Source organism: Streptomyces sp. NPDC050546 (assembly GCF_044457425.1).
GTDB lineage: Bacteria > Actinomycetota > Actinomycetes > Streptomycetales > Streptomycetaceae > Streptomyces.
Window position 1 is genome coordinate 506155 of sequence record NZ_JBITGX010000004.1, and the last position, 57211, is coordinate 563365.

General features: G+C 70.8%; 49 protein-coding genes and 1 pseudogene (2 of these 50 running past the window's edge). 16 read left to right on the plus strand and 34 right to left on the minus strand.

All coding sequences use genetic code 11. The features are described from left to right. Nucleotides 1-2875: the 5' portion of a DNRLRE domain-containing protein gene (locus tag ACIBK5_RS13310; protein WP_399019035.1), read on the minus strand. 605 nt of this gene lie to the left of the window's left edge; only the first 2875 of its 3480 coding nucleotides appear in the window; its start codon is at nucleotides 2873-2875; its stop codon lies beyond the left edge, outside the window. Between the two features lie 587 nt (nucleotides 2876-3462). Here ACIBK5_RS13310 and ACIBK5_RS13315 point away from each other — a divergent pair. Both ACIBK5_RS13315 and ACIBK5_RS13320 read left to right on the plus strand, forming a co-directional pair. Then, nucleotides 3463-10662 (plus strand): polymorphic toxin-type HINT domain-containing protein, encoded by a 7200-nt coding sequence (locus tag ACIBK5_RS13315; RefSeq protein ID WP_399019211.1) that lies wholly within the window; start codon nucleotides 3463-3465, stop codon nucleotides 10660-10662. A gap of 1 nt (nucleotide 10663) precedes the next feature. Then, entirely contained in the window at nucleotides 10664-11023 is a 360-nt protein-coding gene (locus ACIBK5_RS13320; protein ID WP_399019038.1) for a hypothetical protein, read from the plus strand. A gap of 196 nt (nucleotides 11024-11219) precedes the next feature. Here ACIBK5_RS13320 and ACIBK5_RS13325 read toward each other — a convergent pair. From ACIBK5_RS13325 to ACIBK5_RS13355, 7 genes and pseudogenes are all read right to left on the minus strand, one after another. Beyond that, a pseudogene (locus tag ACIBK5_RS13325) lies at nucleotides 11220-11634 on the minus strand (tyrosine-type recombinase/integrase); the annotation flags it as partial. A gap of 12 nt (nucleotides 11635-11646) precedes the next feature. Next, nucleotides 11647-12267 carry a Uma2 family endonuclease gene (locus ACIBK5_RS13330; RefSeq protein WP_399019040.1) on the minus strand — a complete coding sequence of 207 codons (621 nt, stop codon included), beginning with the start codon at nucleotides 12265-12267 and terminating at the stop codon, nucleotides 11647-11649. A gap of 156 nt (nucleotides 12268-12423) precedes the next feature. After that, entirely contained in the window at nucleotides 12424-13203 is a 780-nt protein-coding gene (locus ACIBK5_RS13335; protein WP_399019041.1) for a succinate dehydrogenase iron-sulfur subunit, read from the minus strand. Beyond that, a complete protein-coding gene (gene sdhA / locus ACIBK5_RS13340; protein WP_399019043.1) occupies nucleotides 13203-14957 on the minus strand; it encodes a succinate dehydrogenase flavoprotein subunit in 1755 nt (584 codons plus the stop codon). Before sdhA ends, ACIBK5_RS13335 begins: the two co-directional genes overlap by 1 nt. 19 nt (nucleotides 14958-14976) lie before the next feature. Continuing rightward, nucleotides 14977-15459 (minus strand): succinate dehydrogenase hydrophobic membrane anchor subunit, encoded by a 483-nt coding sequence (locus ACIBK5_RS13345; protein WP_010047073.1) that lies wholly within the window; start codon nucleotides 15457-15459, stop codon nucleotides 14977-14979. Nucleotides 15460-15464: 5 nt separating this feature from the next. After that, entirely contained in the window at nucleotides 15465-15845 is a 381-nt protein-coding gene (sdhC, locus tag ACIBK5_RS13350; RefSeq protein ID WP_184591193.1) for a succinate dehydrogenase, cytochrome b556 subunit, read from the minus strand. A 192-nt stretch (nucleotides 15846-16037) separates the two neighbouring features. Next, complete coding sequence (locus tag ACIBK5_RS13355) at nucleotides 16038-16535, minus strand: 2-oxo-4-hydroxy-4-carboxy-5-ureidoimidazoline decarboxylase (protein ID WP_399019045.1); 498 nt, start codon at nucleotides 16533-16535, stop codon at nucleotides 16038-16040. A gap of 290 nt (nucleotides 16536-16825) precedes the next feature. Between ACIBK5_RS13355 and ACIBK5_RS13360 the strand changes: the two genes are divergently transcribed. The 4 genes from ACIBK5_RS13360 (at nucleotide 16826) to ACIBK5_RS13375 (ending at nucleotide 20230) form a co-directional block, all read left to right on the plus strand. Beyond that, entirely contained in the window at nucleotides 16826-18421 is a 1596-nt protein-coding gene (locus tag ACIBK5_RS13360; RefSeq protein WP_399019213.1) for a family 20 glycosylhydrolase, read from the plus strand. Between the two features lie 96 nt (nucleotides 18422-18517). Next, a complete protein-coding gene (locus tag ACIBK5_RS13365; protein ID WP_399019047.1) occupies nucleotides 18518-19024 on the plus strand; it encodes a hypothetical protein in 507 nt (168 codons plus the stop codon). Nucleotides 19025-19132: 108 nt separating this feature from the next. Then, nucleotides 19133-19687 carry a hypothetical protein gene (locus tag ACIBK5_RS13370; RefSeq protein WP_399019049.1) on the plus strand — a complete coding sequence of 185 codons (555 nt, stop codon included), beginning with the start codon at nucleotides 19133-19135 and terminating at the stop codon, nucleotides 19685-19687. 147 nt (nucleotides 19688-19834) lie between these two features. Next, nucleotides 19835-20230, plus strand: coding sequence for a hypothetical protein (locus ACIBK5_RS13375; protein WP_399019051.1), 396 nt, complete (start codon nucleotides 19835-19837; stop codon nucleotides 20228-20230). 2 nt (nucleotides 20231-20232) lie between these two features. Here ACIBK5_RS13375 and ACIBK5_RS13380 read toward each other — a convergent pair whose 3' ends face one another. After that, nucleotides 20233-21498 (minus strand): peptidoglycan recognition protein, encoded by a 1266-nt coding sequence (locus ACIBK5_RS13380; protein ID WP_399019053.1) that lies wholly within the window; start codon nucleotides 21496-21498, stop codon nucleotides 20233-20235. Between the two features lie 230 nt (nucleotides 21499-21728). Between ACIBK5_RS13380 and ACIBK5_RS13385 the strand changes: the two genes are divergently transcribed. Next, the gene (locus ACIBK5_RS13385) at nucleotides 21729-22346 is read left to right on the plus strand and encodes an RNA polymerase sigma factor (RefSeq protein WP_399019055.1); all 618 of its coding nucleotides are present in this window, start codon (nucleotides 21729-21731) and stop codon (nucleotides 22344-22346) included. Between the two features lie 136 nt (nucleotides 22347-22482). Further along, nucleotides 22483-23013, plus strand: coding sequence for a hypothetical protein (locus ACIBK5_RS13390; protein ID WP_399019057.1), 531 nt, complete (start codon nucleotides 22483-22485; stop codon nucleotides 23011-23013). A gap of 37 nt (nucleotides 23014-23050) precedes the next feature. On the opposite strand, the gene ACIBK5_RS13395 is transcribed toward ACIBK5_RS13390, so the two are convergent. From ACIBK5_RS13395 to ACIBK5_RS13495, 21 genes are all read right to left on the minus strand, one after another. Next, the gene (locus ACIBK5_RS13395; RefSeq protein WP_399019059.1) at nucleotides 23051-24025 is read right to left on the minus strand and encodes a ScbA/BarX family gamma-butyrolactone biosynthesis protein; all 975 of its coding nucleotides are present in this window, start codon (nucleotides 24023-24025) and stop codon (nucleotides 23051-23053) included. A gap of 441 nt (nucleotides 24026-24466) precedes the next feature. Continuing rightward, complete coding sequence (locus tag ACIBK5_RS13400; protein WP_399019061.1) at nucleotides 24467-24943, minus strand: flavin reductase family protein; 477 nt, start codon at nucleotides 24941-24943, stop codon at nucleotides 24467-24469. 123 nt (nucleotides 24944-25066) lie between these two features. Then, nucleotides 25067-26176 carry an LLM class flavin-dependent oxidoreductase gene (locus ACIBK5_RS13405; protein ID WP_215119158.1) on the minus strand — a complete coding sequence of 370 codons (1110 nt, stop codon included), beginning with the start codon at nucleotides 26174-26176 and terminating at the stop codon, nucleotides 25067-25069. 70 nt (nucleotides 26177-26246) lie between these two features. Next, nucleotides 26247-27512: an ATP-grasp domain-containing protein gene (locus ACIBK5_RS13410; protein ID WP_399019063.1), complete on the minus strand. Its 1266-nt coding sequence runs from the start codon at nucleotides 27510-27512 to the stop codon at nucleotides 26247-26249. Beyond that, nucleotides 27509-28852: a PLP-dependent aminotransferase family protein gene (locus ACIBK5_RS13415; protein WP_399019064.1), complete on the minus strand. Its 1344-nt coding sequence runs from the start codon at nucleotides 28850-28852 to the stop codon at nucleotides 27509-27511. Before ACIBK5_RS13415 ends, ACIBK5_RS13410 begins: the two co-directional genes overlap by 4 nt. A gap of 68 nt (nucleotides 28853-28920) precedes the next feature. Continuing rightward, the gene (locus ACIBK5_RS13420; RefSeq protein WP_399019067.1) at nucleotides 28921-29223 is read right to left on the minus strand and encodes a YciI family protein; all 303 of its coding nucleotides are present in this window, start codon (nucleotides 29221-29223) and stop codon (nucleotides 28921-28923) included. A gap of 46 nt (nucleotides 29224-29269) precedes the next feature. After that, entirely contained in the window at nucleotides 29270-30025 is a 756-nt protein-coding gene (locus ACIBK5_RS13425; RefSeq protein ID WP_399019069.1) for an SDR family NAD(P)-dependent oxidoreductase, read from the minus strand. Nucleotides 30026-30031: 6 nt separating this feature from the next. Continuing rightward, nucleotides 30032-31345 (minus strand): MFS transporter, encoded by a 1314-nt coding sequence (locus ACIBK5_RS13430; protein WP_399019071.1) that lies wholly within the window; start codon nucleotides 31343-31345, stop codon nucleotides 30032-30034. Beyond that, nucleotides 31345-32958: a transposase gene (locus tag ACIBK5_RS13435; RefSeq protein WP_399019072.1), complete on the minus strand. Its 1614-nt coding sequence runs from the start codon at nucleotides 32956-32958 to the stop codon at nucleotides 31345-31347. The genes ACIBK5_RS13430 and ACIBK5_RS13435 overlap by 1 nt, the downstream gene beginning before the upstream one ends. 162 nt (nucleotides 32959-33120) lie before the next feature. Then, on the minus strand, nucleotides 33121-34314 hold the full coding sequence (locus tag ACIBK5_RS13440; RefSeq protein WP_399019073.1) for a hypothetical protein: 1194 nt from the start codon (nucleotides 34312-34314) through the stop codon (nucleotides 33121-33123). A gap of 35 nt (nucleotides 34315-34349) precedes the next feature. Beyond that, entirely contained in the window at nucleotides 34350-35237 is an 888-nt protein-coding gene (locus ACIBK5_RS13445; protein ID WP_399019075.1) for an FAH family protein, read from the minus strand. Nucleotides 35238-35309: 72 nt separating this feature from the next. Continuing rightward, entirely contained in the window at nucleotides 35310-36455 is a 1146-nt protein-coding gene (locus ACIBK5_RS13450; protein ID WP_399019076.1) for a mandelate racemase/muconate lactonizing enzyme family protein, read from the minus strand. Beyond that, on the minus strand, nucleotides 36445-37326 hold the full coding sequence (locus ACIBK5_RS13455) for an alpha/beta hydrolase (protein ID WP_399019077.1): 882 nt from the start codon (nucleotides 37324-37326) through the stop codon (nucleotides 36445-36447). The genes ACIBK5_RS13450 and ACIBK5_RS13455 overlap by 11 nt, the downstream gene beginning before the upstream one ends. Before the next feature lie 46 nt (nucleotides 37327-37372). Next, nucleotides 37373-39046, minus strand: a complete 1674-nt coding sequence (locus ACIBK5_RS13460; protein WP_399019078.1) for a GH3 auxin-responsive promoter family protein — start codon at nucleotides 39044-39046, stop codon at nucleotides 37373-37375. A 168-nt stretch (nucleotides 39047-39214) separates the two neighbouring features. Next, complete coding sequence (locus ACIBK5_RS13465; RefSeq protein WP_382489640.1) at nucleotides 39215-39409, minus strand: hypothetical protein; 195 nt, start codon at nucleotides 39407-39409, stop codon at nucleotides 39215-39217. After that, nucleotides 39406-40092, minus strand: coding sequence for a hypothetical protein (locus ACIBK5_RS13470; protein WP_399019081.1), 687 nt, complete (start codon nucleotides 40090-40092; stop codon nucleotides 39406-39408). Before ACIBK5_RS13470 ends, ACIBK5_RS13465 begins: the two co-directional genes overlap by 4 nt. A 308-nt stretch (nucleotides 40093-40400) precedes the next feature. Continuing rightward, entirely contained in the window at nucleotides 40401-41207 is an 807-nt protein-coding gene (locus ACIBK5_RS13475) for a carbon-nitrogen family hydrolase (protein WP_399019082.1), read from the minus strand. Nucleotides 41208-41255: 48 nt separating this feature from the next. Further along, nucleotides 41256-42017 carry an SDR family NAD(P)-dependent oxidoreductase gene (locus ACIBK5_RS13480; RefSeq protein ID WP_399019084.1) on the minus strand — a complete coding sequence of 254 codons (762 nt, stop codon included), beginning with the start codon at nucleotides 42015-42017 and terminating at the stop codon, nucleotides 41256-41258. Nucleotides 42018-42060: 43 nt separating this feature from the next. Continuing rightward, entirely contained in the window at nucleotides 42061-42672 is a 612-nt protein-coding gene (locus ACIBK5_RS13485) for a TetR family transcriptional regulator (RefSeq protein ID WP_399019086.1), read from the minus strand. A 242-nt stretch (nucleotides 42673-42914) separates the two neighbouring features. Then, nucleotides 42915-43883, minus strand: a complete 969-nt coding sequence (locus tag ACIBK5_RS13490; protein ID WP_399019088.1) for an NAD-dependent epimerase/dehydratase family protein — start codon at nucleotides 43881-43883, stop codon at nucleotides 42915-42917. Further along, the gene (locus ACIBK5_RS13495; protein ID WP_399019090.1) at nucleotides 43880-44545 is read right to left on the minus strand and encodes a ScbR family autoregulator-binding transcription factor; all 666 of its coding nucleotides are present in this window, start codon (nucleotides 44543-44545) and stop codon (nucleotides 43880-43882) included. The genes ACIBK5_RS13490 and ACIBK5_RS13495 overlap by 4 nt, the downstream gene beginning before the upstream one ends. A gap of 139 nt (nucleotides 44546-44684) precedes the next feature. On the opposite strand from ACIBK5_RS13495, the gene ACIBK5_RS13500 reads away from it, so the two are divergent. Beyond that, entirely contained in the window at nucleotides 44685-45626 is a 942-nt protein-coding gene (locus ACIBK5_RS13500; RefSeq protein ID WP_399019092.1) for a ScbA/BarX family gamma-butyrolactone biosynthesis protein, read from the plus strand. Between the two features lie 49 nt (nucleotides 45627-45675). Here ACIBK5_RS13500 and ACIBK5_RS13505 read toward each other — a convergent pair whose 3' ends face one another. Then, nucleotides 45676-46596: a LysR family transcriptional regulator gene (locus ACIBK5_RS13505; RefSeq protein WP_399019093.1), complete on the minus strand. Its 921-nt coding sequence runs from the start codon at nucleotides 46594-46596 to the stop codon at nucleotides 45676-45678. Nucleotides 46597-46712: 116 nt separating this feature from the next. Here ACIBK5_RS13505 and ACIBK5_RS13510 point away from each other — a divergent pair, with 116 nt between their 5' ends. The 4 genes from ACIBK5_RS13510 (at nucleotide 46713) to ACIBK5_RS13525 (ending at nucleotide 50673) form a co-directional block, all read left to right on the plus strand. After that, complete coding sequence (locus tag ACIBK5_RS13510) at nucleotides 46713-47789, plus strand: DMT family transporter (protein WP_399019094.1); 1077 nt, start codon at nucleotides 46713-46715, stop codon at nucleotides 47787-47789. After that, nucleotides 47786-48550, plus strand: coding sequence for a cyclase family protein (locus ACIBK5_RS13515; RefSeq protein WP_399019096.1), 765 nt, complete (start codon nucleotides 47786-47788; stop codon nucleotides 48548-48550). The genes ACIBK5_RS13510 and ACIBK5_RS13515 overlap by 4 nt, the downstream gene beginning before the upstream one ends. Before the next feature lie 339 nt (nucleotides 48551-48889). After that, nucleotides 48890-49564 (plus strand): RNA polymerase sigma factor, encoded by a 675-nt coding sequence (locus ACIBK5_RS13520; protein WP_382489661.1) that lies wholly within the window; start codon nucleotides 48890-48892, stop codon nucleotides 49562-49564. Next, nucleotides 49564-50673, plus strand: a complete 1110-nt coding sequence (locus ACIBK5_RS13525; RefSeq protein ID WP_399019098.1) for a hypothetical protein — start codon at nucleotides 49564-49566, stop codon at nucleotides 50671-50673. Before ACIBK5_RS13520 ends, ACIBK5_RS13525 begins: the two co-directional genes overlap by 1 nt. 157 nt (nucleotides 50674-50830) lie before the next feature. Here ACIBK5_RS13525 and ACIBK5_RS13530 read toward each other — a convergent pair whose 3' ends face one another. Next, nucleotides 50831-51682 (minus strand): L,D-transpeptidase family protein, encoded by an 852-nt coding sequence (locus tag ACIBK5_RS13530; protein WP_399019215.1) that lies wholly within the window; start codon nucleotides 51680-51682, stop codon nucleotides 50831-50833. A 149-nt stretch (nucleotides 51683-51831) separates the two neighbouring features. Here ACIBK5_RS13530 and ACIBK5_RS13535 point away from each other — a divergent pair, with 149 nt between their 5' ends. Beyond that, nucleotides 51832-53412, plus strand: coding sequence for a methylmalonyl-CoA mutase (locus ACIBK5_RS13535; RefSeq protein WP_399019099.1), 1581 nt, complete (start codon nucleotides 51832-51834; stop codon nucleotides 53410-53412). A gap of 59 nt (nucleotides 53413-53471) precedes the next feature. After that, nucleotides 53472-54125 carry a leucine efflux protein LeuE gene (leuE, locus tag ACIBK5_RS13540; RefSeq protein ID WP_399019101.1) on the plus strand — a complete coding sequence of 218 codons (654 nt, stop codon included), beginning with the start codon at nucleotides 53472-53474 and terminating at the stop codon, nucleotides 54123-54125. Between the two features lie 4 nt (nucleotides 54126-54129). On the opposite strand, the gene ACIBK5_RS13545 is transcribed toward leuE, so the two are convergent. Continuing rightward, nucleotides 54130-55548: an FAD-dependent oxidoreductase gene (locus ACIBK5_RS13545; RefSeq protein ID WP_399019102.1), complete on the minus strand. Its 1419-nt coding sequence runs from the start codon at nucleotides 55546-55548 to the stop codon at nucleotides 54130-54132. 74 nt (nucleotides 55549-55622) lie between these two features. On the opposite strand from ACIBK5_RS13545, the gene ACIBK5_RS13550 reads away from it, so the two are divergent. Beyond that, entirely contained in the window at nucleotides 55623-56273 is a 651-nt protein-coding gene (locus ACIBK5_RS13550; RefSeq protein ID WP_399019104.1) for a TetR/AcrR family transcriptional regulator C-terminal domain-containing protein, read from the plus strand. Between the two features lie 20 nt (nucleotides 56274-56293). Here the strand turns inward: ACIBK5_RS13550 and ACIBK5_RS13555 are convergent, their stop codons facing one another. Further along, nucleotides 56294-57211 carry the 3' portion of a class I SAM-dependent methyltransferase gene (locus ACIBK5_RS13555; protein WP_399019106.1) on the minus strand. 6 nt of this gene lie beyond the right edge of the window, so the window shows 918 of its 924 coding nt (coding positions 7-924); its start codon lies off the right edge, out of view; its stop codon occupies nucleotides 56294-56296.

The following is a 57211-nucleotide window of genomic DNA, read 5'->3' on the forward strand; positions in this document are numbered from 1 at the left end:
TGACGGCGCCGTAACCGTCTCCGGGGTAGACCCAGAGCTTGCCGCCGAGGCGGACGACGAGGTCCTGAAGGCCGTCGCCGCCGTAGATGTCACCGTTGTGTGTGATCAGGGCCCCCTTGAAGTGCCCCGACGGGGCGGGGACGTACGGGGGCAGATCGTCGCCGTTGGGATCCCTGTCGGGGTTGGTCCGATAGGCGCCGGCCATCGAGTAGTCCAGGTCGCCGGTGCCCTTGGCCAGGTCGTCCTTGTCGGCCTGGGACGGGTACATGGCCAGGTTGCCGCCCTCGGTGACCACCATGAGGTCGGGCAGCTTGTCGCCGGTGAAGTCGCCGGGGCTGTCGGCTTGGTCCCGGGGTGAGACGTAGAAGAAGTACTTCGTGGGATCCGAGGGGTTGCCCGCGGCGTCCACGGCACGGACGTAGAGCACGTTGGGACCGGCTGTCGGAGGCTTGGCACCGTTGAGGGAGGTACTGACGCTTGTCGCCGTGCCGTTCGTTCGGCCGAAGCCGCCGGTGTACGTGGCCGAGTTGAAGCCGTACTCGTAGCGCACGACGTCACTGTTCAGCGCTCGCACGGTGAAGGAACCCGGCGTGCCGAACTTCTTGGCCGACCAGTTGGCGTCCTCGGCATCGTTGCCGAAACCGTTCTGGTTCCCGTCCGCGTTGGGGAAGTCGGTGGAACTCACCACGGGCGGCCGGGGCGCCGACGTGTCCAGGACGAACCGGCAGGGTGACTTGACCGGGTAGTACGGCGACGTCGTACCGGCATCGTCGATCGCCCGCACCCGCCAGGAGTACGTGGTGCCGTTCTTGAGCTTGCTCGCGGGGAAGCCCTTCGTCGTCCTCAGAGCCGTGCCGGTGTCACCGCCAGCGGAGACCTTGCCGGTCGAGTCGAGCAGGTCACCGGCCGAGTCCCATTTCCCGGTCGGCCACAGGTCGAAGTCGAAGGAGTCGAGGTTCTTGTCCTTGTCCGTGGCTTTGGCGGTGAAGGTGAGATCACCGGAGCCCATGCGGACGTACGGCTTGGTCGTGGTGCACTTGCCGTCCGGGCCGAGGTCCAGCGAGTTCGAGACGATCGAGGGCCTGCGGTTGTAGACCAGCTCGAGCACGGGAGCGTAGTCACCGTTGGCGCGGAACTTCTTCCAGGCGTACCGGGAGTCTTCGTCGCGGGCACGCAGGCCGAAGGTGATGGTGTCCTCTCCCTTGTCCGCGGCCTTCTGTGCGCCCTTCTTCACGTCGAAGGTCTCGAAGGCGTCCCGGCACCCGGACTTGTAGCCGTGCGCGAAGCTCTTGGTCGCCAGCTTGTTGCCGTCGTGGAGCCTGGGGGCGTTCTTCCAGTTGGTGTGGGAGTCGATCTCGCCGGTGAGGTGCACGCTCATCGAACGGGCGCTGCATGACCAGGAGTAGGTCTCCAGCAGGCGCAGCTTGGCTCGGGTGATCTTCGTGCCCTTCAGGTCCTTGTCGAAGGAGATGTTGAAGAACGACCGGGACGTGCCCCAGGTGTCGGACTCGAAGCCGACTCGGGCCTCGTGGGTACCGCCTTTGTTGAAGCCCTTGCCGTTGTAGAAGGTGGCGTTGGGGTGGCGGTCGTAGGCGGTCGTCCAGTTCTGGGTGTGCTTCTTGACGGACGGGTCGATGAACACCGGGTACGTGGTGGCAGGGTCCTCGAGGAAGTCCCTGTCCGGGGTCAGCGTCCACTGCCCGGTGGACAGGTCGGCCTCGACGAGTTCCCCCCGCGAGTCGGGAGAGGGACCTTCGAGCGAGGGCAGGCCGAGCGTTGCCGCGGAACCGGACTGCGACGGGGCCGGAGTAGGCTCCGCCGGCGCGGAGGGCAGCGGTGACTCGGGCGGTTCCGGGGCGGAGCCGTCGCTAGCCGACGGCAGCACCTCGACGTCGGTGTCGCTCTGTTCGTCGGACTCGACGGCTTCCTCCTCGGTGGTGGGAGTCGGGCTGTCGTCGGGGAAGGCGCCGGAGTCCGTCGGGCCGGGTGATTCGGGTTCGGTCGGCTGAGCTGTCGCGCCTACGCCGCCGTCGGTCACGGCCGGTTGCCCGCTGCTGTCCCACATCAGAGGGGTGGGCGACATCGCGACCTCCTCGTCGTCGGCGTTCTCGGCGCTGACGATCCCGGTGACCGGGTCGAGGCGGAAGGTCAGCTGGGCGGAGTGAAGGCCGTACACCAACTGCCGTACGGGCGGGTCGGAAGCCGCCTGACGGTTCTTCAGGACCACGAGCTGGCCGAAGCCGTCGTCGTCGGCGGTGAGCACGAGGTCTCCGCCGGGGATGATCTCCGGGTACAGCGCGCGGTTACCGTCGATGATCGGAGTCGGGACCGGTCCGGGCCAGGTGAGCTGGATCTTGTGCTCGCTGTCGGTGCCGACATACAGGGTGACCAGCGGATTCTCGGTGGCATCCGCCGAGGTTCGCTGCACCAGGGACACGCGCTGCGCCGTGGAGCGGGAGGCTCGCCGCTCTCCCGAGCCCGGCGAGAACACCATGCGGGTGTTGACGGCCTTCGGCTCCCACCCGATCCCGGTCCGCCGCAGACTCGGATCGATCTTCTTCCAGTCGCCGTCCACTTTGGCGCGGACGGGCGAGGAGTGGAGCCGTGTCGCCATCTGGCCGTCCGGGCGGGCCCACATCGTGGAGCGGGCCGTGCGCGCGGCGGTCACCTCCACGGGCTTCCCGGTCCGCGCCGCCTGCTTGAAGGCGGTGACTTCGGTGACGGTGCTCGTGCCCGACTCGTGGTCGCGGCTGTCCTGCGGAGGGCCGCCGTCCAGCCGTAGTCCGGCGTAGACGATGCCGGTGGTGGCGACTGCGGTGGCGAGCAGTGCCACACCGCCTCGACGGCCGGGCCTGCGGCGCCAGTTGCGCGTCATCGGGCGGGTTCCCCTTCCCCCTAGTTCCCCCTCGGAGCCGGCGCGGGACGGGCCGCTGCCGGGCCAGCCGATGATGACCTATGAGGGATCTGTAGTCACCCTGTGGAGAATTCGGGGGTACGGGGTGAGCGATGCGACCCAGTGCTCCGTATGGAAGGGAGGGGCGGCCTGTGGTGCGGTGAACGCGGAGTGGTCGGCTGCCCGCAAAACCGCACAGATCGCAGTAATACGGCGCCCTCACTGGGCTCTCTGGATATTTATGAGCTGTTCACGCCAAAGATCGGCAAAGGTGGAGAGAGTTCCTCAGTGGAGCGCTTTCCGGGCTTCGCTCCCCTTCGTTGCGTAATGATCAACTACATTCCGTGATTATGATCACAGCGCAGCGTCATCACTGGCTTTCCTTCACAGAGTGATCACAGAATCTCCGCTGTCTGATACGTCATCACGCGTGGTCCGTCGCCGGTCCCGCTCCAGTGGTCCGGGGGGACCTCGCCGTGTTCGGTCGACTTCCGCATGCCCGCAAACCTCGTCTGGCGCGTACCGCCGTGCCGGTCACGGCCGCCGCACTACTGGTGGGGCTGCTGCCCATGCCGGCGCTGGCCCTGCCCCCGGATCCGGCGAAGGAAGAAGTCGGGCGCGAATCGCTGACGCTGGAGAAGCTGGACCGCGACGAGCCGGTTCCCGGCAAGGCGTTCAGCAGGCATCTCAGCACTTTGAAGGCCGACGTCCCCGAGGATCTGCTCGCCGCTCCGACGGGCACGATCAGTCCGCCCTCCAACCAGACCGGCTCGGTCAGCTTCGGCTCGACCGCGACGACGGCCTCGGCCCGTACGGCAGCCGCCGCAGCCGCACCGGCGGCTCCCAAGCCGGTCGGGGCACTGCCCGTCAGCCTCGGCCAAGCACCCGACCAGCCCGCACCCACCGGCACCTGGCAGGTCACCATCCCGGACCGGTCCTCCTCGGCAGCCCAGGGAGTGGACGGTTCGCTGCTGCTGGTCCAGGGGCCCGACGACGGCTCGGTACCCGTCTCGGTCAAGCTCGACTACGGCAAGTTCAAGAACCTCTACGGCGCCGACTGGGCCTCCCGTCTGCGCTTCGTCATGTTCCCCGACTGCTACTGGACGACGCCGGACGACGAGGCCTGCCAGACGTACGAGGAACGGGAGACCGCCAACGACACGGCGTCCGACTCCCTCAAGGCCACCGTGGATCCGGCAGCCGACGGCACGGTCACGCCTGCTGCCGCCCCCGCGTCCAAGGCCCGTTCCTCGGGCGTGGTGCAGGCCTCCTCTCGGCGGTCCTCCGCACTGATGTCCGTGGCTGCCGCGGGAAGCATGGCGGTCGTCGGTGTCGTCGACTCCGGCAACAGCGGAGGCGGCACCTTCAAGGCGACGCCTCTCGCCTCCGACGGAAAGTGGGAGGCAGGCGGCTCCTCCGGTGCCTTCACCTGGACCTACCCGTTGGCCGTACCGAGCCCGCCGGCTGGTCCCGCGCCTCAGATCTCCTTCAACTACAGCTCCCAGACCGTGGACGGACGTACGGCGGTCTCCTCGCCGCAGGCCTCGTGGATCGGTGAGGGCTGGTCCTACGACCCCGGCCACATCGAGCGCCGCTACCGCTCCTGCGAGGACGACCGCAAGGCGCTGAAGGCCGGCACCCCCAACAACACCGCCAAGAAGGACAAGACGTCCGACCTGTGCTGGGTGTCTTACAACGCGGTGATGTCGCTCGGCGGCAAGACCACCGAACTGGTCCGGGACGCGGCATCCGGAAGCGATGCGGAGCAGGACACCGAGATCTACCGTCCCCAACAGGACGACGGCACCCGGGTCGAGCGCCGCGTCGGCGGCGGCAACGACGACGACAACGGCGAGTACTGGGTCGTCACCACGACCGACGGCACCAAGTACTACTACGGCCAGAACAGCGTCGGCGGAGGTCACGCCGACACCACCTCGGTCTCCACCGTGCCGGTCTTCGGCAACCACCCCGGAGAACCGTGCCACGCCGACGCCTTCGCCGACTCGCGCTGCGGCTCCGGCAAGCAGCAGGCCTGGCGCTGGGGCCTCGACAAGGTCGTGGACGTCAACGGCAACACGATGATCGTCAACTGGAAGCAGGAGACGAACCACTACGCCGTCCGCAAGAAGTTCAAGTCGCCGGAACAGTACGACCGTTACGCCTACCCCGCCTCGATCGAGTACGGCCTGCGCCCCGACACTCTGACCACACCGTCGGCCACCGTCACCTTCGGTGCGAAGCAGCGCTGTCTGAGGTCGGAGTCGGCATGCGCCGCGGCCAACTTCGCCAAGACCGACGATCCCGGTGCCTACCGCCCGTGGTGGGACACCCCCGGCAACCTCAACTGCAAGTCCTCCTCCAAACTGTGCCCGGCCTTCCCGTCCTTCTGGACACAGCTGCGACTGGACACGGTGACCACGAAGGCCGCTCGCCCGGGGCAGACCGGCCTCGGCAAGGTGGACACGTACACCCTGCACCAGTCCTTCCCGGAGGACTGGTACGACACCTCACCGGGCCTCTGGCTCAACTCGATCACCCGCACCGGCTACGGCCCGGGTGACACCACCGGCACCCCGCAGTCGAAGGACGGCATCAGCTTCGCCCACTACACCGTGGGCTCCTCGTCGCCGCTGCGCGCCCGGCTCAAGGACCGCCAACTGCCCAACCTGGTCCTCGACGGCAAGAACGACCAGCGCCCCGGCTTCACCCGCCCCCGCATCGGTACGGTCTCCACCGAGTCCGGCGGCGACATCGAGGTCGAGTACACCGGAGGGTGCGCGAGCGAACCCGCCGAGGACAAGGGCAAGAACAACGGCACCTGCTACCCGGTGCGCTGGTCACCCGACGGCGACGAGAAGACCCCTGCGAGGTCCTGGTTCAACAAGTACGTCGTCGCGTCCGTGACCGAGTCCGACAAGGTCACGTCGCACAGCAAGCCGATGGTCACGAAGTACACGTACTCGGACGCGGCGTGGGCCAAGAGCGACGACGAGTTCACGCGTCCCGCGCTGCGGACGTACAGCGACTGGCGGGGGCACCGGCAGGTCGAGGTCACCAAGGGCAGCAAGACCAGCTCCGAGCCGGGCGTACCCCAGTCCCAGTCCAAGTCGGTGACCCGCTACTTCCTGGGCACCGGCGGCGCGGTCAAGGACTCCGAGAACACCTACACACTGCTGGCGGACGACGCGCCCCAGTACGCCGGTACGACCGCCGAGGTCATCACCTACGTCGACTCGGGCGGCGAAGTCCTCAAGCGGTCCCTGAACTTTCCCTGGTCCAAGGAGACCGCGTCCCGCTCCCGTGAGAACGAGGACGCCACGGCCGCGGATCCGCTGCTCGCGCACCGCACGGGCACCAAGCGATCGGACGAGATCCAGGAAGTCGGTACGAACTGGCGTGCCGTCCGCACCCTCACGACTCCCGATGACACCTATGGCCTTCCCCTCCAGGTGGAGACGGCCGTGGTCAAACCGAGCGGCTCCTCCGAGACCTTGTCGGACCAGACCTGCGCCAAGACGTCCTACCTGCACAACACCACCGCATGGCTCATCGGCGTGCCCAAGGAGCAGCGTGCCACGGCGACGTCCTGCGCCGGTTACGCGACAGCGGATCCCGCGACCGAGCTGAAATCGGCGCGCCAGTACACCTACGACAAGCTGGCCCATGGCGCGACGCCCACCAAGGGCATGCTCACCTCCGTGGCCGAGACCGACGGCAAGGGCACCTCGTACTCCGTCGTCACCGGAACCACGTACGACGACCTCGGCCGCGTCCGTACCGTCACCAAGCCGGGCGCCGGCACCTCGGAGACGCGCTACACGCCCGAGAGCGGCGGCCCGGTCACCACCACCAGAACGACCAACGCCAAGGGCCACACCGTCACCACGACCTACGATCCGGGTCGCGGCCTGCCGCTCACGGTCACCGACGCCAACGGCCGCGTGACACGCACCGAGTACGACGACCTCGGCCGTCTCGTGAAGGGCTGGTCCCCTTCCCGTTCCTCCGGTGGCAAGTCACCGAACGTCGTCGTCGACTACCAGCCCGCCACCGCTACCACCAGCGCGAACAAGCCTGCCGCGGTATCAGTGGGCACGCTCAAGGACGACGGTTCCTACGCCAGAGACATCACCCTCTACGACGGTCTGTCGCGCGAGGTCCAGAAGCAGACCGAGGCCCACGGCCCCGGCCGGATCGTCGTCGACACCAAGTACAACGACCACGGCCTGGTCGCCGAGAAGACCGGTGCCTACCTGGCCAAGGGCGAACCGGACACGGAGCTCTTCAAGCCCAGGTCGACCTCGCTGATTCCGTCCTGGACCCAGTACCGCTACGACGGTCTGGAACGCGAGGCCCGTGCCTCCGAGTATCAGGGCGGCGGATACAAGTACGCGACCTTCACCTGGTACGACGCGGTCAGCAAGACGGTGAACCCGCCCGGCTCCACGGCCCCGAGGACCCGCACCTACTTCGACGCCCTCGGCCGGACGACATCCGTCAGGCACTTCACCCGGGACGCCTCCGACGCGACCGCGGGCCGCACCACCACCTACGGATACGACGCCCGGGGCAACCGCGACAAGGTCACCGACCCGGCCGGCAACGTCTGGTCGTACACCTACGACGCCCGTGGCCGAGTGACGTCGGCCACCGACCCCGACACGGGGACCACGGAAACCTGGTACGACGCGGCCGACCGCCCGAACCGTGTCCGCAACGCGCGCGGGCAGGAGAACTTCACCGAATTCGACGTCCTCGGACGGCCCAGATACGTCCGGCAGGGTTCCGCGACCGCCACCCCCGTCAAGGAGTACGTCTACGACGAGGCTCCCGGCGGCATCGGCCAGCCGGCGTCGTCCAAGCGGCACACCGACACCGGCGACTACACCAATCGCGTCACCGGTTACGACGCCGACTACCACCCCACCGGCAGCGAGACGGTCATCCCGGCCAACTCGACGACGACAGGCCTCTCCGGCACCTACGCCTACGCGTACACCTACACCCCGACCGGAAAGCCCCAGTCGGTCACCCTGCCCGCCGCGGGCGGCCTGGCGAAGGAAAAGGTCGTCACGCGCTACAACGCCGACGGCCTGCCCGACTCGACCTCGGGCCTGACCTGGTACACGGCCGACGCCACCTACTCGCCCTACGGCGAGGTGCTGCGCACGGTCTCGGGCGCCCAGCCGAATCGCGTCTGGACGACCAACTTCGTGGATCCGCACACCGGCCGACTCCAGCGCACGGTGGCGGACCGGGAGACGGCGGGCCCGCACCGCATCACGGACGGCTACTACTCCTACGACGCGACCGGAACCATCACCTCCAACGCGCGCAAGCTCAGCGAGGCGGCGGGCAGCACCTGGGACACCCAGTGCTTCACGTACGACGTGATGGGCGAACTGGCGCACGCCTGGACGTCGAAGATCGAACCGACCGGCGCCGGCACCGGCTGCAAGGCGGCGAACGGCACCGCATGGGGTCCTCGCACCACGTACGCGTCCTCCTCGGGCCCGGTCGCCGACGCGGCCGACGCGGCCGCGGACGCGACGACCCCCGACGCCTCGCTCGCGTCGACGCTCGCGGCTGCCGCACCGTCACCCGGCACGGTGGCCGCGGGCACGACGGCCTACCAGCAGTCGTTCACCTTCGACTGGCTCGGCAACCGCGCGACGCTCACGGAACACGACCCGGCCGACGCTACGAAGAACCTCACCTACACGTACGGCTACGGCAAGACGGTCGCGGGCGCCGGCACCGCAGCGTCCCAGACCCAGCCGCACACCATGACGTGGATCAGCTCCGCGCCGTCCGGCAAGGACAGCGGCTACACCTACGACGCGTCGGGTAACACCACGGTCCGGGACCTGTACAACACCACGCAGAACCTGACCTGGACACCGGAGAACAAGCTCGACTCCATCACGGACGACGGCAAGAAGACGACGTACGTCTACGACGCCGACGGCAACCGCCTACTGGAGAACTCGCCGTCGGGCTCGACGCTGTACCTGGGCGAAACCGAACTGACGACGGACGGCACAGGCGCGATGGTGCGCGCTTCCCGCTCCTACACCCAGCCGGGCGCCCCCACGGTGGTCCGCACGACGGCCAACGGCTCCACCACGGGCCACAAGGTCAGCGCGCTGATCACCGACCACCTGGGAACGGCGAACACTTCGGTCGCCCTCGCGACCGGCCAGCCGGTCACCCGTCGGGCGTTCAAGCCGTACGGCGAGACCCGCGGCCCGAAGCCGTCCACCTGGCCCAACAAGCGCGGCTACCTGGGCGTGGGCATCGACGACACAGCCACGGGCCTCACCCACATAGGCGCCCGCGAATACGACCACACCTCCGGCCGTTTCCTCTCGGCAGACCCGATCATCGACATCGCGGACCCGCTGCAGATGAACGGGTACGCCTACGCCAACAACAGTCCGGTTTCTCACTCCGATCCCACGGGGCTGTGGATCGATGACGGAACGGGCCACAGCGAACCGCGCCGCAATGGTGGTGCCACGGGCCCGCAGAACCCGAATGGACCCGGTGTGCCCAGCGGCGGGACTGGTCCTGGCGGCTGTTACTACAGCTGTAAGGCGAACCCCGGCTGGGTAAAAACAAAGACTCCAGTCACGAACAACACGCAGCGGCTACTGGACTACTTCTATGAGTACGGCCCGAACGGACGCTTCCCGGATGGCAGTTACTGGAAAACACCCATTATCGAGGAAAGCGGCACAAGCAATGTGTGCTTCGGGCGGGAAGGATGCCGGCAGGCATACAAGTTCCTACTGAAGAGTGACGATGTCGCAGAGGCGAAGCGGATAGCTGCCAACTATTGCGTCGAGAACTTCGAAAGATGCCTGGACGACGCCGAATCCTATGAGCGGGGCAAGCGGTGGGAAACTCTCCCCTACGCTTTCATCCCTGGGGGAAGAGTCGGCAAGGGAGCCGCCGCAGCCTGTACTAAATGTTTCCTGGCTGGAACCGACATCCTCATGGCGAACGGCACCACCAAGGACATCGAAGATGTCGCAGTCGGTGACTTGGTCCAGGCCACTGACCCCAAGACAGGCGAGACCGGTCCCCGGAAGGTGACCCGCCTGATCCGCACCGAGGACGACAAACACTTCAACGAGCTGTCCATCGCCACCGATGACGGCATCGAGAGTCTCACCGCCACCCACGAGCACCCCTTCTGGTCCCCGTCTGAGCGGGACTGGACCGAAGCCGGTGACCTCAAACCGGGCATGACCTTGCGCACCGACGACGGCGACACCGTCATCGTCACGGGCAACCGACCGTTCACGAAGCACGCGCGGACGTACAACCTGACGGTTGACGACCTGCATACGTACTATGTGCTGGCGGGAGAAACGCCGGTCCTGGTTCACAATTCCGGTGGGTGTCCTACGGATGTGGCATTGGGGACTCGTAAGCATGGCCTCAGAGATTTTGCGGACGGCAAGGGGTACACCCACTATCTGGATAGTGATATTTGGGAGGCCCAGGTTCGTGCGGCCGCCCATAATCCAAACGTGAGACTTCATGTCCGACTGGATGGATTCAGTGGATCTAATCCTTCCGAGCAATTCGCCAGCGCCTACAAGAATGGCAGTGGTAGTAATTGGTTCGCGACGGAGCGGGAGATGTATCACGTCGGCAAGGCTGTACGAGTCGGAGACCGCACTTGGGATAGCATCACCTTCTATCGCGGCGGAGCCGAAGTGAAGGTTCCGAAGCCGGGCTTTCTTTCTGGAGGGTGAGTTGGGAAAGATCGTTGAGTGGAATCGTGAATTCCAGGTCTGGCAGTACTCTGTCAGTCACTCCACGCTGCTGCTGCGCAGTGTCAATGTGGAGGGATTCGATACCCGGTTGGACGTCGCTTTCATGGCGGTCGAGTTGATGCATTTGCAGCCCGACTATAGCCACCTGGAAATCAGCGAGGCGAACAATGAAGAGAGGGAGCAGATCCTGGGGGCTCAATCGTCCGATAGGGCCGCTGGAACGCTCTATCTCCTCAACGGGGGAGAGGGTTACGTTCTGGCTCGAAGGTGCTCGTGGCATGAAGATCTTGGAGATCACCATGCTCCTTCCAAGTTCGGTCCGCTTCGAGGTACGGAGTAGACCTGCTTGACGAGATCCTGAGATCGGTCAGAGCTTTGGCCGAGCGGGAAGCGGAAGCCATCTCGAAGGTTTTGCCTTGAAACCTTGGCCTGCCCCGCATGAATCTCGCAATGTTCTCGCAGTGAATGCACGTGTGCCCCACCAGAAAGAGCTGGTGGGGCACACGTGTCGTTTGACGGCAACGCTGACGGCAACGTCAGCGGACGACGGCTGCGGCGGGTGGGTCTTCGACTTCGTCGTCGGTCCGGCCGAGGGCGTTGCCGAGGGTATCGATGGCTTCACGTTGGAGGCGGAGCCGGACGTGGGCGTAGACGGTGGCGGTGACGCCGATGTGGGCGTGGCCGAGGAGTTCCTTGATGACGACGAGTTCGACGCCCTGTTCCAGGAGGAGGGTGGCGGAGGTCGTGGAAGCGAATGCGGCGGAGGCCGGCCTTGCGGAGAAGCGTGGTGAAGGCGCGGGTGAGGTTGGTCGGGTCGATCGGCCTGCCCTGCGGCGGGGTGAAGAGGTGTCCGGGGAGGGCTGTGCGGCGTTCGGATGTCCGGGTCTTGGTGGGCAGGGTGTTGGGTTCGCCCGCGTTGGTGCGCTGGAGAGCCTGAATCTGGCCGGTCCCGGGCCCTGCGGCTCAGTCGCTCGTCTTCGGCTGGCCGGCCTTGAGGATCTCGGCCACTTCGAGGGTCACCTTGGCGCCGATGGAGTCCGGGAGAGTGACGAGCTCGCCGGGGGCATGCGGGCGGTGGTTCTCGTAGGTGCTTCCGGCCGGGTCGGTCAGGACGTGGAGGCGCTGGTGCTTGCGGTCGACGACGACGTAGACGGGCACCTTGGCCTCGGCGTATGCGGCGACCTTGGTCTTGAGGTCGTCCTTCCAGTTGCCGGAGGTGACCTCCAGGACCAGGCGGAAGCACGCCGGGTCGTACGCGTTGTTCTCGACGAAGTGGTCGTCGACGTCGGCGTCCACCACCACGAGATCGGGGATGGCGTAGTCCTCGGCGCCGGTGGGGAGCCAGAGTCCGACGTTTTGCAGGACTTCGGTTTCCCCGTCATCCAGACCTGCTGCGATGAACGGGCGCATGAGTTTGGTCAAGGCGCGGGCATGAGGGGCATCCGGGGAGGGGGTCACGAGGAGATGGCCTCCGATGATCTCGACGCGGTAGCCCGGATGGCGCTCCATGATCTCGTCGGCGATGGTCGTCAGGGTGACCGGCTCTTCGTCGTGGAAGGGCTGCTCGACGGAAGCTGCGGACATCAGGTGCCTCCTGGGGGGCTGGTGTCGAGAGCATCATCGTAGGTCTGACGCCCCCCGAGCGTCCCTCTCAGCCTTCTTCACCCGAAGGTGTGGCATATGCCCGAGGGCCCCGTTCCCAGCGGAAACGGGGCCCTCGAAGGACTGCGGAACGCGATCTCAGAAGCGACGCGTGATCAGCGCCCGCTTCACCTCCGCGATCGCCTTCGTGACCTCGATGCCGCGCGGGCAGGCGTCCGTGCAGTTGAAGGTCGTGCGGCAGCGCCAGACGCCGTCGCGGTCGTTGAGGACCTCCAGGCGCTGCTCGCCGGCCTCGTCGCGCGAGTCGAAGATGAAGCGGTGCGCGTTGACGATGGCCGCCGGGCCGAAGTACTGGCCGTCGTTCCAGAAGACCGGGCACGAGGAGGTGCAGGCCGCGCAGAGGATGCACTTCGTGGTGTCGTCGAAGCGCTCACGGTCCTCGGCGGACTGGAGGCGCTCACGCGTCGGCTCGTTCGTGTCCTTCGTGATGAGGAAGGGCATGACGTCCCGGTACGCCTGGAAGAACGGCTCCATGTCCACGACCAGGTCCTTCAGGACCGTGAGGCCCTTGATGGGCTCGACCGTGATCGGCTTCTCGGGGTTGATGTCCTTGATCAGCGTCTTGCACGCGAGGCGGTTCTTGCCGTTGATCCGCATGGCGTCGGAGCCGCAGATGCCGTGCGCGCAGGAGCGGCGGAACGTCAGCGTGCCGTCGACGTCCCACTTGATCTTGTGGAGGCCGTCGAGGACGCGCTCCTTGGGGTCGATCTCCAGCTGGAAGTCTTCCCAGGACGCCTCGGCCGAGACCTCCGGGTTGAAGCGGCGGACCCGGAAGGTGACGGTGATGTAGGGGGAGTCGGCGAAGCCGGGCTCGGGCTGGCCGGCCGCTTCCGCCTTGTCCACAACAGGGGTAGCCATCAGTACTTACGCTCCATCGGCTGGTAGCGGGTCTGGACGACCGGCTTGTAGTCGAGACGGACGGTTTCGGAACCGTCGGCGCCGACCTCGCGGTACGCCATGGTGTGCCGCATGAAGTTGACGTCGTCGCGGTTCGGGTAGTCCTCGCGGTAGTGACCGCCGCGGGACTCCTTGCGGGCGAGCGCGGAGACCGCCATGACCTCGGCGAGGTCCAGCAGGTTGCCCAGCTCGATGGCCTCCAGCAGGTCCGTGTTGAACCGCTTGCCCTTGTCCTGGATCGACACGTTCTTGAACCGCTCGCGCAGCTCCGCGATCTTCTCGACCGCCGTCTTGATCGTCTGCTCGGTGCGGAACACCATGACGTTGGCGTCCATGGTGTCCTGCAGTTCGCGGCGGATCGCCGTCACACGCTCGGTGCCGGTGGCGTCGCGCAGGCGCTCCACCTGCTCGATCACGAGCTCGGCCGGGTTCTCCGGCAGCTCGACGAACTCCGCCGTCTGCGCGTACTCCGCGGCGGCGATGCCCGCGCGCTTGCCGAACACGTTGATGTCCAGCAGCGAGTTGGTGCCGAGGCGGTTGGCGCCGTGGACGGAGACGCAGGCGACCTCGCCGGCGGCGTACAGACCGGGAACGACCGTGGTGTTGTCCGCCAGGACCTCACCCTCGACGTTGGTCGGGATGCCACCCATCACGTAGTGCGCGGTCGGCTGGATCGGGATCGGGTCCGTGTAGGGCTCGATGCCGAGGTAGGTGCGGGCGAACTCCGTGATGTCCGGGAGCTTCGCGTCCAGCTGCTCCGGCGGCAGGTGCGTCAGGTCCAGGTAGACGTGGTCGCCCTCGGGGCCACAGCCGCGGCCTTCCCGGATCTCCGTGTAGATGGAGCGGGACACGACGTCACGGGACGCGAGGTCCTTCATGACCGGCGCGTACTTCTCCATGAAGCGCTCGCCGTCCTTGTTGCGGAGGATGCCGCCCTCACCGCGGGCGCCCTCCGTCAGCAGGATGCCCATGCGCCAGATGCCGGTCGGGTGGAACTGGAAGAACTCCATGTCCTCCAGCGGTAGACCGCGGCGGTAGACCGCCGCCTGACCGTCGCCGGTCAGGGTGTGCGCGTTGGACGTCACCTTGAAGAACTTGCCGCAGCCGCCGGACGCGTAGACCACGGACTTCGCCTGGAAGACGTGGATCTCGCCGGTCGCCAGTTCGTAGGCGACCACACCGGCGGACTTCTTGACGCCGTCCACCTCGGTGATGAGCTGGTCCAGGACGTAGAACTCGTTGAAGAACTCCACGCCCTCCTTGACGCAGTTCTGGTACAGCGTCTGGAGGATCATGTGGCCGGTGCGGTCGGCCGCGTAGCAGGAGCGGCGGACCGGGGCCTCGCCGTGGTTACGGCTGTGACCGCCGAAGCGGCGCTGGTCGATGGTGCCGTTCGGCGTGCGGTTGAACGGCAGGCCCATCTTCTCCAGGTCGAGGACGGAGTCGATGGCCTCCTTCGCCAGGATCTCGGCGGCGTCCTGGTCGACCAGGTAGTCACCGCCCTTGACCGTGTCGAAGGTGTGCCACTCCCAGTTGTCCTCCTCCACGTTGGCCAGCGCGGCGGCCATGCCGCCCTGCGCGGCGCCCGTGTGGGAGCGGGTGGGGTACAGCTTGGTCAGGACCGCGGTGCGGCTGCGCTTCGTCGACTCGATGGCGGCGCGCATGCCCGCGCCACCGGCGCCGACGATGACGGTGTCGTACTTGTGGATCTTCATGATTCTCGCAGCCCCGTGCCTAGCGGATGTTCGGGTCGAAGGTGAAGATCACCAGCGTGCCCAGCAGGATGGTGAACACCGTGGCGGTGTAGAGCAGGCCCTTGAGCCACAGCCGGGTGTTCGCGCGCTCCGCGTAGTCGTTGATGACCGTGCGCAGGCCGTTGGCGCCGTGCAGCATCGCGAGCCACAGCATCAGCAGGTCCCAGACCTGCCAGAAGGGGCTCGCCCAGCGGCCCGCCACGAAGGCGAAGCCGATCTTCGACACGCCGCCGTCCAGCACGAGCTGGATCAGCAGGTGGCCGAGGACCAGCACGACCAGCACCACGCCGGACAGACGCATGAACAGCCAGGCGGCCAGCTCGAAGTTGCCCCGCGTGGACTTCGGGGTCTTCTTGGTGCGCTTGCGCGGGGCCTCGATGAAGGGGGCCGGGTTGTCGACGGTGTAGACGGCGCCGCCCTCGACGGGGCCGACGCCGGCAGCGGTCTTCTCAGTCGTGGACATTGGCGTCAGCTCCCGAACAGTTCACGAGCGGCGTGGCCGAGAACGGGGTAGATCGCCCCGAGCATCAGCACGGCCCACAGGGCTACGACGGTCCAGAGCATCTGCTTCTGGTAGCGAGCGCCCTTGGTCCAGAAGTCGACGGCGATGACACGCAGGCCGTTGAGCGCGTGGAAGAGGATGGCGGCGACGAGGCCGTACTCCAGCAGCGCGACGATCGGCGTCTTGTACGTGGCCACGACCGTGTCGTAGGCCTCAGGGGACACGCGGACGAGGGCGGTGTCCAGCACGTGAACGAACAGGAAGAAGAAGATGAGGACGCCGGTGACTCGGTGAGCCACCCAGGACCACATTCCTTCCCGGCCGCGGTACAGCGTTCCAGCCGGCACGGAAGTTTCCTCCGGGAGCGGGGATTGGGGCCGCGCCGGCTTGGTGTGTCGGTCGGGCCCGGCCGGGTACGGTCCACCGGCCCCCAGCATCGTAGCGATGTGCTGCCGCCGGGCTTAGCGGGGGTCTGGCTGTGTGATCAAACTGGCATGCTTACGGGCTAGCCTCTGTGGCTTCTGGGGTGTGATTTCCCGTTATCTGCCGGGTGCGGCGCCATCGTGGCTTGTCGCGCAGTTCCCCGCGCCCCTAAGGAGGGCGTCGATCAGCCGTTCCTTCGCCAGGCGCCGGAGTTCGTCGGTCACCACCGCCCGCTCCTCTTCGGGATCGTTGGTCAATCGTGACCGGATGGCCTCCAGGAGGTGGTCCAGGACCTCGTCCGGGGTCAGACCGTCCAGGCAGATGACGAACACATGGCCGAAGCGGGCCTCGTAGGCGGCGTATGCGGCGCTGAGGGCCGTGTGGGCCGCGGCGTAGGTGTCCGGGGGGAGGGCCGGCAGGGGCTCGGCCGCCAGGGCCTCCGTGAGGTCGCCCCAGGCCAGGTCGTACGCCGCCTCGTCGGACGCGGCGAGCAGGGAGGCCAGGTCCGGATAGGGGCGGTGTTCCGCGACACGCCGGGACCAGCGGTGGCTGCGCAGACAGGTGAGGAGCGTCTGCTCCAGTTCCTGCGCGGAGGCTGCGTTGAAGTGCTCCACCGGTATGGCGGCTCGGCCGGGGAGGTCTGGGAGACGGTGCGCGGGCAGCGTGGGTCCTCGTGGGCGTCACGTGTGTCGGCAGGGCAAGGTGTGAGAGATGTGACGTCACGCTATCGAGTGCGACCGAGACGTGTCCGACGGATGCCCGAATTTCACCCGCGGGAGAGAGTTTCGGAACGTGTGGTGGACGCGCGCCGGGCGGCCATGGGTTTTAGGTTGGCCGTGTGAGTCAGCACAGGCGCCGGGAAACGGCGAAGCAGGTGAAACAGCGGCCGGTGCTGGTCGTGGCCATGGCCGTCGCACTGGTCATGGTCGCGGCCGGGGTGAGTCTGGGGCTCTGGGCGGCCTCGGACGGCGACGGCGGGTCCACGGGCACGGAGGCCAGACCCTCCGACGGCCGGACCGCGGCCGCCCCGCGGGGCACCTCGCCGGAGAGCAGTCCGAGTCCGACCCGCTCGTACGCCCTGTCCAAGGCGCCGCAGACGATCCCCGCCGTCCGTGACCACGAGCCGGCGCGCGGCCCGGGCTGGCAGCCCGAGCGCGGCAACCGGGTGGTCGTGGCCGACGCGGCGCTGGCCGACGAGGGGCGGCTGGTCGCTGGTGAGCTGGGGCTGACGTACGCCGGCGAGAAGGACGACCGGCGCGCCGGGGACCTGCGGCTGGCGCTCGGCGGCGACAAGAAGGCGAACCCGGAGTCGTATGTGATGACCGTGCGCGACGGGCGCGCGGAGATCACCGGGCCCGCCGAGTCGGGCGTCTTCTACGGCACCCGCACGCTCAAGCAGGAGACGCACGACGGCGGGACGGCGCCCGAGGGCGTGGTGCGGGACGAGCCGGCCAAGCCGGTTCGCGGGTTCATGCTGGACATCGCGCGCAAGAACTTCACCGCCGACTGGATCGAGGACCGGATCCGGGAGCTGGGCGATCTGAAGTACAACCAGCTGGGCCTGCACTTCTCCGACGACCAGGGGTTCCGGATCGAGTCCGACTCGCATCCGGAGATCGTGTCCCAGGAGCGTCTGACCAAGGCGCAGGTGCGGAAGATCGTCGACCTCGCGGAGAGCCGGCACATCACCGTCGTGCCGGAGATCGACTCGCCCGGGCACCTGGGCGCGGTCATCGACGCCCACCCCGACCTCCAGCTGCGCACCGCGCAGGGGTCGGCGGTGCAGGGGGCCATCGACATCTCCAAGGCCGAGAGCGCCGAGATCGTCGACGATCTGCTGAACGAGTACGCGGACCTCTTCCCCGGCAAGCCCTGGCACCTGGGGGCCGACGAGTACCAGGCGCTGGTCCGCTCCGACCCGGAGGCGTCCTTCCCGCAGCTGGCCGCCGCCGCCCGGGAGAAGTACGGCTCCGGCGCGACGGTCGCCGACCTCACCACCGGCTGGCTCAACGACCGCGCCGCCACCGTCCGTGAGCACCAGCGCGTCCCGCGCGCGTGGAACGACGGCTTCTTCCGCGGCGGGTCCGTCCAGGCCGACAAGGACATCCAGGTCGCCTACTGGACCGGCAAGGAGATCGGCGCCCGGGAGCCCCTGGAGTACCTGGAGGCGGGCCGGAAGGTGATCAACTACAACGACGAGTTCCTGTACTACGTGCTCGGCGAGCCGCAGACCTTCGTCTATCCGACGGGGCAGCGGATCTACGAGCAGTGGACACCGCTGGTGCTGCGCGGCACCACGGCCGTGCCCGAGCGTTACAACGCGCAGATCCTCGGCGGGTCCTTCGCCGTCTGGTGCGACCAGGCGAACGCGCAGACACAGGAGCAGGTGGCGGCCGGGATCCGGATGCCGCTGCGGGCGACCGTCCAGAAGCTGTGGGACCCGGACAAGCCCGAGCTGTCCTGGGCGGAGTTCCGGGCGCTGGCGGACAGGCTCGGCTGACTCCGCACGAATTGGCCCATACGGCTGCGAACTCCCGTACGACTGTGGTGGTCTTCTGACGCGAGTCGGATCGAATATGCCGGGGGGAACCGGAACATGGGCTACTGGGGTTACTTCGTCGTGGGCAGAGCGGAGCAGCCGCTGGCGGAACTGGCCGCGCTGACGGGGGCCGAGGGCGGTATGACGCCGCACACCTCGGCACCCGGCGGATGGCAGCTGTGGGAGTACCCGAGCGGCGAGGGCGACGTCGGGAACATGAACGACCTGGCCCGGGAGACCGGGGCGCCCGCGCTGTTCGGATACGTCATGAACAGCGAGTGCGTGGTGCTGGAGGCCGCGGCGCCGGAGAGCGGGGCGTGGACGACATGCCTCGCGCGGACCGCGATGGCCGGCTACTTAGGCGCGGATCGGGAGGGCCTCACGCTGGAGGACTACTTCCTGGAGCCCCGCGACGCCGCCGAGCGGGCGGTGCGCTGGGCCGCCGAGGCCGGACACGAAGTGAACGCCGAGGCACTGGTGGACGTACTGACTTCAGACCCTGATCCCCTGGCCGAAAACCTGTTGTTCCGCTTCCTCGACAGACTGGGCGTGGTGCCCCTGTGACACTCCGGGGCCGTCGCACGCAGTAAGGGGAAGTGCGGGTTCCGTGAGGGGTGAGGGCTGGTAGCGGCCTGGTAGGGCCCCGGAGAAGGCCCGCGGAGGGAGGCGTGGATGAGCCTGGTGGAGTTGATCGCACAGGCCGACGAACGCGGGCTGGCCGCGAGCGGACTGGCTTGTTTGGACCGGTGCGTGCCCCTGCTGGGCGGTGACGACGAGCTCCTGCGGCCGCTGTGGGCGAGCCTCACCGACGACGCCGGTGCCGGCGACTGGAGTGACGGTCTCGAGCAGGCGCGCGGGAAGCTGGACGCCGCGGGCGACGGGGACGAGGCCGTGGCGCTCGCCCACCGGATGCTCGAGGCCGCCCCCGCGGAGCGCTCCGCCGCCGAGGTGCGGGTGTGGGCCGACGCCTGTTCCGTCGCCTCCCTCCAGATCCACCGCCTCCTCGACACCGCCCCGGACGACGCCTCCTCGGTCGACACCCGTCGCCAGGGCCGTACGGAGGGCATGTCGCCGCTCGTCGCCGCGGAACTGCGCCGTCAGGTCGTTGTCCTGGAGGTCCTGGCCGGACACGGGCCGGCCGGGCTGCGGCGGGCGCTGGAGGTGTCGACGGAGGGGCGGCGAGTGCTGCGCGCGGTGGTCTCCCGCAGGACCCGGCAGAAGGGCTGACGGGCATCGCCGCCCGACCGGCCTAAACCCCGTTCCTGAAAGAGTCCTGTGACTGTCGTAAGGCCGAGGTGGGGCGGTCCTGCGCCACTTCAGGGAAGTCGCCGATTTCGTGTGACGAAACGCCGCCCCGCAGCGCATTGAAGGGGTGTGACGACTCAGCAGGAGACCAGGCCATCGGCGGCTGCGAAGCCGCTGCGGTGGGCGGCGGACACAGTGGCGACGATGCGCGAGGGAGCACGACTGCGCCTCGACTACTCGGCACAGAGTCTGTGGAGCATCGACCGCATGATCGAGGGGATACGGCGGGAAGGAGCGCCCTATGCGGCCGTGGAGGAGGTGCTGCGCGGGTTCGGGGCCTATGCCGGTGAGGTGATGGCTCGTCAGACCGGGGCCGAGTGGTGGGCCACCGGCGGCGACCACTGGATCCGCACCCCCGACGGGCGCCTCTGGGACCCGATCGACGAGGCCCGCCGCACCTACGGCGGTCATGGATCGCTGCGGCTGCTGTGCCGGGACGCGGCGGGCACGGCGCCCCGGCAGTAGCGTCAGCGCGCCAGCACGCCCTCGATCCCCAGCTCGGCGAGGTCCGTTTCCCACTCCGGCTCGAGCGCCGGCTCCGGTGCCGGTTCCTGTGCCGACTCGGGTTCCGGTCGCGGTTCCGGTCGCGGTTTCGGCTGGGGCGCGACGAGCGGGCCGGCCTTCGCGGCGAGGGCGCGGATCTCGGGCAGGTCGTCGTAGAGGTTCTGCCCGGGGCACTCCGTCGGGGAGCCGTCGCGGTGCCCGGAGACGCGGTTGAGCGTGACCTTCTGGCCCGCCTGGTACTTGCCGTTGTCCGCGCCGGAGGTCAGCACCACCGTCCCGGCCGGGTCGAGACCGTACAGGCCGAGCTTCCAGGCCGCCACCTTCGCGACCGACTCGCGCACCGCGGCGTTGGTGGTCGCCGTGGAGTAGTCGCCGAGCACGGACACGCTGCTGGTGGCGGTGTTGAAACCGTAGGTGTGCGCGCCGAGGACGGGCTTGTCGATGCCGCCCGCACGGCCCTCGAAGACGGTGCCGCACTTGTCGACGAGGAAGTGGTAGCCGATGTCGTTCCAGCCGTTGCTCTGCACGTGGTAGAGGAACACACCGCGTACGACCGACGCCGACTGGGAGCAGGTGTAGTCGTTGGTGCCCGCCGTGTGGTGGACGAACATCGCCTGGGTGCCGGTGGTGTAGGTGGGCGGGTCCTTCACCAGGGACTCGTCGGCGCCCCAGGCGGAGCGCGACGTCACGGCGGGGCGGCCGGCCAGGGGCGCCCCGGGAGCCGGTTCGACGGCGCCGGGCCGGAGAGCACCGGGTTCGACGACCGAGGTGTGCACGGCGTCCGACCCGCCGTCGGGGTCGACCAGTTCGACGCGCAGCCCCTTGGGCAGCCGCCCGCCCGAGACGCGCACCTGGACGCCGTCCGAGGGGCCGGTCCACAGCGGCTGGGTGCCGCCGCGCACCCCGGCGTGGTCGCGGTCGGGGCCGCTCTCGGGCATGCGCACATCGGTGTCCAGTGCCCGCCACGCGCTCCACTCGCCGCTCTCACGGGAACGGGTGCGCACATACGCGGTGCCGTCCAGGGCGGCGTCCGGGTCCGCCCAGGTGACACCGACCATGCTGAACGGCTCGGTGGTGCGCGGGGCGAGGGACCGCTTGTGCGGATCACCGTCCGGCACCCGGACGGTGTACACGCCGTCCGAGGACGAGGCCCGGGCGGGCTGGGCCAGACCGAGGGCACCGAGGGCCAGAGCGGTGGCGACGGCGGTGCGCAGGAGGGGAGACGGCATACGGTGCTCGCCTTTCGTGGGGCGGATGCATCGCGTGCAGAGCTCCCCGGTACGTCACTTGGCCCAAACCTCCGCGGGCCGGCGCTCCCGAGGACGGCGGGTCGGGTTGACCCGAACGGGGGCCGGCGTCCGGGTGCTGACGCGCTGTGACACATCCGTCCGCACCGGCGCTGATCACCGTGGGGGCGTGGTACGGGAGGGCGCGCACTCGGTACGAACAGGGACGGTACGTGGGTCAGGGAGCAGCGCCCCGGCGCGTGCAGGCGTACGACGGGGAACTGGGCGAGGCCGTCGCGCGGGCCCAGCAGGGAGACGAGGCGGCCTTCGCGGTCGCCTACCGGCTGGTGCAGCCCGCCCTGCTCGGCTATCTGCGAGGCCTGGTCGGGGACGAGGCGGAGGACGTGGCGTCCGACGCCTGGCTGGAGATCGCCCGGGATCTGGGGCGGTTCCGGGGCGACGGGGCCGGTTTCCGCGGCTGGACGGCGACCATCGCCCGGCACCGGGCGCTGGACCATCTGCGCCGCCAGCGGGTACGGCCCCGGCCGGCCGTGCTGGAACAGGACGTCCTGGACCTGCCCGGGCCGCACAGCACGCACGACCAGGCGCTGGAGGCCCTGACCACCGAACACGCCCTGGAGCTGGTCCGCGGGCTGCCCCGCGACCAGGCCGAGGCCGTGCTGCTGCGCGTCGTGGTCGGCCTCGACGGCCCGGCCGCCGCGCGCGTCCTGGGCAAGCGGCCGGGCGCGGTACGCACGGCCGCGTACCGGGGGCTGAAGCGCCTCGCCCGGCAGCTGGGCGCGGAGGGTGTGACGGATGAGGCTCCCCGGACGCTGGGGGAGTCGACGTGAACGATGCTCAGCTTCTCCGGCAGGGCTGACGGGACCGCGCGGTCGCTCCGTCCTGAACAGGCCGGACGAGCGGGCCGTACTGGTGAGGCCCGGCGGGCCGGTCGGGCGAGTGGATCGAGCAGGGACGGAATCGGACATGGCTGAACGGCAGAGCGGCGGCGGGCTTCCCGGCCGTCGTTCCCGTCCCGCCCTGTCCGACGCCGAGGTCGAGGCGCTGATCGTCGCCTCCCTCGTCCGGGACGGTGTCGACGCCTGGGCCGAGCAGCGGGCCGTGGCCGCGTTCCGGGCAGCCCGGGACGCCGGGGCCCACCGCGGCCGCGCCCGCCGCAGGGACGACTGGGGGCCCCGGGACCGGGGCCACGCCGTGCCGTCCCTGCGGACGACGCTCTCCGTGCTGTTCGCCGGTCTCATGCTGGTCGGTGTCGCCATGGGGGCGGTCGGCGCGGCCGGTTTCCCGGCTGACGACGAACACCCGGCCCCCGCCCGGGAAACCGAGGCCGACTGCCGCGACTACCAGGAGACCGGGGGAAACGGCCAGGGTCTGAACGCGACGGTCTGGCAGCGTCTCGTGGCGGCGGCGGGCGGTGAGCAGAACGTGACGGCCTACTGCACGGGACAACTGGCAGATCCCGGGCCGGGCGGGAACGACGGCCACCCCACGCCCTAGGAGTCTCCTGAGGACCCTGCCCGCCCCCCTTCGGTCTTCAGTCGCACAGGCTCGCCACCACGAGGCTGTCGAAGGCCAGCCGACCGGACTGCCATGCGGTGACCCGGACCGCGGCGTCCTCGCTCGCGTCCTGTGCGGGGAGTCTGGTCGCGGAGATGCGGCAGGGGATGTCCGGGGTCAGCGGGTAGTGGAAGGCGCTGCGCAGTTCGACGGGGAGTACGCGGTACGGGGCGCAGGCCGCCTGTACGGCCTGGCGGGCGGCCTCCAGGAGCACCATGCCGGGGATCTCGTGGGTGGGGTGGTCGAAGAGCACCGGGTGGCCGGGGTCGATGCGCAGGTCCCAGTTCAGGCCCCGGCGGGCGGCGGCGGAGCGGGGGACGCCGAGGACGACGTCGCGTTCGTCGAGGCGGCCCACGATCGCGGGCGGCACCGGGTCGGGCAGGGGCGGGTACCCGCCGCCCTCCCCTGCGGCGGGGCCCCGGGGGGCGGACACACGCAGTGTCAGCCGTCCCGCGCCGGCGAAGTCGTCGCCGCGCAGCAGATCGGCCTCCAGGGTGAGTGCGGTCGGGGGGCCGTGCCGGCGACCGGCGCCCCGGACGTCCGTGGCCGCGGCCTCCAGGCGCATCTCGGCCGGGCGGGTGCCGAGCAGGATGACACCCGGCACGACTTCGAACTCCAGTTCGGCGATGGTGAAGTGACGGTCCGCCGGGACGCCGTAGTACGTCTGCCCGACCAGGACGGAGGCCTGCCGCAGCGACTCCGCTGTGAGCAGGGGGTCGTACCAGGCACCGGCGATGGGCGCGTAGAAGTGGTGCCCGCGCGGCCACTGCGCGCCCAGCCGGAACGCGTCGGGGCCGAGCCGCCGCCAGTCGGTGATCAGCACCTCTGCCACGGCACTGCGGTCGACGAGGTGGCGCGGGGCGGTCCGGACGAAGTGGAGGTCGGCCTCCGGCCCGGCATCCGGCGGCAGGGGGAGGGTGAGCGCCTTGGGTATCGGATCGGTGTGGGACACGCGGGTTGCCTTTCTCATGGGCGTCGACGCGACGAACGCGTCCCGGGGCGGGTCCCGGGCGGGGCCGGCCCCTCCGAGCCGGGCCGGGCCGCCGGGCGGGCCGGGTCCGGGCGGGGCGGAGTCGGGTCCCGGGGCGGGGCGGGGCCGTGCGAACCGGGCCGGGCCCCTGACGGGCGGAGCCAGGTCCCGGGTGGGGCACGGCCGTTCAGACCGGGCCGAGGACGCCGGTGGCCTCGGCTCGGCGGGTGGCGGGCGGGGAGAGAGGGCGGCTGGACCGCACCCACGGCCAGGGGCCCTGCCCGCGGCTGGATCGGTGCCGGTGCCGGTGCCGGTGCTTGTGCTTGTGCTGGGCCGTTGCCGGTCCCCGGGACGGCGCCGGAGGGAACCGCGCCGGGTCCCGGCGGGCCGTGTCCGGGGGGAGCCGGGGAGGGGCGAGACGGCTCAGGCCGCTGCCAGGGCCGTGAAGCGGCCCGCGTGGAAGACCAGGGGGCCCGCCTGGGCCGTCAGGGCGCCTTCCAGGGCCTCGGCGATGACCAGTTCGTGGTCGCCCGCCGGATGGACCGTGGTGATACGGCAGTCCAGCCAGCCGAGACCGTCGGCGGGAATGGGGTGCCCGGCACGGGTCGTGGACCAGGCGCCCGCGGCGAAGCGGTCGGCGCCCTTGGCGCTGAACAGGCGGCACAGTTCCGCGTGTTGGTCGCCGAGGATCGTGACCGCGAAGGAGCCGGCCTCGCGGATCGCCGGCCAGGTCGAGGAGGTGTCCGCGGCGCACAGGGCGACCAGCGGCGGGTCGAGGGAGACGGAGGTGAAGGAGTTGACCGCCATGCCCTTGGGGCCTTCGGCCGTGTCGGCGGTGACCAGTACCACTCCCGTGGTGAACCGGCCGAGTATGTCGCGGAACGAGCGTTGCTCCAGCATGAGTTCTTTCCGATCGGGTGGGACGCACGGCCGGGCCGACGCAGCGGCCCGACCTCGCGTGACGTGACATGACATACGGCGGGCTCGGCGAGGACGCTTCCTCGCACCAGGTCCTGCGGCGCGCTACTTCTTCCGGCTGGCGATCGCGAAGTCCACGGCCTCCTGCGGCCGGGCCGCCGAGCCGTTGATGCGGGGGGCGACATGACGGGCCAGCAGCTCCATGCTGCGGTTGGTCTTCTCCCAGGACGTCCAGTCGGCGACGTAGACGAGCAGCGTGCCGAAGCCGCCGGTGATCTCGTGCAGCCGCTCGATTCCGGCGACCACGTCGTCCACCGAGCCGACGAGCGCGCCGCCCGCCTCGACCCGGGCCTCCAGCGCCTTCTCACGCGGCACGTCGGGGCTGAGGACCTCACGGCCGGCCGCCTTGCCGAAGTACTCGAACAGCCAGCGGTCGTAGCCCTCGCGGACGTCCGCGAACGCCTCCTCGCGGGTCTCGGCCACATGCACCGGCAGCGCGATACGCCACTTGTCGCGGTCCAGGGTCTGCCCGTGCTCGGCGGCGGCCTCCTCCGCGTACTTCCACTGGTGGGCCAGGTTGATGTGCGCGGGGGCACCCGGCGTGAGCAGGGCGAAGGGCAGCGCGAACGAGGTCATGCTCAGCCCGTACTGGCCGATCAGGCGCGGGCTGGACTGCGAGGTGCCGGACGTCGCGACCGCGACCTCGATGCCCTGCGGGCTGAAGCGCGGCAGCTGGAGCTTGGCGTCGCGCAGGTCGAACCAGTCCGTCTGCTGGGTGATCCGCTCGTCGCCGTTGACCAGCTCCAGAACCGTCGGCAGGGCCTCCTCCAGGCGGCGGCGCTGCACCGGCTGCTCCAGGCCGAACATCTTCGCGTCGAAGGGCACGCCCGGGCCGACGCCCAGGATGTACCGGCCGCGGGTGAGGTGGTCGAGGTGGACCGCCCGGCTCGCCACGTGGAAGGGGTGGTGGCCGGAGAGCGGTACGACGCCGTGGGCCAGCTTGATCTGCGTGGTGCGCTGGGAGGCGGCGGCTATCAGCGTCTCCGGCGCACCGACCAGGCCCCAGCCCAGCGTGTGGTGCTCGCCGAACCAGGCCTCGTCGAAGTTGAGGTCGTCGACGTACTCGACGAGGTCCAGGTTGCGGCGGATCGCGAGGTGCGGGTCCTGGCCGGTCTCGTGGACGGGGGACAGGAAGAGACCGATACGGCTGTGCATGACAGACCTCCGGGAAGCAAGTCGTGGAAGAGGGAAGAGAACAAAGACAGGAGCGGGGAGCGAGCGGGGGTCAGGCGACCCGGTACACGGCGTCCTTGAGCGCGCGGACCTTCTCGTAGCCGGCCGTGAGGGCCGTCTCGTCCGGTGCCGTGAGGAACACCCGCATCGAGCTGGTCAGCAGGTCGACGGTGGGCCTGATCCGGGCGCCGGGCGCGTACTTGACCGTCGCGAGGAAGACGCTCTCCAGGCCGCGGATCTCCGCCACGGCCGTCTCGTCGACCGAGTCCACGACACCGTCGAGCGCGGTCGGGGTGTTGTAGACGACGGCGGGCTGAAGCCTCCGGTACGTCCGTCCGGCGTACTCCGCGAGGAACTCGTCGGGCCGGGTGTACGCCTGGGCGGTGAGAGCCGCCTGGTTGTGGCCGAGGCACACGTCGTGGAAGGGGGCGTTGATGTTGCCGTTGAGGCGGGTGCCGATCTCGACCAGGACGGGGCCCTCGTCGGTGACGATGACCTCGGCGTGGGCCGGCCCCCAGGCGACGCCGAGGGCGGCGAGGACCTCGTCGACGTACGAGGTGAGCGCGGCGACCACCGGGTTGTCGTCCGGGTCGGCGAGCAGGTCGCGGTTGTAGATGTTCTTCCCGGACGGCAGCAGCGTCTTCTCGTACTCCCAGACCCCGCAGACATACCGCTCGCCGCCGCGGCTGACGGTGTCGACGATGTACTCGGTGCCCTTGAGATAGGACTGCACGAGGATCTCGGTGTTGGCGAGGCCGAACATGTTCGGGGCGTCGAGGACGCTCCGGGCGGCGGCGCGGACCGCGTCGGGGCCGTCGCAGACGAAGACGCCGTCGGAGGCCGCCGAGCTCAGCGGTTTGACGACCACCGGGTAACTGCCGTGCTCCTCGGCCCAGTCGACCGCCGCGTCCGGGTCGTCGGTCTTGAGCTGCCGCGCGCAGCGCACCCCGGCGCGGCGCAGCGTCTCGATCATCTCGTACTTGTCGCGGCGGGCCGGTGACAGCGCCGAGCCGTTGGAGGGCACGCCGACCGCCTCGCTCAGCCGGTCGGCGAGCGGCACGGACGACTCCTGCCCGGCGATCACACACACGGGGTCGAGGGCGCGCAGCCGCTCGACGAGGGCGTTCTCGTCGCCGTGTCCGGCGATGTTCTCCCGGTAGGCGGTGAGGTCCGGCGGTGCCATCGCCGGGATCAGCTCCGGGGTGGACTGGACGTGGACGACGTCCGTGCCGTACGCGGCGAAGGCGGCGGGGTAGAAGTTGCCGGCGGAGTAGCCGTCGACGATCACCGCCACGGGGCGCGTGGGCGTGCTGCTCATGAGGTGGCCTCCGGTTCTGACGTGGACTCGGCCTCGATGAAGCGGGCCAGGCGGGCGATGCCCTCGCGGATCGCGGCGGGCGTGAGGTTGCTGAAGCCGAGGCGCAGGGCGCGTTCGCCGCTGCCGTCGAGGTGGAACATGCGCATCGGCGCCCAGCTGACCGCGTAGTCGCGGGCCGACCGTTCCATGGCGACGAGGTCGGCATCGAAGGGCACCTCGACGACCAGGAAGAAACCGCCGCGCGGCCGGTTCCAGCGCACGCCGTGCTCGGCGTACCGCTCGGGCGGGAAGTGCTCGGCGAGGGCGTCGAGGGTGGCGGCGAGCCGCTCCTGGTAGACGGCGGCCAGATCGCGGGTGGCGGAGCGCAGGTCGTAGCCGGCGTCGACGAGGATGCCGCCGATCGCGGCCTGGGAGAGCGAGGACGAGCCGACCGTGAACATCGCCTTGGCCTTGGAGAGTTCCTGGGCGAGGGTGCGCCGGACGCCGTCGTCGCCGACGACCTCCCGGTCACCGACCAGATAGCCGAGGCGGGCGCCCGGGAACGCGGACTTGGCGAAGGAGCCGAGGTAGACGACGTCACCGCGGGTGTCCAGCGCCTTGAGCGTCGGCAGCCTCTCCTCGTCGTTCGCGAAGAGCCCGTAGGGGTTGTCCTCCAGGATGGTGAACCCCTCCTCGGCGGCCAGCGCCAGCAGCCGCCGCCGGGCCTCCAGGGGTACGACCGTGCCGGACGGGTTGGAGAAGTCGGGGACCAGATAGAGCGCGGCGGGTCGCTTGCCCTCGGCACGCACGGCACGCACGGCGGCGGCCACGGCCTCCGGTTCGAGCCCGTGGGGGCCCTCGGTGATGCCTCTGACCGGAATGTCCAGCATCCGGGCGGCGCCGCGAATGCCCACGTACGCCGGGGACACGGACAGCAGCACGTCGTCGGGCGAGCGGAACAGCCCCCGCAGGGCGACGAGCGCCGCCTCCTGGAAGCCGTGCGTGATCATGATCGCATCGGGCGCGACATCGATGTCCTCGTCCTTGGCGAGCATGCGGGCGACCTCTTCCTGGATGAACCCGTTGACGGGTCCGTACTGGAAGTGCAGCCGCGTGACGCGCTGCTCGGGCACCCCCTGCTCCCGCAGGTGCGCGATGTACCGGTCGACGTAGTACGAGAGCTTCGCGAGGTTGTGCGTACCGTCGTGGGGCGCCCCCGACGAGAACGACAGCGCCTCGGGGAACTTCATCGCCGTCTCACTGAGCAGCCGCATCGAGTCCATGCCCGGATCGACGATCCCGGCGTGCAGGGCTTCTCGGCGCAGCGGAGTGGTGGTTTGCTGAACTGGCGTCACGAGCACGTCAGTCGGTCCTTTCGAGGGGGCTTGCTTCTTGACGGGGAGGAGCGGCGGGGCGATGGAGCTCGGGCTCAGGCCGCGGTCTTCTCCGACGCCGCGGCCCACGTGCCCTTGCCCGGCGCCCACTGGCGGATACGAACCCGGCAGACGATGCCGCCCATGACGTAGGGCTCGGCGTCCAGGACCTCCTGGAGGCGGTCGCGGTCCTCGGCCTCGTAGACCAGCAGGCCACCGTTGGTGTCCTGGAGCGGCCCGGCGAGCAGCAGGACGCCGCTGTCGGTGAGGGCCCGCAGATAGTCGGTGTGGGCGCGGTGCAGATGCTCCCGGCCCGCACGGTCGACGTTGTACTCGAACTCGACGACGAACTTCGCCATGGAAACCTCCGGTGTCACTGGGCGTGGGACGGTGGGCGGGCGGGACTCACATGTAGATGCCGCCGTTGATGTCGATGACGGACCCGGTCGAGTAGCCGGCGCTCTCGGAGCAGAGGTGCAGCACACTGCCGACGGCCTCGGCGACGGTGCCGTAGCGGCCCATCGGCAGCTTGGCCAGGACGGCCTGCTGCTGCTCCGGGTCGCGCCGCTCGAACGCCCCGGCGACCCGCTCGGTGGCGATGGGCCCGTGGGCGACGACGTTGACGACCACCCCGGTCGGGGCCAGCTCGAACGCCAGCTGCTTGGTCATGCCGATGACGGCGGCCTTGGCGGCGACGTACGCGGCGTTGTTGAAGCGGCTGTACGTACGGCCGCCCGCCGAGGCGAAGTTGACGATGCGGCCGTAGCCGTCGGCGGCCATGCGCGGGGCGCACACCTTGACCGCGATCCAGCTGCTGACCACGTTCTCCAGGAAGGACTCGTCGAAGTGGCCGGTGGTGAGGTCGGCGTAGCCGATCACGCGGGTGTCGCCGCCGACGCCGTTGACGAGGATGGACGGGGCGAACCGGTCGACGATGTCGGTCAGTTGACGTTCCGCCGCGGGGATGTCGGTGATGTCACCGACGACCGTCTCGACCTTGGTGATCCGTCCCAGCTCCTCGGCGAGCCGGCCGACGGCCTCGGCGTCCCGGTCGAACAGGACCAGCGTGTGGCCCTCCTCGGCGAGCTCGCGGGAGACCTCCTTGAGGATGCCGCCGGCGGCGCCGACGAGGAGTGCGGTGCGGGGGGTGGGGGCGGGCATGGTGGGTCACCTTGTCTCTCGGGTCAGGGGTTCCGGGGCGGTTGCCCGGGCGGTGGTCACGGACGCGGTGTCGAGGTCGGAGCCGGTGGCGGAGCCGGGATCGGAGTCGGAGTCGGGATCGGCGTCGGCGTCGGGCTTGGTCACGAACCCGGCCAGCCGGGGCAGCAGGGCGAAGCCGGCCGCCACCGCGAGCCCCAGGCCGAGGACGGACATCCACAGCGCCTCGTAGCCGTGGGAGTGGGCGAGGGCGAGTCCGGCGGGACTGCCGACGACGAACGCCGCGTTCCAGGCGAAGAAGTACGAGCCCTGGTAGGTGCCGCTGCGTCCGGCCGGGGCCCGGTCGGCGATGAAGGTCGCGGACATCGGGGCCCACAGCACCTCGCCGAGCGTCCACACGACGGTGGCGATCGTGAAGGAGACCATGCCGCCCGCGAGGACGTTGCCGCCGAAGCCGAGGGCCATGAACACGGCCGCCAGGATCAGCGGGACATGGGCGCGCAGCCCGCCGACCAGGCGGGGCACGAGCGGGAGCAGCAGCACGGACAGCACGGCGTTGACGGCGAGGACGAAGCCGATGTCCCCGGCGGTCAGCCCGCCGGCCCGCATGTCGAGCGGCAGCGCGGAGTTGACCTGGAGATAGATGCAGGCCAGCAGGAAGGTCAGGAGGAGGAAGGCGACCAGGACGGGGGTCCGGAAGGGTTCGGCGATCCCGCGTGCGGCCGACTTGAAGGCCGCCGCGGCCCCGGCGGGCCGGTCGGCGCCCTGCGCCGGCGGCGGATCGGCGGGCACCGCGAAGACGAGCGCCGCGTAGACGAGGCTGGAGGCCGCCCAGACGACGAAGAGGGCACCGGGGCTGACCTCGAGCAGGAAACCGGAGAAGACGGGGCTCAGCGACATGCCGATGTTGAAGCCGACGAGGAAGAGGCTGTACGCCTTCGAGAACTGCTCCTGCGGAACGATCGCGGAGATCAGCCCGGCCCCGGCCGGCCGGTCGACGGCCGACAGGAACCCGGTGATCAGCGACAGCGCGCACAGGGCGACGACGTTCTCGGCGAAGGCGAAGAGCAGAGCCATCGCGGCGGTGACCGGCTGGGCGGCGACGATGGTGCGACGCGGCCCGATCAGGTCGGCGACCGCCCCTCCCACCAGCCCGGACAACACGACACCGGCGCCGAAGAGCCCGACGACGAGCGGGGTCGTACCCGGGGCGACGAGCCCCTCCTGCTCCAGGTAGAGCACGAGGAAGGCAGGGGCGAGCGTCCCGAGCCGGCTGACGGTCTGCCCGAACCACAACAACCAGAACGCTTTGGGAAGGGCCATCAGGATTCCGTTCGTATCGGGGTGGGGAGCGGGTGCGAGAGGAGTGCGGGGCGTCGGGGTGGGATGACGAGGGTGCGTGCGGGGGGCCCGGGGAGCTGGACGCGTGGCGCCGCCGTCACCGGAGTCCACGTCGAAACCGCGTCAGCTCGCCCGAGTGGCACCGGAGTCCGCACCAGAGCCCCAGCAGCGCGCGTCGAAGCCGCCGGAACCCCTGCCGGAACTCCTGCCGGAACTCCTGCCGGAACCCCCGAGACCCGCTCAGGAGCCCCGACAGCCTGCGCCGATGCCTCAGCCGTCCGCGCCGGAGCCGCTGGTGCTCTCCCGGGTGTCGTGATCGCTCGGGCAGGGGACCCGGCGGTGCGTCCCGGGGCCGTGCCGGCCCGTCCTCCTGTTGTCGAGGTCCGTGCCCGGTGCGGTGGGCGGGCGGTGCGTGGCCGGGGCGACGCGTGGGCCGGGCCGCCGGGCCGGGCCGGGGCGGCGCCGAGCGCGCTGTAGGCGAAGGCGGCGGAGACCAGGGTCTTGTGGTGGTGCCAGCCGGCGTACGAGCGCCCCTCGAAGGCGCGCAGACCGAAGTCGTCGGCCATCCGCTCCACCGTGTCGACGGCATCCGCGTGCAGCCGGGCCAGCGCCAGCACCTCGCGCGGCGACCTGTCCACGAGATCCGTGAGCCAGATCCGTCCGCCTTCGGACTCGCCGATCAACCGGAGGGCGACGGGGATGCCGGGGAGGCGGACCACCCCCGTCGCCACTCGCGCCGGGTGGGCTGTGAGGAGGCTCCGTGCCGTCACACCACCGGCGTCCGCACCGGCACGAGAACCGGACCCGACGAGAGCCGCACGGTCCGGGTGCACGACAAAGTCATCAGGTACGGCCACGACGAACCGCCGGCCCCGGCCGGCGAGCCCGGCGACCAGTGCGGCCGTGTCCGCGAACCCGAGCAGGTCGGCGACGACCGGCACCCCGCCCGAGCCGGTCACATCCCGAGTCCCCACCCCGCCCGAGCCGGTCACATCCCGAGTCCCCACCCCGTCCACCAGGTCCAGCGCCAGGGCATCGGCCGCCCCCGCGGCCGGAACCGAACCGGCCCGCCCACGGACCTCCGCCTCCTCGGCCCACCGCCCGGGCAGCAGCAACCGCCAGTCGACCGGCACCGTCCCCTGCTCCACCGAGAGGAACGCCCCGACACCGACCTGGCAATTGACCGTACGGCCGTCCCGGGGGACGAAGCGGCGGTGCACTCCGCAGGAGCGGTCACCCCGCTTGGGCAGCACCGCCGTGGCGATGACCAGGGCACGCGGCCGGGACCGCCGTACCACCCAGTCGGCCAGGCGGGCGCGGACCGGCTCCCACTCCCAGGGGCTGGCGTTGACGAACTGGTGCAGGGCCTGGGCCGCCGTGGCGGAGTCCGAGACGGACGCGGCGAGCCGGCGGACCGTCTTGCGCCCCGGCGTCACCAGCAGGCCACGTGTGTAGACATGGGCCCAGCCGCGCTGGTCGGCACGGGGCAGCCGCTCGAAGACCTCCGCGATGAAGGCGTCGAAGGCGCCGGAGGAGGAGCGGCGTGCGGAGGATCCTCTCCGCCCGGGAGCCACCCTGGAAGACGCCCTCACCATGACGCGTGCCCTTCCTCTGGACTGGTCGCACTGACTGGTCGCTCTGGGCGGGCCGCCTGTTTCGAAGCCCGCCCTAAAAAAATAGAGAACGAACTCTTTGTTTTCAATTGAAGGGGCCACTTCCAGCTACGACTTTGAGGAGTCCGCGCTCCCGCAGGGCTCTCACCTGCGGTCGGGCAGAAGCATGGCGTCACTCAACTCCCGCTCGGCCATCGCCGCCCAGGGCCCTCCGACGGCCAGCCCCACCGACAACGCCCCCTTGAACGACGACAGATGCAGCGTGCCGTCGAGCGCACCGGCTCCCCGGGCCGCCACGGTCCGGAACCCCGTGACCCTCCCCGCGTGCGGCCCGAGCGCGGTGTCCACCGAACCGGCGTCGGTCACCCGCAGCTCCGGCCCTCCGCCTCCCAGAGCCTCCCGTTCCACGGCCCGGCGGATCGCGGTGTGCGCCCGCCGCTCCGGACGCCAGTCCCGCCCGGCCGAGCAGAGCACCTCCGCGTGGCCCCGGGCCCGGCCCACGAGGCCGCCTCCCGCATCCACGGCGTCGCGACCGGCGCCGCCCGCCCGCAGCCGCGCCCGCACCACACCCAGCACACACCCGGGCTCGCCGATCAGCGCCCGCTCGGCGTAACGCCGGCGCAGGGACACCGCCGTGGCGACCGTGACCTCCCGGCGGCCGCTCTCCCGGGCGAACGCGTCGGCCAGCACGGTCGCGAGGAACCCGCCGACCGTCAACCGCCGGACACCGCACCAGTCCCGCAGCCGCCGGGTCTCGTACGGACCGAGGGCGAGGGTCACACCCCCACCACCCTCGCGGATCACCCCGGCCGGCCGCCCACGCCCCGGCCCTGACCCTGCTCCTCCTCCGCGCGACGTCACGGCCCGCCGGGCCGGCCCCGGCACGCAGACCCCGCAGACCCCACCGCTCTCGTAGGTCAGCTCGTCGGTGTCCGGCGGCAGCTCCTCCTCCCCGGCACAGGCACCCGGAAGGCCGAACAGGGCGTCCAGCAGCGGCCGTACGAGACGCCCGACGGAGTAGCCGTCGCAGATCGCGGGGTGCAGGCTGAGGGAGAAACGTGTCGCCCCCTCCGAAGCCCGCCAGACCCGCAGCCCCCACAGCCGCCCGTCCGCCGGAGACCCGGGCTCCCCCTGCCGGAACCACAGCCCCGCGCTCCCGGTGTCCTCGATCCGCAGCGACAGCAGCGGCAGCCTCCTCAGCCACAGCTCCACAGCCGCCTCCACCCGCTCCGGCGAGAACACGCCGTCCACCGTGAAGGAGGTGGTGAGCCCGCCCCTGCCCCGCATCAGCTCATGGGCGTACGCGAACGCCGCCTCCGTGTCACTGAGCCCGCGCACCCCGTCGACCGGGGCATGCCCCCGCCCACCGCCGCTCACGATCCCTCGCGCGCGGCGGCCGCGAGCGCCGGCGACGCACATCGCACGGTGTTCGACAGGGTGACCCCGTGGCTGGCGAAGTCCAGGGTGACGCGGTCGCGGTCGGCCATCCGGAAGCCGTCGTGGAAGCTGCTGCGGTCGGCGCCGATGTAGACGTAGTGCACACGGCCGGGGGCGAGCAGGGCGTCGTAGGAGAACAGTTCGGACATGATGTCGTCGAGCCCGTAGTGCAGGGCCTTGGTGCCGGTGGTGAACTCGCCCCGCCAGCACGGCTCGCCGTCCCGCTCGATCGTGACGTGCCCGGTGACGTGGCGCGGCGGTTCGTCGAGGAAGAGCCAGGGCGCCACCGCCGCGTCGCACAGCTTGGCGTACGAGAGGTGTCCCCGGTGGCGGCGGAAGCGGCCGATGTCGGTGAGGTCGTTGCCGAAGGTGTAGCCGACGTACCGGGGGACGCCGTCCGCGTCGGTGACGTAGACGAGGACGACCTCCGCCTCCTCGGTCAGCGCGACGGACCCGGCCGGTGCGCGCAGCTCCTCCCCGGAGGTCCTCAGCACATCGCCGAGGCCCTTGAGGAACCAGTTCGGCTGGGAGGGGGTGTCCGCGTCCACCTTGACGTTGTGGGTCTGCATGAAGCCGCCGACGACCGCGTCACCGAGGTGGTCGGGCAGCAGCGGCGGGCGGAAGGACACCGAGTCGAGTTCGCTCACGGGAACGGTCACCGTCTCGGAGGCGGCGAGGAGCACGGCGACGTCACCGCCCTCGGTGAGCAGCTTCCCCAGGTTCCGGTCCGTGAGCGGCGTAAGGCTCAGCGGCTGGTCTGCCTTGGGCAGTCCGAGGCCGAAGTAGCGGCCGCCCCGGTAGGTGCATTCGAACAGTACGGTCATGATGTTCCCGCCTTTCGGGCATGGGTGTGGTGGGGCATGTGCGTCGGTGATGTGCGAGTGGGAAGGGCCGGCTCAGAAGTTCTTCACGGCCCAGCGCTCCGCGCTCGCGGCGAGGTCCATGCCCCAGCCGGAGCCGTCGGCCGGTGCCAGCGTGTTCGTCTGGCGGTCGACGGCCGGGGGCGGGGCGACGATCATCTCCGGGAAGAAGCGGTCGGACTGCCCGGCCTCGACGGTGAGCGCGTCCGGGTGGCCGAAGGCCAGTGCCCGGCCGGAGTTGATGAGCGGGCCCACCTCGGCGACCTGGACCCCGAACTGGAAGCGGACGCCGTTCTCCCGGGCGTAGGCGACGAGCCCGGCGGCCGGCAGCGGCCCCCCGTTCTTCGACACCCGGATGTTGAACGCGTCGCAGGCCCCGGACTCGACCGCCGTACGGGCGTCCTGGGCCGTGCACACCGACTCGTCCAGCATGATCCGCAGCCCGCCGTCGCGGCGCAGGGCGCGCAGCGCCTCCCACGAGCCCTTGGGCAGCGGTTCCTCCACATAGTCGACGCCGGCCTCGCGCAGCCGGCGGGCGTGGTCGACCGAGTTCCCGGGCGTCCAGCACATGTTGGCGTCGACCATGACCGGTACGTCGTCGCCGATCTTGTCGCGGATCGTCCGGACGGTACGGGCGTCGTGCTCGATGTCGTCCGACGCCTTGATCTTCACGAAGTGGAAGGGGCCCCGGGTGGCGAGGAACTCCTCGGCGTCCAGGCTGAGGTCGAGGACCTGAGAGACGGGCAGCGACCGGCGCCCCTCGCCGGCCTCGCCCGGCAGCAGCTCCCGTCCGCCCACCCCCGTACGGCACCCCAGCCAGTCGAGGACCGCCGTCTCCAGCAGGCAGAGCAGGTTGTTGCCGCCGTCGATCCCGAAGGTCCGCGCGAAGCCGTCCCGGTGGAGCAGCCCCAGCAGTTCCCCCGGGTCGCGGCCGGTCAGCAGCGCGAACAACGCGTCGAAGTCGACCTGTTCGAGCGCCGTGCGCACACTCGCGGTGGTCTCCCCGGTGACGTACGACCGGGGCGCGCACTCGCCGATGCCGTCCACACCGTCGGCCGAGAGCCTCAGGACCAGGCTGTCGGACGTACGCCGCCGGGCGGCCGGATGGTCGAACGGCGTCCGCATGGGCAGCTCGACGTGGTACAGCCGGGCCCGTCCGGACCTCCCGGGCTCAGGCGCCACGGTTCACCCCCTGGAGCAGGGTGTACGTCGACGTCCAGTCGACCAGGTCGCCGCTGACGCCGGTGTAGAAGAGGTAGTGCTTGTCGGTGGGGAACTTCATGATCGAGCCGCGCCCGGACACCAGATCCTGGAAGACGGAGTGCGCGGCGTCGAGGTCCACGATCGGGTCGGTCATCCCGGAGACGAAGGTCGCGGCGGGCACCGCCGGGCTCAGGCGTCCGCGCGTCAGATAGAGCCGCTCCAGCTCCAGCAGCACCGCCCGCGACCGCCGCGTCAACTGCCGTACCGCCAGGTCGTCGTGGTCGATGAAGTGCTGGTACTTGACCTCGTCGGTGAAGTCGCCGGCCTTCAGCCCCGCGTCCCACAGCTCCTCGCTCCCGCTCGCCGCGACGGCCTCGCGGGTGTCCGGGTCGAGGGTCGCGTGCATCCGGCCGAGCCAGGACGAGCAGAACACGGCGGCGTCGTACGAGGTGGTGAACCCCTCGTACGCCATCAGGGCCGCCAGGAAGGAGCCGCCGAGGCAGTGCCCGAACAGGGACAGGGGTACGGTCTCGCCGATCATCTCCCGGACGAACGCGACGCCCTTCGCGTAGTCGCCCAGGACGGTGTCGACGTCCGGTATCTCGTGCCGCGGCCCGGGGCTGATGCCGCTGCCGCGCCGGTCGAGGACGAAGAACGCGATGTCGTTGTCGGCGAACTGCGGGCCCACTTCCCACAGCCACCCGGCGTGGCTCTGCAGTCCGTGGAAGTAGAAGACGGCTCCCTTGATCTGCTCCGGCCGCCACAGGTGCAGTGCGAGCCGGGTGTCGCCGCAGGGCAGGTCGATGATCTCGCGGCGGGTGTTCTGCGGGGGCCTGAGGGTCTCCAGCATGGTCAGCTCTCCTTGATCGGTAGTGATGAGTGGGTGAGGGGCGGTGTCAGTCGGCGAGGATCGCGTCGACGAAGTCGATGTCCTTCTGGAACGGCTTGTACTTGTACTGAGTGGCGTTGCCGCCCTGCCGCCGCGACTCGACGTACGCGGCGATCGCGCCCTGTGCCACGGTCCGCACCCGGAGCGCGGAGAGCCGTCCGCTGTCCCGCTTCGAGGCGTACTCGATGTTGATGACGGACAGTTCGCGGTCGATCGCCGCGGACAGCACCTGGTCGAGGTCCGCTCCGGGTTCCGGTACCTCGACGACGACGGTGTAGGACGGCGGCTCGTCCCAGCGCGGGCCGCACATGTACAGCCCGGTGTCGAGCCCGCTGCCCTCGAGCCCCTGCCGGATGGCCTGGGTGACCTGGCCCTCGGTGATCTTCTCGCCGGTGAAGGAGTGGAAGACGCCGTCGCGGTGGGTGAAGTGGACCCAGGGGGTGCCGTCCGCGATCCGGTCCACGCGGTAGATGTCACCGGTCCACAGCCGGTAGAGGCCGTTTCCCTGGGACATGATCAGGTGGTAGTCGCGGCCCGCCTCGACCTCGTCGTACAGCAGCGTCTCGACCTTCTCGCCGGCGTCGAGGAGCGCGCCGAGCGGTACGTCGGCGGGGACGAACTCGAAGTACGCCTGGCTGACGGCGAGCGGCTGGCTCTCCAGGGTGTCGTCCACGGGAATGGTGGTGACGCCCTCGGTCCCGCAGCTCATGAACGGCAGCTTGGCGACACCGGGCAGCACGGCGTCCAGACGCGGCCGGTACAGCTCGGCGGAGGCCGACAGCCAGCAGCTGTACAGCGTCAGCGACGGCCAGAGGTCCACGAGGCTGAACTCGCCCTTGCCCAGGACCTGTTCGAGGTGCAGCGCGGCCTTCTCGTCGGGCTCGGTCCACGGCCTGCCCTGGAGGGTGCCCTCGCGCAGGTCGCGCACCAGCTCGGCGCCGTGCTCGGCGATCAGGTCGCGCAGCGAGACGAGGGTGCTGGGGTTGATCGCCGAGATGTAGTGCAGGTCCTTGCCGACGAGATGCCGTACGCGGTGGTACATCCGCCCGGCGTGGCTGGTGGGCGTGTCGGGACCGAACCACGGCGACTCGTACCACGGCGGGTTCCAGTCCCGGCTGTTGATCTGCGGATGACGGTTGCTGATCGCCTGGTGCTCGACGCCGTGCACGAAGTCGTACACGTCCTCGCGGACCGTCTGGGTGTCGAGGGTGGCCCAGGGGTGGGCGAGGATCTCGGGGTGGTGTTCCAGGTAGGTGCCCCACATCGCCTTCATCGCGGGGATGCGGTACTTGAGCAGCCAGTGCAGTGTGTACGGGACGCGCTTGGGGGTGCCGGTCGTCCCGCTGGTCTTGAGCCAGCGCAGTACGGGGCTGCACGACAGGATGCCGCCCTTGGTGCGGGTCTCCCGGTCGATCTGCTCGACGAAGTCGTTGTAGCGCATGATCGGCAGCACCGCCCGGAAGGTCTCCGGCGCGGTGGCGACGGCGTCGTAGCCCTGCTCCTTCCAGTGCAGCGAGGCGGCGCCGATGTCGATGAGGTCGTCGAGGACACGGGCCTGGGCGGCGCCGGGGTCCTTCAGATCGGCGAGCAGGTTCTCGCGGGCCCGGAAGCACTCCTCGACGAAGGGGTCGCGCCGGTCCTGCCAGTGCTGCTGCCACTGCGATGTCGGGTACGTCTCCATGGCTGTCTCTCCTCAAGGGCTGTGGTCACGGCCTGATTTCGGGCATGCCGAAGGGCCGCGCGGCGGGGGCCGAACGGTGGTGTGTTCTATGAAGCGGGGAGGTCTCTAGGGGGGCGGTGCGGGGGAGGGTCCTTACGGCGTGAGGGAGGGGCTTTACCGCGTGGCGAGCTACGCGCCGCTCTCCCCGGCCGCGAGCGCGGCCAGCTCGTTCAGGTCGTACAGGGCCTGGCGTTTGGTCCCGTACCGGGTGATCTTGCCGCGTCGGGCCCACTGGCGGATCGTGCCCTCGCGGACGCCGAGGGCGAGGGCGGCGAGCGAGGTGGGGACGCGTTTGCCGCGCGGGGCGCGCAGGTCGTCGTTCATCCCGACTCCTTGGTCTCGAGCGTTGACTGACGGTGATTCATGAGAAGCCACTGGCGTGGCGAGAGCACATGTCCCGCGCCGCACATGGGTCCGCGCAGCACCAGGTCGTCGCCGCCGCGCCCGGGGAGTGACACCTCGGCGTCGCAGCCCGGCTCCACGCACCGGCCGAGCGGTACCAGGCCGGGCTTGGGCGGCGCGACGACGAGCCGCAGGGCGGTGGCGGTGCGGGCGATCTCGTCGGCCGCCGGGCCCGCGGCGGGGTGGGCGGCAAGGAAGTCGATGTGCCGGCCGAGGAAGGCGGCCAGCTCGGGGACGGTCCGCTCCGGCGGGGCTCCGGCGGCCGGGTCCTCGTCCAGGACGAGCCGGGTCCAGGAGGCCAGCCGGACGAGGGCGTCGTGCCGGGCGTCCAGCGCCGCGTCGCTCACGGGCGGCGCGTCCGGACGGTGGCCCGTGACCCGGGCGAGGCCCCCCTGCCGGGCGGGAAGTACGAGCCGCTGCTCACTCTCGTGGTGGAGCGCGGGCAGGGCGGTCAGATCGGCCGCGAGGGCGCGTTTGCAGGGACCGCAGAGCCGGGCACCGGGTGCGGCGGGCCTGCGTCGCAGACCGTCGGGACGGGCCGCACGGCGGCAGCGGTTCGACGAGCACTGCTCCGGGCGGGGATGCGAGGGGGTCGGGTCGGCCATGGTCACTGGTCGCCTCACCTTCAGGAGACAAGGAGATGCGGGGAAACGGGACACGGGGAGACGCGGCAATGGGAACCGCGGAAAACAAAAAAGCGCCGCTCGACGGCGACGCGATGGCAGTGCGAAGACTCCTGGAAGTGGGCAGACTGCCTCGCGAAAGAGTGTTACACGTCTGCTGTGTGGGCCGCAAGAGGCCACCGGAAAATATCCAACGAGTTTGTTTCGCCTGGTAGTTGGCCGCCCACAGACGACAGGTGCCGTCCGCCCCGGCACTCGCGGGGCGGACGGCACCTGTCGCCGAGGGCCGGTCAGGCCGGCGTCGGCACACCGAGAACACGGTCGCGAAGAGCGGGGAACTCGGCACGGGTCTTTGTGACCAGAGCCGGGTCGAGGTCGACGACGAGCGTCTCCTCGCCCGCCCCGGCCTCGGCGACGACCTCGCCCCAGGGGTCGACCACCACGCTGTGGCCCGCCAGTTCCACCCCGGCGTGCGTCCCGGCCGTCCCGCAGGCGAGGACGTACGCCTGGGACTCGACGGCCCGGGCGCGGGCCAGCAGCGACCAGTGGCCGCGACGGGCGGCGGGCCAGCCGGCCGGGACGACGAACAGCTGCGCGCCGGCGTCCACCAGGAGACGGAACTGCTCGGGGAAGCGCAGGTCGTAGCAGGTGGCGAGCCCCGCCGTCAGCTCCGCGGGGCCGCCGCCGTCCAGCGTGACGGTGACGGTCTCCTCGCCCCGGCCCAGCAGGGTGGCCTCGCCCCGGTCGAAGCCGAAGCGGTGGATCTTCCGGTACGTCCGGCGCAGCCGGCCGTCGGGCGCGAAGACGAGGGAGGTGTTGAACAGCGTGCCGCCCGGGCCTTGTTCGATGATCGAGCCCGCGTGCAGCCAGACCCGGGCCTCGGCCGCTGCCGCACCCATCGCCCGGGCCGTGGGCCCGTCCAGCGGCTCGGCGTGGGCGCGGAACTCCTCGAAGGCGAATGCGCCGACCGTCCACAGTTCCGGCAGGACCACCAGGTCGGCGGTGTGCTGTTCACGAACGAGATCTGCCACGCGGGCACGCCGCTCGGCGACGGTTTCGTCCGGTCGTACGGCGATCTGCGACAGCGCGGCGCGCACGGGGTCTCCTTCGAGGTGTGGTGCGGCCCCGGAGGGCCGGGGGTGGGGTCAGCGCAGGTGCGAGGCGCCGTTGACGTCGATCACGGCACCGCTGCACCACTCGGCCCGCTCACCGCTGAGCCAGGCCACGGCGGCGGCGACATCCGAGGGCGCGGCGATCCTGCCGAGCGGGCTCTGACGGCGCACCTGCTCCTCGACGTCCCCGACGAGCATGTGTTCCACCAGGTCGGTACGGACGAAGCCCGGGGCCACGGCGGTCACCGCGATGCCCAGCGGGCCCAGGGACTGGGCGAGCGACTGGGTCAGCGAGTGCAGGGCGGCCTTGGTGGCGCCGTAGGCCGGGGCGTCGGGTTCGCCCCGGTAGACGCCGCGCGAGCCGACGTTGACGATGCGGGCGCCCCGCGGGCCCTGTGGCCGCTGCCGGAGGTGGTCGACGAGGTGCCAGATCAGGTCGGCGGGCCCGAGCAGGTTGACGTCGACCAGGCGCCGCCAGTCGGCCTGCCAGCTCTCGTACGAGGTCGTGGCGACGGGCTGCTCGGCGTAGACACCGGCGTTGTTGACGAGGACGTCCACGGTGCCCAGTTGCCCGACGGCGGACTCGATGATCTCGCGGGCCGCGCCCGGTGTGCCGACATCACCGGTGATCAGGACGTGGCCGGTGCCGGGCAGGGCCTCCAGGACGGCCTTCGCGGCGGCGGAGTCGGCACGGCAGTGCACGGCCACGCGGTGTCCGTCGGCGGCGAGTTCGGTCGCGATGGCGGCCCCGATGCCCCGGGAACCACCGGTGACGAGCGCGCAGCGTCGAGTCATGGGATGAGCCTTTTCGTCGGATCGGTCAGAGAGAGCGGTGGAGTCAGGGCGACCGGAGGGGATCGGCGTGATCGGAGGAGGACGAGGCGCCGACCGGACACCCGAGGGGGGTGAGCACCAGGGCCCACAGGCAGTTCAGCTGGGCCTGCACCTCCTTGCCGGTGCGCCCCGAGCGCAGGGCCGCCTCCGCGCCCGCCGTCAGATAGACCGCCAGCAGTTCCAGTTCGTCGGGTGCGGGACGGGCATCGGCCGCTTCCCGGGCCGCCGCCACCAGTTCCCGCAGGGCTGCCCGCCAGACCGTGTGCCAGTGGGACGGGACCGCCCGTTCCCGGGTGAGCCGGGCCGCCGCGCGGACGGTGACCTCCTGCTCCAGCAGCCGGGCCACCTCGAGGGTGAACTCGGCGACCGGCGGGAGCGGTCCGGCCGGTTCGAGCCGGGCGAGCGCCTCGCCGGTGACGGCCTCGGCCTCACGGCAGACCGCGGTGGCCAGGTCCGCCTTGGCGGGGAAGTGGAAGGTGAGTGCTCCCATCGTCGCCCCGCAGGCCCGGTGCACGGCGGACAGCGAGGTTCCTGCGTACCCCTGCCGGTCGAACTCGACGGCCGCCGCCGCGATCAGCGCCTGACGGGTGCGTTCCGCTCTCACCTGCTTCACCATGGGCTTGACCTCTGCATCCATCACGGGAAATGACTCCCACGGGCCCGCCGGGGACGGGGGCTGGGGGACGGGGGAGGACGGAAGGCCACGCCCCCAGTCCTGTGAACGTACCGCCGCTTTCCCTCGCGGACGCCTTCCGTGCCCAACCCCGCAACCACTTGGCCAAGTCGGGCGCGCCCGCCTTGACTTCAGCCGAGGACCGCAACTCCAGCCGCCCCGCCCCGCCCGCCTCGACGGCGGTGTCACCCAGCGCTCAGCTGCTCCCGGTACCAGGCCGCCGCCCCGGCCAGCCGCTCCAGCGGTCCCGGCCCGGGGGCGCAGCCCGTGAGCCGCCAGATCTGCTCGCTCTCGTACCAGTGGTCCCGCGCCAGCAGGGCGAACTGCCGCTCGCTCATACGCCCCGGCGTCTCCCGCAGCCGCGCGAGGCACCTCTCCCAGTCCCAGTCGTCGGCGCCGGCCGGCGGCAGCACGTCCAGCTCGGCGAGCCTCGCCATGAGGTCGCCGCCCCGCACCGGCACCGGATGGCTGGCGTGGTGGACACCGGAGGCCACGGCCCCGCTGTCCGATGCCGTGACCAGGGCTGTGACGAGGCGGGCCAGGTCGTCGACGTCCACGGCGGAGAGCAGTCCGTGCCCGCCGTCCCAGCGGGCCGGCACCCGCTGGAGCAGTTCGCCGAGCGCGGGCACGACCCAGCGGTCCCCGGGGCCGAGGACCAGCCCGGGGCGCAGGACGACGGCCCCCGCGTCGAGCGCGATCCGCTCGGCGGTCAACCGCGTACGGCTGGCCGCCGACACGGGCGCGGGCACGACCCCGTCGACGGGGATGCCGCGGTGCGGACCGGGCCCGTACACCGCCGCCGTGGACAGGTGGACGATCCGCCCCACCCCGGCACGCCGCGCCTCGTCGACGATCGCCCGGGTGCCGCCGACGTTCGTCCGCTCGCACTCCTCCGCCCCGCCGGAGACCCGGCAGGCGAGGTGGACGAGGACGTCCGTACCGGTCGCCGCCCCATGGAGCGAGGCGGGGTCCGTCAGGTCGGCGCACACCCACTCCACGCCCGCCCACTCGTCCGTGCCGGCGGGAACGGCGCGGGCGACGGCTCGTACCTCGACCCGCCGCCCGTCGGCCCCGTTCGCGCGCAGCAGCCGGCGCAGGACCGCCCGCCCGACGAACCCGGTCGAGCCGGTCAGCAGCACCCGGACAGGTCTCATGAAGCCGCACCCTCCCCAGGCTCCGCCTCCACCAACGATTCCCCCGCGCTCTCCCCGTTCCCCGGGAACTCCAGCGAGGCGACGATCTCCGCCGGCGCGATGGCCGGCAGCAGACATCGCAGCATGTTCTCTATGCGCGAGGGCAGGTCGGACCGGTTGGTGGAGATCCGGGACATGATCTGCGTACCGGTGTACGAGGCGACGATCACCTGGGAGAACGCGGCCTCGTCCACCTCGGGCTTCAGCTGGCCGAGCTCACGTGCCTCGGCCAGATGGGTGCGGAACTGCTCGGACCACCAGTCGTAGATCGAGTAGTCGAGCAGGTTCACCTCGCTCTGCTCGACGGCGAGCCGGACGCCGGCCCGGAACAGCACGTTGGAGCGCATCTCCACGGCCAGGTACTGGCACACGTCGATCAGCTGCTGCAAGCCCTTCTCGCCCTGGGGCCACTGCAGTTCGGCGGCCTGGTCGACGATGACCGCGCGGGCCAGTTCTTCCTTCGACTTGAAGTGGAAGTACATGGCTCCGGTCGTCATGCCGGCTCTCTGCAGGATCGCGTTCAGACCCGCGCCGTGGTACCCGGCCTGGTCGAACACCTCCGCGGCCGCGTGGATGAGCGCGGCCCGAGTCCGTTCCGCGCGTTCCTGCCGTTGTCGTGCCATCGGCAGACTCCCTCAACCCGTAGACAAACAAAAAGAACGACCTCTATTTTATTCACGTCGGCGCCGTCCTGTCACTGCGGGCGCCTTCGCTTCACCTGCGCGTGCCCAGAAGAGAGTCACCGCATCAGGGGGGAACACCATGTCCATCAGCCTTGCCGAGCACGGCGTCGGAAACCGTTTTGAGACGGTTTCGTCGGTCCTCACGCACAAGACGAACCAGGACGAGGTGCTGCTGCGCAGCTGGCGGCGGACCGCGCCCGACGCCTTCACGGTCACGGCCGCTTGGCCCGCCACCCACCCGTTCTACGTCAACCGCCTGGGCCTGCACGACCCGTTGATGCTCAGCGAGACGGTACGCCAGACGCTGCCGCTGCTGTCCCACGGCGCCTACAACGTGCCGTTCGGCCACCAGCTGCTGTGGAAGGACTTCAGCTGGACGCTCGACCCGGCCGCCGCGTACGCCGACGGGGGGCCGGCCGAGCTGGAACTTCACATCGCCTGTGACGAGGTGACCTACCGTCGTGAGCGGGCGTCCGCGATAACCCTGAGAGTCGACGTCGAGCGCGACGGCAGCCCGCTGGCGTCGGTACGCTCGCGCTTCACCATCCAGGACCGCACCGTCTACAACCGGCTGCGCGGCCCGTACGCCGACGCGGCGGCGGCCACCGCGCGTGCCGTGCCGCTGCCGCCTCCGGCGGGCCTCACCCCGTTCGGCCGCGACCGCTTCGAGGACGTGGTGCTCGCCGCGACCGACCGGCCCGACCGCTGGCAGCTGCGGGTGGACACGACCCACCCCATCCTCTTCGACCACCTCGTCGACCATGCCCCGGGCATGCTGCTGCTGGAGGCCGCCCGCCAGGCGGCGCTGGCCACGGCCCACCCCGACACGGTGACGGTCACCGGCATGGAGACCGACTTCGTCCGGTACGCCGAGATGGACATCCCCTGCTGGCTGGAGGCGGAGCAGCTCGCGGACCCGGACCAGGTCAGGATCAGCGCCAGGCAGCACGGCAAGGAGATCTTCGCCAGCGTGGTGACCCTGGCCGCCGTGCCCGCCGATTCCACCGCCCACCGTGTCTGACATGTGCCTCTTCCGCTCTCTCCACCGACCCGCGCCCCAAGGGCGGTGGTCAGTCCGCCCCGGGTCCGCCGGGCGGGTCGGCGGTGACGGCCGCGTCCCGCAGCGCGTCCAGCAGGCCGCGCAGGGCGGGCTGTTCGAGGGCGGTCTCCCGCGCGGCCGCCGAGATCACCCGGATCGGTTCGGGGTTGCGGACCGGGCGTACGACGACGCCGGGGTGCTGGTTGCGCAGTCCAAGACCCGGCATCAGACCGACGCCGAGACCGGCCGCGACGAAGCCCTGCGCGGTGGCGTAGTCCTCGCTCTGGATGACGAAGTCGGGGCTGAAGCCGGCCGCCGCGCAGGAGTCGATGACGGGTTCGAGGCAGGGGCCGGGGGGCTCGCTGCCCACCCACTGCTCGCCGGACAGCTCATGGAGGTCGACGACCTCCTTGTCGGCGAGCGGATGACCGAGGGGCAGTACGGCGGCGTACGGGTCGTCGAGGAGGTGGACGAGCCGGAAGCCGTCGCCCGCGCGGTCATGGGTCCGGACGACCACGGCCAGGTCGGCCCGGCCCCGCACCACCTCCTGGAACGGGTCCTCCGGGTCGGTGAGTTCGAGGTCGACGCGGACGCCGGGGTGCTCGGCGCGGAGCCGGGCCAGGGCCGGAGCCACCAGGGTGGAGCCGGCCGTGGCGAAGTAACGGACCGACAGCCGGCCGGTGCGCCCGGCGCGGAGGTCCGAGAGAGCGGACTCGGCCTGGGCGACCGCCGAGCTGATCAGGGCCGCGTGCTCGGTGAGCAGCAGCCCCGCGGCCGTGGGGCGCACCCCTCGGCCGACCCGCTCCAGCAGCGCCGTGCCGGCCTGCTTCTCCAGAGCCGCCACCTGCTGGCTGACGGCGGACGGTGTGTAGCCGAGGTGGGCCGCGGCGGCGGTGACCGTGCCGCTGGTGACCACCGCGCGCAGGACCTGGAGCCGTCTCACATCAAGCATGTAGCTGAGCTTAACAGAATAGGTAGAACCATTTGCTTGTCCTCAAAGCTTGACTGAGGCACCTTCGTAGGGACGGGACGAGAACGCGGCTGGGCCCATGGCAGGGAGGAAACATCGTGAACAGCGGTACGCGGAGTCTGTGGGGCGGATTGCGGGTGGCGGTGCTCGCCCTGCTGTGGGGATCGACCTTCCTCTGGATCGAGCTGGCGCTGCGCGGGCTCTCCCCGCTCCAGGTCACGTTCGTCCGTTGTGCCCTCGGCGCGCTGGTCCTGGTCGTCGCCTGTTACGCGACGGGACATCGGATGCCCCGGGGCGTGACCGTCTGGCGGCATATCGCCGTCGCGGCCTTCTTCTGCAACGCGCTGCCGTTCGCGCTGTTCAGCCTGGGCCAGCAGACGGTCGACTCGGGTCTCGCCGGTGTCCTGAACGCCACGACCCCGCTCTGGTCGATCGCCCTCGGTCTGGCCCTCGGCTCGGAACGCGGACTGCGCCCCGTACGGCTGGCGGGCCTCCTGCTGGGCTTCACCGGGACGATCGTGATCTTCGCGCCCTGGCAGACGACCGGCGCGACCGGCTGGGGAGCCCTCGCCATCCTCGGCGCGGCCGCCAGCTACGCCGTCGCGTTCACGTACATGGGCCGCACGCTGGTCCGCAAGGGCAGCCCCACCCTCTCGCTCTCCGCCGCCCAACTCGTGGCGGCGAGCGGGCTGACCGCGCTCGCGATGCCGGTGGGCGGCCTGGAGTCGGTCGACGTCGGCCCGGCCGTCGTGACCGCGGCCGTCGTCCTGAGCGTCTTCTGCACGGCGATCACCTTCCACCTCACCTACCGGATCATCAACGACGAGGGCGCCACCAACGCCGCCGTGGTCGGCTATCTGCTGCCGGTCGTCTCCGTCCTGCTGGGAGCGGTCGTCCTGGGTGAGAGCCTCAGCGTGCGGGTGGTGCTGGGCATGGTCGTGGTCCTCGTGGGCGTCGGCCTGACACGGCGGAAGGCGGCGGCGACGTCGGCGGCGATGTCGGCTTCGATGTCGGCTTCGACGTCGGTTTCGGTTTCGGCTTCGGGGGACGAGGGCCGGGGCTCCGAGCGGCCGGCGGACGAGGCGGGGGCCTCGGGGGAGCGGGCCTCCAGCGACTCCGTAGAGCCGACAAGCGGTGACACCCCCGGGCGCGCGCTCCTGGAGAACGCACGGTGACCTTCGGCGGATCCGAGCCCCGGCTGTGGTCGGCGTATCGCGCGCTGACCGAGAAGGCGGTCTTCACCGACCTCACCCACGCCTTCCGGCCGGGGCAGCCGCATTTCCCGGGCTTCGGGGACGAGCGGCGCGAGACGCTCTTCGACCTGGAGCGCGGCGACGGTTTCACCGTCCACCGCTACACGCTGGCCGGCCAGTGGGGCACGCACGTCGACCCGCCCTCCCACTTCGTGGCAGGGGCCCGCCCGCTGGACCGTATCCCGGTCGAGGAGATGATCCTGCCGCTGGCGGTGCTCGACATCACCGCCCGGGTGGAGACCGACCCCGACGCCACGCCCACCCTGGACGACGTGCGGTCATGGCAGGAGCGCAACGGTCGTGTCCCGCCCGGTTCGTTCGTCGCCCTGCGCACCGGGTGGAGCCGGCGCTGGCCGGACCCGGTGGCGCTGGCCAACCGTGACGAGGCGGGCGTCAGTCATACGCCGGGCTGGTCGGCCGAGGTGCTGCGGTATCTGTTCGAGGACGCGGGGGTCACCGCCATCGGCCACGAACAGTCCGACACCGACCCGGGACTCGCCGGCTCCGCGGGTGACTACAGCCTGGAGGCGTACGTCCTGGGACGCGACCGCTGGCAGATCGAACTGCTGGCCAACCTCGACGAGGTCCCGGAGACAGGGGCCCTGATCGTCGCAACGTGGCCCAAGCCACAGGGCGGTTCGGGATTCCCGGCGCGGGTGTTCGCCGTACGTCCGGCGGAGTAAGCGCGTCCCGGCGGCGCCGTGGCAACGGCCGGGGCCGCCACCCCCCACAGGAGAGGCCCCGGCCGTCGCGCGGCACGGACCGCGCGGCGGCCCGTACTTCCTACAGCGCCATGTCTGCGTTTTCTGTCACACCTCCCCGTGTCACGGCTTAGTTGCATCCTGGACGGACATGGACGGGGAATGGTTTCAGGACGTAACGTGCCTTTCGCGCCAACGCGAAGGCGGCAAGACCACCGCAACCACCTGCGGAGTTAACACCGCAACCATCACTTGAGGAACCACGACGGCGAGAACCCGGTCCGCGAGAGCGGCGCCGGCTTAGGCGCAGAAGGGCGCGCGGTGCTGGGGGACGACGCGGAGCTGACCGCCGCGGTGCGTGCGGCACAGGACGGAGATGAGACCGCGTTCCGGACTGTGTACCGAGCCGTGCACCCGCGGCTGCTCGGATATGTACGGACGCTGGTCGGCGACCCCGACGCCGAGGACGTGACGTCCGAGGCCTGGTTGCAGATAGCCCGTGACCTGGAGCGGTTCACCGGCGACGCGGACCGTTTCCGCGGCTGGGCCGCCCGTATCGCCCGTAATCGCGCGCTGGACCACATACGGATGCGCGGGCGCCGGCCCGCGATCGGCGGTGACGAGACCGAACTGACCGGCCGGGCCGCCGAGTCCGACACCGCCGGCGAGGCCATGGAGGCGCTTGCCACCGACGGAACGTTCTCCCTGATATCCCGGCTGCCGCAGGACCAGGCCGAGGCGGTCGTGCTGCGGGTGGTCGTGGGGCTCGACGCGAAGTCGGCAGCGGAGACGCTCGGTAAGCGCCCGGGCGCCGTCCGGACGGCGGCACACCGGGGTCTGCGGCGGCTCGCCGAGCTGCTCGGCGACGACCCGGAGGCCGATCCGGAATCGGCCGGGGTGCTCGACGCCCTGCCGCCCCAGCGAGAACCGCGCGGCGGTGCGGTGACGTCCGCAGGTGTGACGCGCAGCGTCCCGCGGACGCAGAAGGATGTGTGATGGCCGACGAGCAGTACAGGTGGCTGGACCGCGAAACGGCGGAGCGTTTGCTGAGCGGAGAGTCACTCGAAGCTGTCGACGGCGTTGACCGTGGCCAGGCCGAACGACTCGCCGGTGCGCTCGGTGCGCTGTCCGCGTCACCCCCGCTGACCAGCGAGGAACTCCCCGGTGAGGCGGCGGCGATGGCCGCTTTCCGCAAGGTGCGCGCGGAGCGTGCCGACGCCGCGGTGGCCCTCGCGGCCTCAGGGACCACAGCCGGACAGGCCGCCGACGCGGTCGTGGACGCCGGACTTGTCCGGATCGGTACCGCGCGCGGAAGTGGCCCCGGCGATGTCCGGCGGCCTCGCTGGGCCCGTCCCGCCCGCCTCGCCCTGGCCGCCGTGCTGGCGGTCGGCATGGTCGGCGGGGTCGCGGTCGCGGCCGGAACCGGAGTCCTGACACCGTTCGGCGGCGACGAGCCCGACCCCGGCGCCTCGGTCTCCGCAGCCGTCTCTCCTCCCCAACGCCCGCTGGAATCCCCCTCGCCGAGCGACGAGGTGCAGGGCGGGGCCACCCCGGACGACGCCCCGAGCGGCCCCGCGGCGGGCGGCGCCGGTGGCTCCGGACGGGGCGAGACACGCGAGAACGCGACACCGAGGCCCGGGTCCGGCGAGCGGCAGGACCGTCCCGGCGACAGCCGCAGGAAGATCACCTCTGCCTGCCGCGACCTCCGCGACGGCAAGCGGCTGGACGCCGACCGCAGGCGCGCCCTGCGGGACGCGGCGGGCGGCACCCGGGTGTGGAAGTACTGCAAGGGCGTCCTGTCCACGACCGGCTCCGGCTCCGCGGACCGGGACGACGAGGACGGCGGCGGCAAGACGGGCAGGCACAGGGACGAGGACCGGGACAAGGACCGGGACGGGGACCGCGAGCGGGACGGGAAGCGGGACCGCGAGCACGACAAGGCCGAGCGGAAGGCCGACCGCCAGGCCGGCGAGCGGGCCGGGACACGTGCCGAGCAGCGGAACGCCGACGATGACGACGCGGACCGCGGCCACTCCCGGCAGTCTCTCGCACCCCTGCGACCTGCGGTTTCGTACTCCGTGAAAATCTCCTGGCCGAGGGTGTGACGTTTTCGGCCGCCCCGGCGCAGTAATGAGTGAGCCGACTGGTCATCGGCCGTCGCACAGAGCCGGGGTTCCCCCCGTACCTACGGCTCGTGCACCTGAGCGCGGGCGGGACACGTTCCCCCGGTCCCGCCCGCGCCCCAACTTCCCTCCCGCGTCCTCACCAGGACACGACGACCTTGTCGCCGTCGCGCACCTGCGCGTACAGCTCCGCGATCGCCGCCTCGTCCCGTACGTTGACGCAGCCGTGCGAGGCCCCCGCGTAGCCCCGGGCGGCGAAGTCCGCCGAGTAGTGCACGGCCTGGCCGCCGCTGAAGAACATCGCGTAGGGCATGGGTGAGTCGTAGAGCGTCGACACATGGTCGCGGGACTTCCAGTAGATGGAGAAAACACCCTCCCGGGTCGGCGTGCCGCTCGAGCCGAAGCGGACGGCCACCGTCGACACGGTCCGCCCGTCGATCATCCAGCGCAGTGTCCTGCTGGTCTTGTCGATGCACAGCACCCGGCCGGCCCGGCAGCGCGGGTCCGGCGGATCGGCCGGCTGGCCGCCCATCAGATACAGGTCCCATCTGCCCGGCTCGCGGGTCATCCGCAGCAGCCGCTGCCAGGTGACGGTGTCCATCCGCCCGGTGCGCGGCAGCCCGCGCTTGCCCTGGAAGCCGCTGACCGCCCGCTCCGTCTGTTCGCCGTACGTCCCGGTCGGCCCTTCGAAGAGCCAGGCGACCTGCCGCAGCCGGGCCTGGAGCTCGCGGACGTCCCGGCCGGTGGCACCGCGGGACCACAGCACACGGGCGGGGGCTGGTGGTGCCGCGCTGGGCTTGTCGTCGCCGGGCGGGTCGGGGGCGGTGCCCGGGCCGCCGTCGCCGGGCGGGGTGCGCGCCGGGGACGGGGTGCCGTCGGGTAACTCGATGTGCACAGGCGAGCGGCCCTTTCCGTCGCCGTCGGCGGGCTGCACCGTGCAGCCGGTCACCGCGGCCAGCGCGGCGAGCGCCGCCGCGATCGCTCTCCCCATGCCCTTGGTACGCACGCGGCCCCCTGTCGTCTCACCGGTGTGCCCGGATGTCACCTGAGATGTTCCCCTGGCGTGACCCGTCGCGAACCAGGGGGCATGGTGGTGAGCGAGGTCCCGACCACCCACTGCTCGGCGGGAGGCATCACACCATGGCGCGTGAGTCGGAGTCCGGGCTGCCCATCGAGCCGGTCTACGGGCCGGAGGCTCTCGAGGGCTGGGATCCGGCGGAGAAGCTGGGGGATCCGGGGGCGTATCCCTTCACGCGGGGCGTGTACCCGTCGATGTACACAGGCCGTCCCTGGACGATGCGCCAGTACGCGGGCTTCGGGACGGCGACGGAGTCCAACGCCCGCTACCGGCAGCTGATCGCCCACGGCACGACGGGCCTGTCGGTCGCCTTCGACCTGCCCACCCAGATGGGCCACGACTCCGACGCCCCGATCGCGCACGGCGAGGTCGGCAAGGTCGGTGTCGCCGTCGACTCCCTCGACGACATGCGAGTGCTGTTCGGCGGCATCCCGCTGGACCAGGTCTCGACGTCGATGACGATCAACGCCCCCGCGGCCCTGCTGCTCCTGCTCTACCAGCTGGTCGCCGAGGAGCAGGGCGCCGGCGCGGACAAGCTGACCGGCACGATCCAGAACGACGTCCTGAAGGAGTACATCGCCCGGGGCACGTACATCTTCCCGCCGAAGCCGTCGCTGCGGCTGACCGCCGACATCTTCAAGTACTGCGGGGCCGAGATCCCGAGGTGGAACACGATCTCCATCTCCGGCTACCACATGGCGGAGGCGGGCGCCTCGCCCGCGCAGGAGATCGCGTTCACCCTCGCGGACGGCGTGGAGTACGTCCGTACGGCGGTCGCGGCCGGGATGGACGTCGACGACTTCGCACCGCGGCTGTCGTTCTTCTTCGTCGCCCGTACGACGTTCCTGGAGGAGGTCGCCAAGTTCCGTGCCGCACGCCGGATCTGGGCGCGGGTGATGAAGGAGGAGTTCGGCGCGAGGAACCCCAAGTCGCTGATGCTGCGCTTCCACACGCAGACGGCAGGAGTGCAGCTGACGGCCCAGCAGCCCGAGGTGAACCTGGTCCGCGTCGCCGTGCAGGGCCTGGGAGCGGTCCTCGGCGGCACCCAGTCGCTCCACACCAACTCCTTCGACGAGGCGATCGCCCTCCCGACCGACAGGAGCGCGCGCCTGGCCCTGCGCACCCAGCAGGTCCTCGCCTACGAAACGGACGTGACGGCGACCGTCGACCCGCTCGCGGGCTCCTACGTCGTCGAGAGCATGACCGACGACGTCGAGGCCGCGGCCGTCGAACTGATGGCCAGGGTCGAGGAGCTCGGCGGCGCGGTCGGCGCCATCGAACAGGGCTTCCAGAAGAGCGAGATCGAGCGCAGCGCCTACCGGATCGCCCGGGAGACCGACTCCGGCGAGCGGGTCGTGGTCGGCGTCAACCGCTTCCGGCTCGACGAGGAAGAGCCCTACGAGCCGCTGCGCGTCGACCCGGCCATCGAGGCCCGGCAGGCCGAACGCCTGGCCGCGCTCCGCGCCGAGCGCGACCGGCGGGCGGTGGACACCGCGCTCATGGCCCTGAAGAAGGCCGCGGGAGGTTCGGACAACGTCCTGTACCCGATGCGCGAGGCCCTGCGGGCCCGGGCGACCGTGGGCGAGGTGTGCGACGCGCTGCGGGAGGTGTGGGGGGCGTATGTCCCCTCGGACGTCTTCTGAACCGGGGCCGGTGAACCGGGGGAGGGGCGTTGTCGGACCCGCGTGCGACACTCCTTTCCATGTTCGGTGTCATCGATCTGCCCACCTACCTTGTGGGCCTCGTCCTGATCGTCCTGCTGCCCGGTCCCAACTCGCTGTACGTGATCTCCGTCGCCGCGCGCCGCGGTACGCGCACCGCGTATCGGGCCGCGGCCGGGGTGTGGTGCGGGGACGCGGTGCTGATGACGCTGTCCGCGGCAGGGGTCGCCTCGCTGCTCCAGGCGAACGCCGTGCTGTTCGGGATCGTGAAGTACGCCGGCGCCGGGTATCTGGCCTGGCTGGCGGTCGGGATGCTGCGCGCCGCCTGGGGCCTGTGGCGGACCCGACGCGAGCGGGCCGTGGACGCGGGCGCGACCGGGGCCGCCGCCGACGAGCGGCCCTTCCGCAGGGCGCTGGTCATCAGCCTTCTCAACCCCAAGGCGATCCTGTTCTTCGTCGCCTTCTTCGTGCAGTTCGTCGACCCGGGATACGCCTACCCGGCCGTCTCCTTCGTCGTCCTCGGCACCTTCGCCACGCTGGCCAGCGTGCTCTACCTCAGCGGTCTGATATTCGGCGGCACCCGTCTGGCCGCCGCCTTCCGCAGTCGCAAGCGGCTCGCCGCGGGCGCCACGTCGGCGGCGGGGGCCCTGTTCCTGGGCTTCGCGGTGAAGCTGTCCCTGGCGAGCGGCGCGTAGCGCCTCACCGGATCCGGCCGAACCGGGCGAAGTACTCCGGCAGCCCGGCCGCCGAGTCCCCGGCCCAGCCGACGTATCCGTCGGGCCGTACGAGGAACAGTCCGGCCCCGTACGCCCCGTGTGCCGGGCCGTGGACGGTACGAACCTGCTCGCCCCGCTCGCCGAGGGCGGGAGGCCGCGCCGCCTCGCCCAGTGCCAGCACCGTCCAGTGCGGTCCGCGGAAGGCGTCGAAGAGGCGGGTCCCGTCCATCGTCCCGTCGGGCGCGCGGTCCCCGGCCCGTACCGTTCCGGGGTCGGTGCGGGTCTCCCGTGTGAGGGACGACGCGCGGTAGCCGAGGCCGAGCTGCTGCGTCGCCTCGCCCCGCCGGGTCTCGCCGCGGTGCACGCTGGTGGACAGCCCGAGCATGTCGGCGGCGACGGGACGCCGCTCCTCCTCGTAGGAGTCGAGCAGGGCCGCCTCCGTGCCGTCGCGCAGCACCGCGCCCAGCTTCCAGCCCAGGTTGTAGGCGTCCTGGACGCTGGTGTTGAGGCCCTGGCCGCCGGCGGGGGAGTGCACATGGGCCGCGTCGCCGGCGAGGAAGACCCGCCCGGAGCGGAAGCGGTCCGCCAGGGCCGCCCGGGGGCGGAAGTCCGAGGCCCAGCGCAGCTCGGTCACGGTGTCGGGGGCGAGGTGCGAGCGGGCGGCGACGACCTTCCGTATGCCCTCCAGCGAGAGGTCCGGGGCCGTCCCGTCCGGGAACTGCGCCACGAGCTGGAAGTCCTCCGTGCCGGCCAGCGGGCAGAGCGCGAGGTAGCCGTCGCCGTCCCCGGCCGGCGGGAAGATGTGCCAGTTGTCCCGGTCCAGGCCGCTGATCCGGACGTCGGCCACCAGGGTCGGGTTCGGGTCGAGGGTCTCGCCCGCCATCCCGATGCCGAGGAGTCTGCGCACCGTCGAGCGGCCGCCGTCCGCCGCGACGGCGTACCGGGCGGTGACGGGCTCACCCGAGGCGAACTCCGCGCGCACCCCGTCCGCGTCCTGCGTCAGGCCGACCAGCTCCCGGCCGAAGGCCACCGCTCCTCCCAGCCCGGCCAGCCGCGCGTGCAGGATCTCCTGTGTGCGCCACTGCGGCACCATCCACGGCTCCGTGTACGGTGCGTCCTCGCTCGCCTCGGCCGGGTCGAACATCCGGTGCTCGCCCGCCCGTCTGCCGTCCTGCCAGATCATCCCCACCGGGTAGCGGCCGCCCGCCGCGCGGATCGCGTCCAGCACGCCCAGGTCGTCGAAGACCTCCATCGTGCGCGGCTGGATGCCCTTGCCCCGGGAGCCGGGGAACAGCGCCTCCGCCCGTTCGACGACCAGCGCGTTCACACCGCGCCGGGCGAGGTCGATACCGAGCGCCAGGCCCGTCGGGCCCGCGCCCACCACCAGTACGTCCGTGTCCATGACCCACCCTCTCCTTAACGCTGTTAAGTGCCTTCGTTTCCGAGGATTGCCTTAACGGTGTTAAGTTGTCAAGCGTGAGTACGGCACGACGTGAGCCCCTGGACCGGCGGCGGGTCGCGGACACCGCCCTGCGGCTGCTGAACGAGGTGGGCCTGGACGGTCTGACCCTGCGGGCCATCGCCCGGGAGCTGGACGTGAAGGCGCCCGCCCTCTACTGGCACTTCAAGGACAAGCAGGCACTGCTCGACGAGATGGCGACGGAGATGTACCGCCGGATGGTCGCCGGGGCCTCGCTCGACCCCGCCGACACCTGGCGGGAACGGCTGCTGAAGGCCAACCGGGGGCTGCGCGCCGCCCTGCTCGGCTACCGGGACGGCGCGAAGGTGTTCAGCGGCTCACGCTTCACGGGGATCGAGCACGCCGCGCAGATGGAGGAGAACCTGCGCCTGTTCACGGCCGCCGGCTTCACCCTCGCCCAGGCGGTCCGCGCCCTCACCTCGGCGTACATGTACACGCTCGGCTTCGTCACCGAGGAGCAGGGCGTGCGGCCCCTGCCGGACGAGCGCCGCGAGGGCTACGACGTGAACGAACGCGCCCGCCTGATGGCCGACTTTCCCTTGTCGGCCCAGGCGGGCGCGGAGATCTTCGAGGACTACGAACAGCACTTCGAGGAGGGACTCGCCCTCGTGATCGACGGGATCGGGGCGCGCTACGGGGTCTCATGACATGCCGCTGACATGCCGCGTCAGGAACGCTTCGCGCGTGCCCGCCGTACGGCCCGGGTGACCAGGGGCGGCAGCAGGTCCTTGGCGAGCCGGCGCGCCCGGGACGGGGCGGGCCGGGCCGGTCGCGCCGCGCGGGACTCGGTCACCTCGGCGGCCGGGGCCTTCGCCGCGGCCGGCGGCGCCACATAGTGCCGGGAGGCCGGGAACGGCGGCGGCTTCATGCCCCGGGAGCGGCCGCGGACCAGCCGGTGCCCGGCCGCCGACTGCACACTCAGCCCGACGTCCGAGCGCTGCCGCAGCATCTCGAGCAGTTCCTCCTGGAGCGGCTCGGGATCGCCCCAGGTGCCGTACAGCTTCTGCGTGCTGAGGCAGATCGGGCGCAGACCGCGGTTGAGGACGGCCTCCCAGGCGGCGACCGAGACACCCGGGGTGTGCTCGGAGCGGAAGTCGTCGAGGACGACGATGCCGTCGGGTACCAGGATGTCGTGGGCCGCGCCGATGTCGCCGTGTACGTGCTCGTACAGGTGTGAGGCGTCGACGTGGATGAAGCGGCAGCTGGCCGGGGCCACCTTCTCGGACACCACGGAGCTGGGCGCCGCGATCACCGTGGGCAGCTCGTCGTGGAAGGAGAGGTAGTTCCGCTCGAAGATCTGCTGGGTCAGCGAGGCGTACGACTTCGCCGACTCCGCCTGGTTGGCCCCGTCCGGGGCGTCGCCCTCGAACAGGTCGCAGACCGTGAACTTCTCGCCGTCCTGGAGGTGGTGGCCGAGCAGGATCGCGCTCTTGCCCATGTAGACCCCGAGCTCCAGCAGGTCGCCCTTCATCCCCTGCTTCTGCTGCCGCTCCAGGAACCAGGTGAACAGCATCTGGTCCAGCGGCGGGAACCAGCCCGGGACGTCGGCGAGTTCGCCGGGGTGCTTGTCGGTGACTTGTGCGTT

Coding starts and splice junctions, on each gene's coding strand:
- ACIBK5_RS13315 (WP_399019211.1), top strand. CDS start 3,463: ATGCCGGCGCTGGCCCTGCCCCCGGATCCGGCGAAGGAAGAAGTCGGG.
- ACIBK5_RS13330 (WP_399019040.1), bottom strand. CDS start 12,267: ATGTCCGCAGCTTCCGTCGAGCAGCCCTTCCACGACGAAGAGCCGGTC.
- ACIBK5_RS13335 (WP_399019041.1), bottom strand. CDS start 13,203: ATGGCTACCCCTGTTGTGGACAAGGCGGAAGCGGCCGGCCAGCCCGAG.
- sdhA (WP_399019043.1), bottom strand. CDS start 14,957: ATGAAGATCCACAAGTACGACACCGTCATCGTCGGCGCCGGTGGCGCG.
- ACIBK5_RS13345 (WP_010047073.1), bottom strand. CDS start 15,459: ATGTCCACGACTGAGAAGACCGCTGCCGGCGTCGGCCCCGTCGAGGGC.
- ACIBK5_RS13360 (WP_399019213.1), top strand. CDS start 16,826: ATGGCCGTCGCACTGGTCATGGTCGCGGCCGGGGTGAGTCTGGGGCTC.
- ACIBK5_RS13365 (WP_399019047.1), top strand. CDS start 18,518: ATGGGCTACTGGGGTTACTTCGTCGTGGGCAGAGCGGAGCAGCCGCTG.
- ACIBK5_RS13370 (WP_399019049.1), top strand. CDS start 19,133: ATGAGCCTGGTGGAGTTGATCGCACAGGCCGACGAACGCGGGCTGGCC.
- ACIBK5_RS13380 (WP_399019053.1), bottom strand. CDS start 21,498: ATGCCGTCTCCCCTCCTGCGCACCGCCGTCGCCACCGCTCTGGCCCTC.
- ACIBK5_RS13390 (WP_399019057.1), top strand. CDS start 22,483: ATGGCTGAACGGCAGAGCGGCGGCGGGCTTCCCGGCCGTCGTTCCCGT.
- ACIBK5_RS13400 (WP_399019061.1), bottom strand. CDS start 24,943: ATGCTGGAGCAACGCTCGTTCCGCGACATACTCGGCCGGTTCACCACG.
- ACIBK5_RS13405 (WP_215119158.1), bottom strand. CDS start 26,176: ATGCACAGCCGTATCGGTCTCTTCCTGTCCCCCGTCCACGAGACCGGC.
- ACIBK5_RS13410 (WP_399019063.1), bottom strand. CDS start 27,512: ATGAGCAGCACGCCCACGCGCCCCGTGGCGGTGATCGTCGACGGCTAC.
- ACIBK5_RS13420 (WP_399019067.1), bottom strand. CDS start 29,223: ATGGCGAAGTTCGTCGTCGAGTTCGAGTACAACGTCGACCGTGCGGGC.
- ACIBK5_RS13425 (WP_399019069.1), bottom strand. CDS start 30,025: ATGCCCGCCCCCACCCCCCGCACCGCACTCCTCGTCGGCGCCGCCGGC.
- ACIBK5_RS13430 (WP_399019071.1), bottom strand. CDS start 31,345: ATGGCCCTTCCCAAAGCGTTCTGGTTGTTGTGGTTCGGGCAGACCGTC.
- ACIBK5_RS13435 (WP_399019072.1), bottom strand. CDS start 32,958: ATGGTGAGGGCGTCTTCCAGGGTGGCTCCCGGGCGGAGAGGATCCTCC.
- ACIBK5_RS13445 (WP_399019075.1), bottom strand. CDS start 35,237: ATGACCGTACTGTTCGAATGCACCTACCGGGGCGGCCGCTACTTCGGC.
- ACIBK5_RS13455 (WP_399019077.1), bottom strand. CDS start 37,326: ATGCTGGAGACCCTCAGGCCCCCGCAGAACACCCGCCGCGAGATCATC.
- ACIBK5_RS13460 (WP_399019078.1), bottom strand. CDS start 39,046: ATGGAGACGTACCCGACATCGCAGTGGCAGCAGCACTGGCAGGACCGG.
- ACIBK5_RS13465 (WP_382489640.1), bottom strand. CDS start 39,409: ATGAACGACGACCTGCGCGCCCCGCGCGGCAAACGCGTCCCCACCTCG.
- ACIBK5_RS13470 (WP_399019081.1), bottom strand. CDS start 40,092: ATGGCCGACCCGACCCCCTCGCATCCCCGCCCGGAGCAGTGCTCGTCG.
- ACIBK5_RS13480 (WP_399019084.1), bottom strand. CDS start 42,017: ATGACTCGACGCTGCGCGCTCGTCACCGGTGGTTCCCGGGGCATCGGG.
- ACIBK5_RS13485 (WP_399019086.1), bottom strand. CDS start 42,672: ATGGTGAAGCAGGTGAGAGCGGAACGCACCCGTCAGGCGCTGATCGCG.
- ACIBK5_RS13490 (WP_399019088.1), bottom strand. CDS start 43,883: ATGAGACCTGTCCGGGTGCTGCTGACCGGCTCGACCGGGTTCGTCGGG.
- ACIBK5_RS13495 (WP_399019090.1), bottom strand. CDS start 44,545: ATGGCACGACAACGGCAGGAACGCGCGGAACGGACTCGGGCCGCGCTC.
- ACIBK5_RS13500 (WP_399019092.1), top strand. CDS start 44,685: ATGTCCATCAGCCTTGCCGAGCACGGCGTCGGAAACCGTTTTGAGACG.
- ACIBK5_RS13505 (WP_399019093.1), bottom strand. CDS start 46,596: ATGCTTGATGTGAGACGGCTCCAGGTCCTGCGCGCGGTGGTCACCAGC.
- ACIBK5_RS13525 (WP_399019098.1), top strand. CDS start 49,564: ATGGCCGACGAGCAGTACAGGTGGCTGGACCGCGAAACGGCGGAGCGT.
- ACIBK5_RS13530 (WP_399019215.1), bottom strand. CDS start 51,682: ATGGGGAGAGCGATCGCGGCGGCGCTCGCCGCGCTGGCCGCGGTGACC.
- ACIBK5_RS13535 (WP_399019099.1), top strand. CDS start 51,832: ATGGCGCGTGAGTCGGAGTCCGGGCTGCCCATCGAGCCGGTCTACGGG.
- leuE (WP_399019101.1), top strand. CDS start 53,472: ATGTTCGGTGTCATCGATCTGCCCACCTACCTTGTGGGCCTCGTCCTG.
- ACIBK5_RS13545 (WP_399019102.1), bottom strand. CDS start 55,548: ATGGACACGGACGTACTGGTGGTGGGCGCGGGCCCGACGGGCCTGGCG.